Below are 57,462 nucleotides of genomic sequence, written 5' to 3'. Positions count from 1 at the left end.
CCGGGGTGGCGTCGAGAAGAAGAAACACCCTCACCCATGATGACGCTAGCGATTCATGTCAGCGATGACGTGCCTCACCAATGGGCACAGGGTCGCCATGCCGTCGCGGATCGCGCTGCGCGTGCCGGCCAGGTTAACCACCACGGTGGAACCGGATACGCCGGCCACGCCACGCGACAACCCGGCTTCCAGTGAGCTGGCAGCCAGCCCGGAAGAGCGCAGTGCTTCGGCGATGCCCGGCACCTTTCGGTCGATCTCCGCGTGGGCCGCTTCGGGAGCTTTATCGCGAGAACCCAGCCCCGTGGCACCCACGGTGATCACCAGGTCAGCCCCACCCACCACGGCGGTCTGGATGGCCTTGCGGATCGCGGACTTGCGGGATTCAACGTGCACGATTGCATCAACCAGGAAGTTTTCCTCCGTGAGGAGCTCAGTCACCAGTTCCCCGGACTGATCCTTGCCCTTTTCTTCATCCGAGATGATGACCACCATCGCGTGCAGGAGAGCGTGCTCGCGCCGCTCCCCATTGCTGCGTGAGTTCATATCTAGCTGATGAAAGACCTGGTCATCGGGCTCTTGCACCTGGGAAATCAGGCGATCAATATCTGCGGGATCTACGGAGTCCATGACGTTCAACTGAACTTCCTCGGGCGCAGTGTGCGGCTGGCGCGGGCTCATAAACTCGGGCTCCGATCAGAAGAAATGGCAAAAGAGAATAAATGTGTGTTCACCGTATCCCGTGAACCACGGGCGCGAAAGATAAACGGCCTTTCCGTACCCCTTTGGGTGTACCAATGGGCCGCAGCCGCGCCCTTTCCCCTTTTGCCTCGCCCGAGTGGTTACTCTGCCGAGAGCGTGACGTTCACGGTGCGCTCATCCCGACCATTGGAGTTGGTGACCGTCAGCTTCACCTGATCCCCCACCTGGTGGGAGCGAATGGCCGCGATGAGACCCACTCCAGATTCCACGGGGCGATCATCAACCCGCGTCACCACGTCGCCTTCCTTCAGGCCGGCTTCATCGGCTGGGCTGCCGTCATTGACGCCCGCGATCTCGGCGCCATAAACGCTGGATCCCGTGTTGATCTTGGCACCGATGATGGGGTGCTCGGTCTTGCCCTTCTCAATGAGATCCTGCGCGATCTGCTTCGCCTGGTTCACCGGGATAGCGAACCCCAAACCGATGGAGCCTGACTGCTCGGTCCCCGTGCCGCCCATCGTGGCGATGACCGAAGGGATGCCCACCAGCTTGCCCTCCTGGTCAACCAGGGCACCGCCCGAGTTGCCGGGGTTGATGGCGGCATCGGTTTGAATGGCATCGATGAGGGATGCCTCGCCGCCGCTTTCGCCACCCGCCTGGACTGGCCGGTTCTTCGCGGAGACGATGCCGGTGGTCACCGTGGAGGTCAGCCCCAGCGGAGAGCCGATGGCAATAACTGATTCGCCGACGTTGAGAGCGTTGGAATCGCCCAATTCAATGGGCTGGAGGTCATTGGCACCTTCGGCCTTGATCACGGCGATATCGGTCTGCGCATCCGCAGCAACCAACTTGGCCTGCAGAATCCGGCCATCATTGAGGCGCACCTGGATCCCGCCGTTTTCCGCGCCAGCCACCACGTGATTATTGGTGACGATCATGCCATCAGAGGAGAAGATGGAACCCGATCCTTCACCACCACCGCGAGCGGTCTTCACTTGGATGGAAACCACGGAGGGAAGCACGCGGGAGGCGATGTCCTCAGTGGAGCCCGGGGTTACCGGATCGGCCACGCTTTCGTTATTGCTCGAATTGCTCGTGTCGAAGGACGTGGAGTGGTTCCCGGATCCCACAGCACCGGTTTGATCCATCACCACGGCGGTGGTGGCGCTGGCTGCGACTGCACCCGCAAGGAGCATCGCCGCCAGAGCTGAGGTGGACCAGCGCTTGGGTGCCTTCACGGCTGCCTGAGGCCCGCCGAAGCTACTTCCGGCGCCGTAGCCCCCGGCGAGTCCAGCCTGCGTGTTGGGTTGACCGAGTGTGTTGGGCTGGCCCAGGTGACCTGGCTGTCCGAGGCTGCCGGTCTGCTGTGGGGCACCCTGCGGGGAGAACTGGCCTGGGTGCTGACCCTGCTGTGGTGCGGATCCCGCAGCCGCCTGAGAGTACCGGGAACCGGCAGAACCTGGCTGGGGGCCATTGGGGTGAGCAGAGGGGTTCACTCCATCCCAGCTGGCATTCGAATGCGGAGCGGGGAATGCCTGCGTGTGTTGATCCGGACGGCCGGGTTGTGCCCCTTGTCCCTCCGCGCCATTAACACCGTTGTTCATTCGAATGTCCTTTCCCTAAATCCCTGAATTTCAAAAAGTTTAAAGCTTGAGTAAACCCCATTGTTCACGGTGAACCCCCGGATTTCTGTCATGTTCGCTGGATAGACTCTGCGAGAATCAGAGAAATCGCAGCGCTCGCCATCCAGCAACAACCCAGCTAGCTGCCAGATTTACCCGGCAGCACAACTCGGAACAATGCTCCCCCATCATCCGAAGCATCCGCAATGATGGCTCCATTATGCCGAACGATGACCTGCTTGACGATGGCCAGCCCCAGCCCGCTGCCAGGCATGGAGCGGGATTGAATTGAGCGATAGAACCTCTCGAAGACCTTGATGCGATCCTCCTCGGGGATCCCCGGGCCGGAATCGGCAATGCGAATTTCTACGGCCGTGGGGTTATCCACGCGCTCGGCGTCGAAAATGGGTTCCATCCACACCCGCACCGTACCGCCCGGCGGCGACCACTTGGCGGCGTTATCCAAAAGGTTGCGGATGGCGCGGTTGAGGCTGAATTCCTCGCCCACCACGGTCCACGGGATGAGGTGCATGTCGAAGTGAACATCGGGGCGGCGGCGCGAGATCCTCTCCAGGGAATCCATGAACACTGCCTCGAGGCTCACCATCTCCTCCTTGGCGGGAGCTGCGTCTTCGCGAGCCAGATCTACCAGGTCGCCGATGAGGTTAGACATCTCATCGATCTGCGCCACCACGTCACGCTCCACATCCTCCCGGTCCTTCTGGGAGAGCGAAGCGGTTTCGGAACGGGATGCCATCATCAGAAACTCGATGTTGGTGCGCAGGGAAGTCAGCGGGGTTTTCAGCTCATGGCCGGCGTCTGCGACCAGGTCCCGCTGTTTTTCGGTGGAGTCTCGCAAAGCGCGTCATCTCGTTATAAGAACGGGTGAGAGAGCCGAGCTCATCGTTGCTTTCCACGGGGATTTGTCGCAGCTCACCAGTCAGAGCCACGCGATTCACAGCCCGACGCAGGCGGTCAATGGGCTGCACGCCAGCAGAACCGACCGCCAGACCAGCGATGATGGCCGCCAACGCGCCCGTCACGCCCACCAGGATCAACACGATTCGCAGCGAGTGCAGCGCCTCCAAGGTAAAGGCGATGTCCTGGCTCACCACCACCACGCGGCCATCCGAGGCGCGCACGGCGTAGTAACGCATGTTGCCTTCGGTCTTGAAGGAAAATGACTGCTCGCCCCGAACCACAGCCAGCTGGGCCGGGTACAGGACATCCGTGTAGGCGGACTCTTCGACACTTGGGCCGGTCTGATCCCGCGGGATAATCAAGGCGCCGGAGCCCATTGACGCGGCACCGCTCAATGGCGAGTACGGCTCTTCCACATCCGCGTTGTCTGGGTCCTGACCGCCGCCGAAGTTCTTGAGGCGTTGCGCCTGCGCCTGGAGATTGCGATCCACATCCATGTACAGAATCTGGCTCACCGAGGTGTAGGCAGCCAGGGTGATCACCGCGATGGAAATGATCACCACGGAGGCAGTCAGCACCGCCAAACGGCTGCGCAAAGGCCAGCTCTGGAAGGAAATCAACCTCTTGGAACGCTGGATCTCCTGAGCTGGTTCTTGGCGCGGCTGCGGAATGCTCAAGACTATGGAGCGCTTTCCCGGAGAACATAGCCCACACCGCGGACGGTGTGGATCAAACGAACGTCATTATGTTCTTCCGTTTTACGACGCAAATAACCGATATAAACCTCCAGCGCATTTCCAGAGGTAGGGAAATCCTGGCCCCACACTTCCTCCAGAATATTGATGCGGGAAAGCACCTTGCGGGGGTTGGCAAGCAGCAGTTCCAGAAGTGCGAATTCCGTACGGGTCAAACTGATGGGCTGACCGGCGCGGGTTACTTCACGCGTTTCCGGATTGAGGGATAGATCCTCAAATCGCATTGGCTCAACTTCCGCACCCTCCGAAATAGCTGGGCGCGCAGCACGGCGGATCAGCGAGCGGGTACGCGCCAGCAACTCCTCCAACGCGAAGGGCTTCTGCAGATAATCATCGGCACCCGCATCCAAACCTGCCACGCGCTCGGATACGGAATCGCGCGCGGTGAGAATGAGGATCGGCAGATCATCTCCCTTGCTGCGCAGCTCACGGCAAACTTCTAAGCCATCCTTGCGAGGCACCATCACATCCAGGATCGCAATGTCCGGAATATCCTGGTGCAGCTTTTGGATGGCCTGCTCACCGTCTTCAGCGAGCACTACCGTGTATCCGTTAAACATCAGGGAGCGTCGCAAGGACTCACGAACGGCCTGATCGTCATCGGCAATAAGAATCTTCATGGCTCTATTGTGCACCTATCGCGGAAAGATAATGCATTAAGTCCCACTTGTTTTGCAATACTTATACTAAATGCATTGAATTCTTGGGAATCTCTTATTTTTAAACGCCATTATTTAGATACATAAACCTATATAAAATGACATAGAAACAATATAAAAATAACGCCACCTCGAAGTGAGGCGGCGTTAAAATTGTGAAGATTGAGAGAAGGGTTACTTCTCCAGGTCGATCAGACCAAGCTGAGCGGCCTTGACCAAACGGCGAGGAATCTGAGCTTCCACACCGTTGATCTTCACGGTCTGGAGGGCGACATTGTCAGCCTTCCACTGTGAACGACGAGCGTGCGTGTTTGCGCGGGACAGACGGCGCTTTGGAACTGCCATTGTTTTCTACCCTCCCTTTACTGAGTGTTCTTCTTGCGGCGGGACACAGCGCCGTAACGACGTTGGAACTTCTCCACACGACCTGCGGTGTCCATGACGCGCTGAGCGCCAGTCCAGAATGGGTGAGACTCGCTGGTCACGTCAACGACGATCAACGGGTACTCGTTGCCATCCTCCCACTCAACCGTGCGCGAAGAGCTAGCGGTAGAGCGAGTGAGGAAGCTGTGGCCGGTGCTTGCATCCTTGAATACCACTGGGTGGTAGTCAGGGTGGATTTCCTTCTTCATACTTCTTATTCCCTAAGGTGGTTACATCAGTCCGGTTCCGAAGCGGTGAGCGGTAGTTAAAGTCCTGTGAAGAACCGAAACTTTCCCGCCCGGCACGGATCGTGACTGAGTTGGGTTGGAAACGTACAACTCGGAGCATCTTACAGACCTTTGCGGAGAATTTAAAATCACGCCCGCTCCCCCGGTTCGCAAGCTTTGCTCGGCAGTTCGGAGAGCGTGATTGGCGGGGCTCCCACGAGCACATCGAATTGTCCGTGATTGCCCCTGCGTGAGTTGAGATTTGGCGAGACCTGAGGAAATTAGGTATTCCGCATTGCGCACGGTAGGGTTATCGCTTGCTGTTGTCTATGTAAACGTCATCGCCACGCAGCTCGCTCTTCGGTATGCCCACTCGGCCTGTCTAACCGGCTGGACATTCCCTTAAGGGCCCATGAGTTGCGAGGCGGAAGGAGAAACCCATGTCGGCATTTTGCCAGGTCACGGGACGCAAGCCGAGCTTCGGCAAGACTGTGTCCCACTCGCACCGCCGCACGAGCCGTCGCTGGAACCCAAATATCCAGCGTCGTTCGTTCTACTTGCCCTCTGAAGGCCGTTCTATCACCTTGAACGTGTCTACCAAGGGCATCAAGACCATTGACCGTGACGGCATCGAGTCTGTCGTTGCCAAGATCCGCGCCCGTGGGGAGAAGATCTAAGAATGGCACGTAATGATATCCGCCCAATCATCAAGCTGAAGTCTACGGCTGGCACTGGTTACACCTATGTCACCCGCAAGAACAAGCGCAACAACCCGGATCGCATGACCATGAAGAAGTACGATCCGGTAGTCCGCAAGCACGTCGAATTCCGCGAGGAGCGATAATCTATGGCTAAGAAGTCCAAGATCGCTAAGAACGAGCAGCGCAAGGAAATCGTCGCCCGCTACGCGGAGCGTCGCGCTGAGCTCAAGTCCATCATCAAGAACCCGAACACCTCTGACGAGGATCGCATGGAAGCACAGTGGGAGCTGAACCGTCAGCCTCGCGATGCGGCATCCGTACGCGTTCGCAACCGCGATGCAGCCGATGGCCGCCCACGCGGTTACCTGCGCAAGTTCGGCCTGTCCCGTGTCCGCGTCCGCGAGATGGCTCACCGCGGTGAGCTTCCCGGCGTTCGTAAGTCGAGCTGGTAAGGAAGCGTTTGCATCATGAAAGCACGTAGCACCAACCACAAGAAGGCACGGCTCGAGCAGTCCCGTCGCCCAAAGAAGAACCCTCTCAAGGCCGAAGGCATTGAGACGGTTGACTACAAGAACTACGCTCTGCTGCGTAAGTTCATCTCCGACCGCGGAAAGATCCGTTCTCGCCGCGTCACCGGTCTGACTCCTAAGCAGCAGCGCGAGGTTGCATCTGCAATCAAGAACGCTCGTGAAATGGCTTTGCTGCCATACAACGCTCGCTAAACCTTTAGCGATTAGCTTTCAGCAGCAGCTCTAGACGTTTCACAGACACTTTCAAGGCCCGCTCCCCTCTCCTGGGGATGCGGGCCTTGACTGCTTTCTACTTAAACATTCGTGCGGGCGCGGGCACTTCCAAGCCCCCACGCTCCAAACCCCCACCCCCAGCCCCTAGCTAGATCCCGAACGCGTCCGCGTACTTCACCTGACCCGCGGGCATCGGCTCCTGAGACAGCTCCAACACCATGAACGCACCCTCGTCCACCTCAAACGGAAGAGTCACCCGCGGATCTACGTGGAACCCAAAGCGTGGGTAATAGTTCGGATGCCCCAGCACGGTCATGAACTTCTCGCCTTGGCGCTGAGCTGCGGCAATGACGGCGTCGATACACAAAGAACCCACGCCCTCCCCCTGCAGATCCGGCGGCACGGAACAGGGAGCCAAACACAGCGCCGGGGTCTGACCGATGTGGCATCGGGTTGCCAAGGCGTGGCCCACGATCCGACCATCCAGCTCAGCTACCCACGAGAGCCCCTTGATCCAGCCCTCATCCTGGCGCAGAGCGTCCACCAAGGTGGCTTCATCCTCGCGCTCAAAGGCCGCGGCGGTGAGCGCATGGACGGCCTCGTGATCCGCAGGAATCTCTGGCCGGATCACCAACTCCGGCTTCTCGCTCGCATCCAACTACTGTGCCTCTGAGATGCGCTGTGCTTGAGCCGTGGCCAACTTGGAGAACTCCTCAGCAGACAGCGACGTAGTGGAGGCGATGGTGAAATGCGCACCCCGCACAGAGCCGGTGAGAACGTAGAGAGTCTCCCCGTCGACAGTTTCCTCTTCGCCCTTTACCTTGCTGAACACGAGTTTTGTTTGCGTGGCAGAGAGCACGTCCGCGCCATCGGCCTTGATGTCCGCTGGGCTGATCTCATACTTCTTCTCGGTGGGGAAATACTCGTTGTTGCTGATCTTTGTGGCAGTTGCGCACTCGGACGCATCCTTGGGGTACTGGCTGGGATCTGCCGGCTCGGTGCTGAGCATGACCTGGATGCCTTCGTCTTCATTCGACGTGCTGGTGTAGTGAGCCACCGCGGTAGTTTCCGATGGCCGAGACAGCCAATCCAAGAATGTAGCTCCATCCACGATCGCACCGGCGCACTGAGCAGGCTCCACCACTGGCACGTCCTCGGGACCAGTTTCTCCCATGAGGTCATCCAACGATCCCTGCGATTCCTGACTAGGCGGCTCATAACTGTAACCCTCCGGCGCATCCTCCCCATTCACGATCAGCGCAGCAGGCACAACACCGGCAGGCAGAGGCTCCTGATTGACCTCTTGCTGGGCTGGTTCGTTTTCTTTTTCCGACGCCACCTCGTTCCCCTCAGGGGCCTCATTTCCACAGGCTGCGAGAAGGGTGAGGGCGGATGCGCACGCTGCTGCGCCGAGAGCGCGACGAATGCGGGAGTTGTGAGTTTTCATCATGGATGCACACTTTATCTGCATTGAACGAAGAATTGAGTGGAGGGTGATTAATTTTCTCAATCTCCGACTTTCTTCTTGTGGTTATACTCAGTGGGGCACGACGCGTAAACCGAGGAATGCTCGGGGTATCTCAAATGCATGCGAATAAAAGGAGCAGCTGTGAGCAATAATTACCCAAACTTCCCCAATTCCGGAGATAACTTCAATGGTGGCCAGCCCGGGTCTAACCCACAAGATGGATACGGTCAGCAGGACGCCTACGGCCAACAGGATGCCTATGGCCAGCAGGATGCTTATGGCCAGCAGGACGCCTACGGCCAACAGGATGCCTATGGCCAGCAGGATGCTTATGGCCAGCAGGACGCCTACGGTCAGCACAATGCCTATGGTCAGCAGAACGTGCAGGGTCAGCAGGACGCGCAAACCCCGGGCTACCAGCCTTTCCCAGGTCAGAATGACCTAGACGGCCGTCAGTTTGCCGCTGGCCGACCCGGCCCAGGCAAGCGTCTCCTCGGGTTGCTGGTGGACAGCATTCTGTTCGGGATAGTTCTGTCGATCATTGCGTGGCTCCTCTTCGGTCAAGAACTATCCCGATTCTTCAATGCCACCATGAACGCTTCCAGCAATGGAGTTGCTCCAGAGGAGCCGACCGGAGCATTGCTCGCCACCGGACTAATCGGGCTCGTGCTGTGGATGGCCTACCGCGCCATCATGGAAGTTACCCAGGGTGGATCTGTGGGAAAGAAGGTTATTGGTGCTCGCGTCACCATGGCTGATGGCTCCCCAATTACTTATGGCGCTTCCCTCGTCCGTAACTCCTGGTATGTGATCAGCAGTGTTGTGGGAATGATTCCGGGAATCGGTTCTTTCCTCAACCTGATTGTCATGATTGCAGTGGGTGTCACCATTGGCCGCTCCTCAGAAAAGCAGAGCTTCTCTGATAAGTGGGCGAAGGCAATTGTCGTAGACAAGTAATTCGCAGACCTTCGGGTCTCATTGAGGGCCAAGCGCATTCCCGCGCTTGGCCCTTTTGCTTTTCGCTAATCCCCTGGGTAACCGATGCATGTGAAGGCAGGGCACTCCCCTGTGGCTATCCTGTAGGAATGCTAGACGTCCTCTCCGGCTTTGCCATCGTCATCATCGTGATGGGTCTCGGATTTTTCGTAGGACGACAGCGACTACTGGGGCCAAACGCCGTGTACACCCTGAACATGTACGTGTTCTGGATTGCGTTGCCCATGCTGCTCATCGATTTTCTCTCTTCGGCAGAGCTCAATCAGCTGTTCGGGACCAATTTCTTGGTGGTCGCACTGAGCACCCTGGGAGCTGGCTCCTTGGGTTACTTCAGCTATCGCCTGTTGACCCGTCAATCCGCGTCTGACGGCCTGATCGCCATGCTCGCCAGCTCTTATTGCAATGCGACCCACCTGGGCATCCCTCTCATGGTTCACTTGGTGGGCGATCCCACGGCCACTCTGCCCGTGGTCATGTTCCAGGTGGGTTTCTACGGTCCGCTATCCGTCCTGCTTTTGGATATGAGCTCGGGCGAGAGAGCCTCCCGGGGAATAGTGCGGGAATTAATGCTGTCCATTCTTCGCAACCCGTTGATTATTGGCGCGGTGTCCGGCATCGTCTTCGCACTCGCGCAAGAGAAAAAAGGATGGGTATTGCCCGAACTCATCGCGGAACCAGTGCATATGATCGCATCTTCCACGGTGGCTGTGGCCCTCGTTGCTTTCGGCATGTCTATGGCCGACGTCAAAGTGCTGCAGAAAGATAAATCCCCCATTGGGGCAGTTTTCTTCGCCTCGCTGATCAAGACAATTGTGCATCCCGCTCTGGCGTGGATTTTGGGTGCACTGGTGTTTGGTGCGAGTGGTGATCTGCTCCTCGCGATGATTCTCATCGCCGCACTGCCGACCGGGCAAAATGTATTCACCTATGCGCAGAGGTTCGATGTGAACACGGTTCTGGCTCGAGATACCGTGGTTATTTCCACTGCCTTGGCACTGCCGACAATGGCTGTCATTTCGCTACTCCTCGGCTAAAACCCCACTTTGTTTCTCGCCCAACTGTATGCTCAATTCGGTTTAGTTCAGACTCCCCGAAGAAAATTAGCGACAGGACAAACGGCACCCGCATGAGCAATTCACACGGATTCGGCAACACCCCGGATCATGGAGATAACACCGGATCTTCCGAGCAATTCGGAACCCCTGAGTACGGTCAGCCGGAATCCGATTCCAGCCAGTACGGCCAGTCTGATTATGGCCAGTCAAGCTACGGACAGTCCGACTACGGCCAGTCAAGCTACGGACAGCAGCAGTACGGACAGACCGACTACAGCCAGTCCAGCTATGGCCAGCAGCAGCAATACGCACAGGACAACCAGCAGTTCGCTGGGCAAAGCCAGTTCGCCCAGCCACAGGCTCAGCAAAATGGCGCTATCCAGCCATACGCCGCGCAGCCCGCGGGCAACGGAATGTATGGCTCCGGCGCACAACAGCTGCAGTACACGCCCTTCGTTCCGGGCAAGTCCAAGGTCGCCGCAGCTCTGCTGGCGTTCTTCCTGGGAACCCTGGGAGTTCACAACTTCTACCTGGGTTACAACACCCGCGGAATCATCCAGCTGGTGCTCACCATTCTGGGTTGGTTCACCGCGATCTTCATCGTTGGTCTTTTTATCGCGGGTGCAGTCGGCCTTTGGGCCTTCGTGGAATTCATCATGATTCTCGTGGGCGCGGGCGGTTATAACCGCACTGCGCAGGGAGCTCCAGTTAACTAAGTTCTCCCCATCGTGGGCTGACACAGCCCACGTTCTTCACCACAAAAAAAGCGGTTGTCCGGGCATCCAAACCCGCACAACCGCTTTTTGTCTGCCCTTAACCAGGCAGACTATTCACTCGCTTATGCCCAGAGGAGCAGGGCATCGCCCTGGCCGCCGCCGCCGCAGAGAGAGACAGCGGTTTTGCCGCCGTTGCGTCGAGCCAATTCGTAGGCCGCATGAACCACCAAGCGCGCACCCGAGGCGCCGATTGGGTGACCCAAGGAGATGCCGCCACCGTGCAGGTTGGTCTTCTCTAGGGGGTAACCCAGATCCTTGGCGGACTGAGCGACCACCGCTGCGAAGGCCTCGTTGATCTCCACGAAGTCCAAATCCTCCACGGACCAGCCGGACTTCTCCAGAGCCGCGGTAATGGCCTGGGAAGGCTGGGAGATCAAGGAGGTATCCGGACCAGCGGTCTGACCGTACTCGCCGAGAGTTGCCAGGATCTCCAGACCGTTATCCTCCGCGTACTGGCGTGAGGTCAAGACCACAGCAGCCGCGCCATCGGTGATCTGCGAAGAGGAGGCCGCGGTAACCGTGCCATCCTTGACGAAAGCTGGGCGCAGCTTGCTCAAGCCTTCGACTGTGGTGCCGGGGCGGATGCCTTCATCGGTATCCACCGTGATGGTTTCCTTGCGGGTCTTCACCTCCACGGGAGCGATCTCCTCAGCAAAAATGCCCTCCTTGGTGGCAGCCTCTGCGCGCTGGTGGGACTGAGCGGAGATTTCGTCCTGCTCTTCGCGGGTCAGTCCTGCCTCGGCAGCGTGGCCATCGGTCTCGAAGCCCATGGAGGTGCCATTGATGGGATCGGTGAGGCCATCGCGCTCCAAGGTGTCGGTGAGGTTGAGGGAGCCGAAGCCCTTACCTGCACGTACGCCCGATGCCACGTGTGGAGCGTTGGACATGGACTCTTGACCGCCGGCTACAACAACCTCGGCATCGCCCAAGCGGATGAGGCGGGAGGCGTTGATGATCGCGTCCAAGCCAGAAAGACAGACCTTGTTGATGGTCAGCGCGGGCACGCTGATAGGCACGCCGGCCTGAACAGCGGCCTGCTTGGCTGGGTTCTGACCGGAGCCAGCCTGCACAACCTGGCCCATGAGAACGTAATCAACGGTGTCGGTGGCAACCTTTGCGCGCTCCAACGCGTTCTTGATGACATGCGCGCCGAGATCAACAGCACTAAGGGAGGAGAGGGATCCCAGCAAGCGACCCTGTGGGGTGCGCGCTGCACCAACGATTACGACATCCTGTGGTTTAGCTTCGGTCATGATTCATTGCCCCTTCGTGGTCAATTACTCGGCCGTGCGTAGAACGGCACTTAAGAGATAACTACGCGTCTCTCCCATCAGTTATACAAGCTCTCCGGTTTTTGGGCACCAATAACCATCCCCAGGAGCGAGCATTTCGCTGAGAGCTAACATTTCGCCGGGGGAAGATCCGCCAGACGAGTCTGCAGCGCTGCGCTGAGGCTATTGAGTTGGCTCTGCGCTGATTCATGACTGCCGTCCGTGGACTTGGCGCCGATCGCCACAGCCGCATACTTCCCGCCGCCTGTGGGTACCAGCCCAAACTGGCGCACATCGTAGCTCCCGGATTCATCCGGTCCCCATCCACCTTTGAAGATGGCTCCGGGGATTTGCCCCAGACCGTATGCCTGGCCTGGTTCGATTTTTTCCATCGCCGCCAGCACGTTCTCCCCGCCCTTTAAACAGCGCAAGTTCGACGCCAGATCTGCCTGCTCCTGAAATGTCCATTGGCTCTGCCCATAGGGGCTGAAGCCTGGGCGGCTAGCAACGCGGGAGACAGCAATTGGGGAATCCCCTTCCGCTAAGACAGCCTCCGTGGCGGCGGCTGCTTGCTCTGGAGTGCCCAGCGAGTTCCACAGTTGTTCTGCTGCTGCGTTGTCCGAGGCACTGATCGCAGCGGAGATCCACTGGGGTTGTGCCGTCCCGGCGCGCTCCGCCGCGATTGCGATAGGAACTTTGATGGTGGACCAGGCAGGGATGGTGATGTCCCCGGCCTCGCCTATTCCCGCGATACCAATGGCGGTTCCCGGCAAGAGCATTTCTTTCAGGGCCTTGGCGTCCAGCGGCCCGCTGGCGGAGCCACCGCCTTGCCCGGTGGCCGGATCATTCGCAGATCCCTGCGGCCCACGGGTGGGTTGAGGTTTGGCATCATCCGATGCGGAAGCTTCCGCGGGCTGCGAGTCGGATGATTGCTCGGACACATCCCCGATGGTGCAGCCAGACACCATGAGCGCCACGGCGGTAACTACTGCAGCCACCGAGGTGGGCTTGGCAACCACACGAGTGACAGCTGGGTGTTTAAGAGATATAAACGACAGCATTATTGCCACCCGTGCACGTGATGAATTGCTTATTGTCCTTGCAGGTCATGGTGTACGTCATGGTGGTCACCGGGCTGTAAACCTGCAACGTGGCATTAGTCTGCTGAGTGTTGAGGTAGTTCTCCACGAACACATCGCGAGTAGCCAAGGCGAACGGAGCCGTGGTGATGGTGGTGCCGCGATACACGTTGTTGAAATCTCCAGCAGGGCTGTTGCTCTCTGCTGCAGAATTGGCTGGGATAGCACCGTTGGGAAGAGCCGGGAATTGCGGGCGCGCGGCCTCTGATTCCGAAGAACTCGGAGCAGTCGAACTGGTTGAGCTATCGGGATTCTGCCCGGTAGTCTGCCCTGGATCCTGCGTGGAAGTGGCTGAAGGAGAAGCTGAATCTTCCTCATTATTGCCGAACCAACCGCTGAACCAGCCAATTGTTCCCACGGCCAAGATAATGGCGAGGATGGCAGCCACCAGAGCAAAGATCAATCCCTTATCGGACTTCTTGGCTGGCTCTTCTTTCCAACCTTGAGCGTTCCCCGGTTGCCCGTTGCCGAACTGCTGCTGTGGATATTGAGATTGCGCATACTGCTGTTGGCCATACTGAGGATGGCCGTTGCCTGCCTGGGTGAACCAGGCCTGGCCATATCCACCTTGAACGCCGCGAGGTTGGGAGTACTCCGGCTGCCCATACTCAGGCTGGCCATACGCGGGCTGACCATACGGAGACTGCTCGAATCCCGGCCGACCACCCTGCGGCTCGTTGTACTGTGGCCCGTTGTTCTGCGGCCCGTTCTGGGGCCGGTTGTACTGGGGCGGACTTGGCTGAGGTGCGCTTGGCTGAGTCGAGTTTGGCTTATGCGGCCCATTCCCAGCTGACTCACCCGAAGACTGCGCGAACTGTGAACGCTCAAGCCCCGGCTGCGTGTCATCCTGTGAAGGGCGGCGCGGAGGTTCCTGCGAACCCTGCTGCCAGCTATTGGGAAATTGCTCCCCTCGCGGTTGCTGCCGTGAGGGTTGAGCTTTCCAATTGCCTTGTGGGTCTTGCGGGTTATTCACCAAGTCAGATCTTTCTCGCGAGAGGATCCACCGAGCGCCGGATCCATATCTCCATCACCTTAGTCCGCAGCTCCAGATTTAGTGCGCGAAGTGGCGCTCTCCGGTGAGATACATGGTCACGCCTGCCTTATTTGCAGCCTCGATAACCTCTGCATCGCGCACGGATCCACCCGGCTGAACCACAGCGCGCACGCCCGCATTGGCAAGCACTTCAAAACCATCAGCAAACGGGAAGAATGCATCGGAGGCGGCCACAGCACCAGCGGATCGGCGTTCCTCGCCAGCCAAGCTATTGGCGCGTTCCACGGCCAGCTTCGCGGCGTCCACGCGGTTGACCTGTCCCATGCCCACACCCACGGTGGCACCCTCGCGGGCCAGCAGAATGGCATTGGACTTCACCGCTCGCACCGAGCGCCAGGCGAACTCCAGCTCGGCCAGAGTCGCCTCATCCGCTGCTTCCCCAGCTGCAAGTGTCCAGTTGGAGGGTTGGTCACCCTTGGCGTCGATAACATCACGCTGCTGAACTAACAGGCCACCGGAAATCTCCCGGCCTTCCACGCACGCAGCGGAATCCGAGGAGGGGGCTTCGGCCTGCAGGATGCGGATGTTCTTCTTCTTGCTGAGGATGTCCACCGCGCCATCTTCGTAACCAGGGGCCACGATGACCTCGGTGAAGATCTCCGCGACCTGCTTGGCCATCTCCACGGATACTTCGCGGTTCACGGCAATCACGCCGCCGAAGGCGGACATGGGGTCACACGCATGGGCCAGCTGGTGGGCCTCGGCGATGGAGTTATCGGATACCGCGATGCCACAAGGGTTCGCGTGCTTGATGATGGCCACGCACGGACGCTGGTGATCCCAGGCTGCGCGCCAGGCGGCGTCGGAATCCGTGTAGTTGTTGTAGCTCATCTCCTTGCCGTGGAACTGTTGCGCCCCGGCCAGGCCCTTTTCGGAACCAGCCGTGGAGTACAGCGCGGCTGCCTGATGCGGGTTTTCGCCATAACGCAGAACGTTGAGGCGCTGGTGGCTCTCGCCGATCCAGGAAGGGAAGGTCTCGCCCTCTTCCAGCACGGACTCGCCCATCCAGTTAGCCACGGCCACGTCATAGGCCGCGGTGTGGCGGAAAGCCTCGGTTGCCAGTTTGGTGCGCTCGGCGCGGGTGAATCCACCGCCCTTGGCTGCCTCGATCACGTCGGTGTAGGAGGAAGGATCCACCACCACGGCCACGGATGGGTGGTTCTTCGCCGCGGCGCGCACCATGGATGGCCCGCCGATATCGATCTGCTCCACGCACTCATCAAAGGAGGCTCCGGAAGCCACGGTCTGGGTGAATGGGTAAAGGTTCACCACCACCAGCTCAAATGCCTCCACCTCGAGCTGCTTCAGCTGCTCCAGGTGATCCGGCTTGCGAGTATCCGCCAAAATCCCGGCGTGCACGCGAGGGTGCAGGGTTTTCACGCGACCTTCCAGCACCTCTGGGAAACCGGTGAGGGTTTCCACCTCGGTCACGGGAACTCCAGCCGCAGCAATCTTGGAGGCGGTGGAGCCTGTGGAGACGATGCTCACCCCTGCCTCGTGCAGGCCCTGGGCCAGCTGCTCCAACCCGGTTTTGTCATACACACTGATCAGTGCGCGCCGGATATTCTTGCGACCGTTGTTCTCGTTCATGCTGGCGTGATCCTCGCTTTTCGTCCGTCAACCGTGATGCCGTGTTGCGCAATGCGCGTGAGCACATCGACCAGCAGTTTTCTTTCCACTGTTTTGATGCGCTCGTGAAGTGATTCCGGGGTGTCGTTGAGCTCCACCGCAACGGCCTCTTGGGCCAAGATGGGGCCGGTATCCACGCCACTATCCACTATATGAACAGTAGACCCCGTCACTCGCACACCGTAATTTACTGCGTCCTCCACCGCATGTGCGCCGGGGAACGAGGGCAGCAAAGCGGGGTGGGTATTGATAATCCGCCCGTTGAAGAGCTCCACCACCTCTGCACCGAGGATGCGCATGAACCCCGCGCTGACCACAATGTCCGGCGAGAAAGCCGCGATGGTCTCCCCCAGCTCCTTGTTCCATTGCACTCGGTCCGTCTGGCCCGGCTGGTATTCCACACAGAAATGCTCAATCCCCGCAGCTTCTGCCCGTTCCAGCGCCGCGCATTGCCGGTCCGCCCCCACAGCCACGATCTCCACACTGCCCGGCGCGTTATCAATCACCGATTGCAGCAACGTCCCCGCCCCGGATGCCAGCATTACTACCCTCATGCGTGCTCCTCCCCTTCTTCGTTGTTCTTCTTCTTTTCTTCCGACGCCACCTCTGACTCGTCAGCCGAAGCCTCTTCTTCTACCTCAGGCTCTTCCGGTTGTGCTGGGTGGGTTGGGTTGTCTGGGGTTGTTTCAGATTCTGGCTTATCCGCAGTTTCACTCGCCGTGGCTGCTTCATCGCCCTGGGTTTCGTTCTCTGCCACGGGCTCCGCAACTGATTCCTCGGCCGATTCCGCATCTACTTCTGGTTCAGCATCGGACTTTGCATCTGCTTCGACATCAGACTCGGCTTCAGCATCAGTCTCGGTCTGCGCCTCCACCTGAGACTCTGCACTGGAGGCGGCTGCCGGCTCATACTCAACGATGTCTTCAGTAACCGTCGATCCAGCCCGAGATGCATAAACCATGAACACCAGCGCAGGGAGCATCAACCACGCGGCAGCTTCAGCAGCGAACAACCACTCCAATGCCCCTGCGCTGCCGTAGACTCCCAGCTCTCCGCCACCCAGCCATGCCAAGCAATAACCCAGCAAGGCCGCTGCCGCTCCAGCCCCCACTGCCATTGCGACTGGCGATTCAATAAACCCGCGCGACTTCACAAACCGGTGCACAATCACCACAGCCAGCACCGCGGTGATGGCCAAATAGAATGGCCCACCCGGCAATGGGTGATGCGGGATGGCCGCGAAAATGGGCAGCGGCGGCAGATTGATGTTGGTGGTGGCGAACAAGGAGGTGGCACCATCACCCACATGGAATTCTCCGCCCAGGAGGACTGCCATCCCACCAATAGCAATATTGGGGAGATAGAGCAGCGCCAGCAAGGTCAGCCCAATTGCCCCGCTAAGGCTGTTGGTAATGGAATAGGTATCCGCAAGCCCGGACAGGTTGGTCAGTGCATAAACCACGGCTGCCAAAAGCCCAGCCAGGGTCATCCATTTCAGGAATGCTCCTGCCAGCCGGAAAGCCTCCACTGGCCAGGTAGACAGATCTCTGCGGAGAAGCAATGCCCGCCAAATGCGCGGGCGCAGCCCAATGACCACCGCAGCACCGTTGACCAGCAACGTCGAAATAAGAGCCGCGGCCAAGTTGGGAGCCGCGAGGTCGAACACCCGCGAGGCGTCCCAAATCATCAACCAGGCAATCACCGTGAGCAACAGAGGAATCAGGAGACTCAGGAGGATAAAGACTCTGAGGCCACGGACGCTCACACTCGTGCCCAGGATCTTTGTCGCTCGGCGAGACATCGCGAACACGAACAGCATTGCGGGAGCCAGGGGCAGGAATCCCAGGTGCGCACCGGTCATGTTGAGCGAACCCAGGTTCAAGACCATCCACAGCGAGCCGATAGCAGCGGGTCCGCGGCTAAATCCAGCGCCGATACCAATGATCACTGCGCAGGCCACAATGATGCCCACCGTGACTCCGTAGTTGATCAGCAATGGAATGCCGAAGCGCTTCACATGTGGCTTCCACAATGCCCAGCGTGTAGCCCACGCGCCTTGAGGGGCGGCCTTTTCCGTGGCAACCCGTGCGGTTGCGGAAGCCATCTTGCTTTGTTTGCCGTGGGACTCATCCACGAACCGCTGCTGCGCCGAAGCTGCTTGAGTAGTGCCCGCCTTCGCCGCCCGCGCGCGTCGAGCTTCCGAAACTGAACGCGTGCCTTTATTCCGCCGGGATGAAGATCGACGGGCCTTTGGTCGCTGAGCATCGGATGGATTATTCACACGAACCATTGTGCACTGCACCCGGGACAAGACATAGATGTGACTCGCAGCCATGTCTGCTTAGCGTTACTTTCCCTTGATCTCCGGCGGTTAGAATGCTCGGTTTTCGCTGTCGGAAAACCGGCAGATCGAAACCCTCAAGTGCCACTTGAACCCCAGTTTGGACACTTTTTTATGTGAGAGAACCCCAGTGACGCACGTCTCAGGAACGCTTATTTTCGGGTATCGACCAGCTAAAACACGGATCCAATGCAGAGTGGCCCGGCGAACCACACAGATGCACTTCATAACGTTCCGTTATTTTTTCTCGTTTAGCTTGCCCAAAACGTTACAAAACATTAGTGTTACATCTCGTTGATAACGAAGTGGTTACAATTTTCAGGCGAATCCCTCGCCGAGGTAACGACGACCGAATTGAAAAGGTTTCTAAACATGCAGAAGATTGCTGAAGTTCGCAAGGTGGGTGCTCACCGCAAGCTCGACAACTCCGCCAAGCGTCGCATGGCTATGGTTGCTGTTGCTGCCTCTGCCGTCACCACCGCCGGTGCGGCTGGCGCTACCGCCGGCACTCAGCAGGCTGAAGCCGAGGACATCAACCTCGCTTCTAACACCACTCTCCTGGCACAGGGTCCTGCAGGAACCGCGGGTTCCGCAGAGGCTCCAGTTGCAGAAACCCCACAGATCCTTGAGGTGCCACAGAGCACCCCACTCCCCGAGCTGTCCTCTCAGTTGGACTCCGCACTGCGCTTCGCACAGGCACGCGTTGAGGCCGACCTCGCAGCTCGCGCTCCACTCGCAGCCCTCCCAGCTATAGGCTCCTACACCTCCCCATTCGCGATGCGCTGGGGTTCCATGCACAACGGCATCGACCTCGCTAACGGCATCGGCACCCCGATCCTGGCTGTCATGGATGGCACCGTCATCGATTCCGGCCCAGCTTCCGGTTTCGGCAACTGGATCCGCATCCGCCACGCAGACGGCGCTGTCTCCGTGTACGGCCACATGTCCACCCTGGACGTTGCAGTTGGTCAGCACGTCACCGCTGGCCAGAAGATCGCCGGCATGGGCAGCGAAGGCTTCTCCACCGGTTCCCACCTGCACTTCGAGATCCACCCAGATGGCAACACCCCAGTGGATCCAATCCCTTGGCTGCAGCAGCGCGGAATTAACATTTCCTAGTACAGGAATTCAGTGCGCAGTCTTTTGCGCACCATGAAGAAAGGCCCCCAGCAATCGCCGGGGGCCTTTCTTCATGTGCTGACTAGAGCTTTTCCATGGGTAGTCCACCCACCAACATCAATCGGACGGTTCCCGATCCGCCAAAATCGATCATCGCAGTGGCATGAGTTCCCACGCGGTCCACAGACTTCACCGTGCCCAAGCCGTACTTATCATGATTCACGCGGTCACCCACTGCCAGATCCAATGGCTTTCCACCACGCCCGGTGGAACCGGAGCTCTGCGCACTCGCCGCTGGCTTCTTCGCTGGACGGCCACCATTGCGGAACATCGGGGTGGAATCGTACCCACCGCCGGATCCGTAACCGGAGCCATAGCTTCCCGAGCCCCCGTAGGTACCGGAACTGCCAAAGCCTCCGGAGCTGCCGTAACTCCCCGATCCACCGAAACTGCCAGAGCCAGCAAAGGTGGGCTCTTCACGGATCCACTCCCACAGTTCTTCCGGAACCTCGGAGAGGAAGCGGGACGGTGGATTGTTCACCGCCTGTCCCCATCCTGAGCGCGTCACAGCGCGGCAGATGAACAACCTCTGCTTGGCTCGAGTGATTCCTACATAAGCTAGGCGTCGTTCCTCGGAAAGTTCCACGGGATCACTCAACGCACGCATGTGCGGGAACTGCCCGTCTTCCCAACCGGCGAGGAACACCACGGGGAATTCCAATCCCTTGGCCGTGTGCAGGGTCATCAGCGTGATCATGTCCTGGCTCTCGGCGGGGACCTGATCCGCATCGGCCACCAGGCTCACGCGCTCCAGAAAAGCCTGGAGGCTACCCAGTGGGGCCTCGCCTTCACTGAGGAGCGCATCGATCTCCTGCTGCTCTGACTCGGCATCCCCACCGGGCATGTCCTGATAGGCCTTGAGATTGGCCGATTCCTGGCTGAACTCGTGGCCCACGGCCACCATTTCGTTCAGGTTATCCAGCCGTGTGCCATCCTGGGGATCGTTGGATTTCTCCAGGATCTCGCGATAACCGGACATATCCAGCACGGCATTGACGATCTTGCCCACATCCGGCAGTTCCAGACTATTGCCATCTGAGGTGGTCATCACCGCGGTTGACATTTCCTTGCGCAGATTAGCCAGCAACTCGAGGAAACCAGCGATGGCGTTCTTGCCACGGGCGGAGAGCTGCGCCACCTTGCCCTCGGCTGCATCCTCCAGAGCCTTTGCCCAGGGGATCTCCAGATTCTCCGCGTGCACCGAAACCTGCGCCAGCGCCCGGTCCCCGATTCCTCGGCGTGGGGTGTTGATGATGCGACGCAAAGCCACCGTGTCATCCGGATTGTCCAAGACCTTGAGGTAGGCAACCACATCGCGGATTTCCTTGCGCTCATAGAAACGCGTGCCACCCACCACCTTGTACGGCAATCCACTGCGCACCAGCACATCTTCCAGCGCGCGCGAAGCGTTGTTGGTGCGGTACATGATGGCGATATCCCGGTGGCGAAAACCATCGTTGTCCACCAGATCATCGATCTGTTCGGCAATGAAGCGCGCCTCATCGTGCTCGTTATCCGCCACATACCCGCCGATGAGCTCGCCATCGCCCAAATCAGTCCACAGCTTCTTCGGGTGGCGGCCTTGATTCCTGTCAATCACGGCATTCGCCGCGGTGAGGATGGTCTGGGTGGAGCGATAATTCTGCTCCAGCAAGATGGTTCGCGCTTCGGGATAGTCCCGCTCAAACTCCTCGATATTGCGAATCGTGGCGCCACGGAAGGCATAGATGGACTGGTCGGCATCGCCCACCACGCAGAGTTCTGCCATGTTCGGCCCCTTGCCCACCAGCGCGCTGACCAGCTCGTACTGGGCATGGTTGGTGTCCTGGTACTCATCAACCATGACGTGACGGAAGCGGCGTCGATAATGCTCAGTCACCTCGGGGCTACGGCGCAGAATCGCCACGACTTCCCCGATGATGTCATCGAAATCCACCGCGTTCGCCCCGCGCAGGCGCTGCTGATAATCCCGGTACAGTGCGGCGATCTTCTCCCGGTGGACGTTGTGGCTGGTTTTCGCGTCCTGCATGGCCTCATCGGGGCCCACCAGCTCATTCTTCCAATTGCTGATCACGCTCAGCGTGCCGCGCGGGCTGAATTCCTTGATGTCCAGGTCATGATCCTTGATCACCAACGTGATCAACCGCTTTGAATCATCCGAGTCATAGATGGTGAAATTCGAGTTCAGACCCTCGGCCAGGTGCGCGTTAGCACGCAGAATCCGCACGCACGTGGAGTGGAACGTGGAGACCCACATCCGCTCGGCCTGCGGCCCCACCAGATCCATCACCCGCTCGCGCATTTCTGCAGCGGCCTTATTAGTAAAGGTGATGGCGAGGATTTCCCACGGCGCCACACCCTGCTGCAGCAGGTAAGCAATGCGCCTGGTCAGCACGCTGGTTTTACCCGAGCCCGCGCCCGCCACGATCAGCAGCGGCGACCCCCGGTGCTTCACCGCTTCCTCCTGCTGCGGGTTGAGCCCAGCAAGCAGCTCGGATCCCCCCGTATTCAGTGGGGTCGCTGGCCTTTTTTCTCGACGCCCAACTGGCAACACCACCGCGGAATCCCGCGTGCTTACGCTGCTGATGAGCTGCTCGTAGCCCTCCGGAGGTAGATCCTCTTCTGGAGGTGGTGGCACGTCATCAGCTGGTTCCTCCGGCAAGGGGAGATCCGCGAAATCCGAAAAAAGGTCTGGCTGATCCTCGGGGTTTCGCATAATCTCCTCTGTCTTTCTCTCACAAGTGGCCGGTGGATAATCGGACCAAGCCCCAAGGCTACATTCTGCACAAGACAACACTGCAACTGATTGCGCTCGATTGGTCCAGAATCAGTCCGTGCGTTCGAGAAAACCAGAGCGGAATTCGCCGTATGATCATCTACATGACTGAAGGCAACTTTGACATCCGTATGCCCTCTGGGACGGATGATCCCCTCTCCGATGCGGAAATCCAGACCTACCGGGAGGAAATCAACCGGCTGGATGACGTGATCCGGGAGTCAATTCACCGGCGCACAGAAGTCTCTCGAGCGATCGGGAAAACCCGCTTGACCTCGGGTGGAACCAAGCTGGTGCACACGCGCGAGGTGGCGATTATTAATCAGTTCCGCGAGGAGTTCGGCACTGAGGGCGTGCAGATTGCCAAGGCGCTGCTGCAGCTTGGGCGCGGGCGCTTGGGTTAGTTATCTGCGTTATTAGATGCGTAATGGCCGGTTGCGGGGATTCCCCACAGCCGGCCATTTCGTCGTAAAGCTAGGTAAAACTGGATACTGCTGGACGTGACTTATGCGAGGCGGAAGCCTGCACCCACTCCACCGTTGGCATCAAGGCTCTTGGCGATCTCATTCCACTGGGTGCCCACCACTGGCGCGTGGAAGGGGCCTTGCAATGGGGTGGTGCAGCTAGGAATACCTGCGAGACCACCGCTGACAAGCGCAACCAGCCGGCCGTCTTGGTAGACGGGTCCGCCGGAGTCACCATGGGAAGCGCAGATGTGGGCCACGATGTCCTGCTCGAACGGAGCGATGTAGGTGCCACAGCTGGTGCCGGTAGAAATGCCGGTCTTACAGATCTGGCTGAGCTGGGCCGGCAAAGCACCGCCCAGGGAATTGATGCGTGCTGCGCCGTAGTTCCTGGTGATCTGCACGTTGGGGTTGAGCTTGATCACGCCATAATCTAGGTTACCGGAGCGAACGAACGTGCCGATGCGGCCAGAATCAAACGCATCTCCAGACACCACTGCATCGCCGGGGTTGCCACAGTGCCCCGCGGTGATGGCCACCTTGTTGCCGAACTTATCGAATCCCGCCACGCCAACGGTGCACACGCTATCATCTGCCAGCAAGATCGGGGTGGATGGGCCGACCAGCACGGTGGGGCGAATCTGCTCTTGCTCTGGAGGAGGCGTTGGTGAGGTGAAGTAGTGGCCGGGCACGCGGTGTGGACCGGGAGCGCCGGTGATGGTGAGGAATCCATCCAGTGCCTCTTCCGGTGAGGACATCGCTACCTGCGCTTCAGCCTCAGGGACGGCAACTGCGGTGCCCGCAGCGAGTGTCAGTGCGCATCCCACGGCAGCGAAGAATCGCTTCCCGGTTGAACCCGCAGTGCTTCGGAAAAGTGATCGCATAGAAATTCCTCAAGATAGTCGCCGTGACTGGCGCCGGGCTCGGTTCACACCGCACTCCCATGGGGTCGCCAGAATTTCTACAGTTTAGCGGTTTCACATCTGTCACACTAGATTTTTCTGGTCACATTTTGGCTACAAGAAAACCCGCAGCCGTGTGCGCTGCGGGTTTAATAGTTTTGAAGCTTGAAACTTTTTAGCAGACGCTCACGGAGCCGTCCGCGTTCACGGTCACGGTGGCTGCCAGAGCAGCAGCCAGGTTTACGCGCTGCCACGATCCGCGTGCGCTCTGATCATCCAGAGGAGAACCCGCAGGAATTGCGGTCTGACGAATCACAGAGGCGCGCTGATCGTAGTTGAGGTTGGGGTGGCGGGATAGCAGCAGGTCCGGCGCAGCCTGTGGAACGATCATCGGTGCGTTGGTGTTGTAGACCGGCTTGAACCCGTAGGTCATGCGCTGGGTGTACTCGGATACAGCCTCGCTGGTGGAGCGGTAAGGCTGATCTTCAGCCACGGCCTGTGCGAGCGGCTTGCCGGTGCGCCATTCCAGTTCGGCCTTGATTTCCTGCCCCATCTGGCGAATCGCATCGCGCATGTGCAGATCGTTCCAGCGATCGGCGGCAGCAGCGGTGCCCATCATGCGCCCACCCATGACATCCAGCGGGTAGTGCACGCCCATGACTGTGCGGTTGTAACCAGCTTCGGATCCGCGAGCTGCCAGCTGTGGCGCGAGCTCAGGTACTGCGAGTCCCAGTAGGGTGGTCACCCACGTGGCCTGGTTCGTGTGGCCGGATGGGAACGCCTTGGAGTCTCCGTAGAACTCGTTGACTCCGTCTTCGTAGCGGTTGATCCGGTCAGGAGCGACCACGAATGGACGGTCATAGCCGTAGACTTCCTTCTCCACGAAGGTGGCAGATGCTGGCCCGCCGGCACGCGCGGCGTAGCCGTTGCCCAGGAGGAAGTTGGTCTTAGGCAGGCGATTTTCTGCCAGAGCCTGGCGGAAATGCCCGCCCAGTTCTGCACCCATGGAATCCGAGAGAACCTCCAGCAGTCCGCCCTTGTCCGCAGCTGCATCCCTCTGCGCCCGAGCGATCAAATCCGGATTGTTCGCAGCTTCGTTATTGGTGCGAACGGTGGTTTCCAAGTTCTGTGCCATGGTGTCCGGGTGGTTGGCCTGCAGATCCCGGAAGCCATCAACCACATCGAGGTACACGCCGTACTGGTAAGAGCTGATGTCAGAGATGTATCCGCCTAGGTAGTCCGGCCCGAATGGCTGCGGGTTGGGAGCACCGGGGTGCAGCACGGGAGCTGGGTAGCCGGGAATGGTTTCCGCACCGGCGATAGCTGGCAAGGTCACGCGCCCGAGGCCATCGAGCACATCGGCCTGAGCCGGGGTGACGGTTCCGAAAGTTACTGCGGCGGCTGCCAGCACAGAGGTGGTAGCGATCAGCTTATTTGAGGTGCGGCGGCGCAAAGAGTTCACGAGCTAACTTTCTGGGTAAAGGGAGGGCAATCCCACAGGAGCCCTCCAGCATTATTCAATCTTTAGTTAATCTCGTTTATCTTCCCACGCTCCGCACCTGCTCGCAGCGCGAAACCGAAAGCCGTGGCGTAAATCTCAGTGGGGCATTTTTTAAGCGGAGTTCTGCTCCCGCAGATTGCGCGCGTAGCGGTCCGCGGCCTTGATCGCTTCGACCACATCCGTGGGAGTAACTTCCCCGGGCATCTGCTTCATGGTCTCGTCTTCAGAGCAGGCCAGCTCCGCGATTCGCCGCAGGTCATCCTCGCTGGCATCCTGCAGATGAATGTCCTCCAGAGTGGTGGGCAGCCCCACGGTTTGCATGAATCCGATGTAGCGATCCGCCACGTCCTTTTCTGCACCCTCCAGCATCAGCTGCACGCCAATGCCAAAAGCCACCTTTTCTCCGTGTGACATGTGGTGGATATCGCCATCCAAGGCGGTGAAACCATTGTGGATCGCGTGAACCGCAGCAAGGCCACCGTTTTCGAAACCCAATCCAGACAGCAGGGTGTTGGCTTCGCAGATGTTTTCCAACGCGCGGCTCACGATGTGCTCCTCGTTATCCCGCAGCGCTTGCTCACCGTAGGCAAAGAGGACCTCCTCGCACTTCTCAGCCAAGGCCAAACCAGCCAGGGTTGGACGAGCAGTATCGTCCATGCGTCGAGAATTAGCCCGCTGCACCGCGCGCGCCTCCACGCAGGTCGCCAACGCATCGCCGATGCCGGAACGCGTGGTGCGCACTGGCGCGTTAGCAATCACGCGGGTATCAACCGCCACCAGATCAGGATTCTTCTCGTAGAAGAGGTAGGAATCGAACGCGCCTTCATCGGTGTAGATCACGGAAACGCGCGCCGTGGGAGCATCCGCGGACACAGCGGTGGGGAAAATTGCCACGGGCAGCTTGGCATGATCGGCAACGGCGCGGGCGGTATCGATGGTCTTGCCACCGCCTAGACCGATGATGACATCGTTGCCCTCGGCCTCGGCCTTCTCCGAAATGCGGTTAATTTCCTTCATCGACGCCTCCCCGCCGAAGATCTCATTGCCAGCCTCTAGGCCGTCTTCCTTGAGGGATTCCTGCAATTTCTTGCCCGCGATATCCCACACCACTTCATCGGCGATGATCAACGGGGTTTTGCCCAGTGGCTGAATGTATTCAGCAGCACGTTCCAGTAGGTCAATGCCCTGCACGTAACGGGAGGGGCTAGTGAACATTTGATCGACCATGAGTAACTTCACGTCCTTTTCGAATAGTTCGTGGGATTCTGCCTTCCGCCTTACACTTTCGACCGTACGCTTGCCTGCGGGCGCTTGTCTATATCCAAAAACTGCCCATGGCTGGGATTCTTGAGGCTTGTTAGTGTGGGAGTATGAGTAACCCTGATGCCACCCATTCAGCTCAGCAATCCATCCGTTCTTTTCGCAACGATCCGGCGGATTTCCTGCCCGAAGCGCTGGGTGGTTTCATCGCTTCCCACCCAGATGCGACGTGGTATGAGCAGGGTTTCATCGCCCGAACCACTCCCCTGCGCACTGATGCTGGCAAGCCTGCCGTCGCGGTGGTTTCCGGCGGTGGCTCGGGGCACGAGCCCATGCATGCCGCTTTCGTGGGCGAGGGCATGCTGGCAGCAGCGGTACCTGGCCTGGTCTTCTCCTCCCCCAATGCCATCCAGATCACCGAAGCCACCCGCTGGGCTGATCAAGGAGCGGGTGTTTTGCATGTGGTGAAGAACTACACCGGCGATGTGATGAATTTTAAGGTGGCGCGTCAATCCTTGGCTGACGTGGAAACCGCCGTGGTGCTGGTGGATGATGACGTGGCCACCGATCAGGGCGAAGATTCCGATGGTCCTGGCCGCCGTGGCACTGGCGCGACCATCATCGTGGAGAAGGTTGCTGGGGCTGCGGCTCAGCGTGGCGATGATCTGGCGCAGGTCACCGACATCGCGCAATGGGTGGCGGATAATTCCCGCAGCATGGCGGTGGCTTTGGCTCCGGGTCACTTGCCCACCACTGGCCGCGATACCTTCGATCTCCCCGCGGGAAAGATGGAAGTTGGTGTGGGAATTCACGGTGAGCGCGGGGTGGATCGGGTGGATGTGGAGCCCGCCGATGCGGTGGTCACCCGCCTCCTCGATGGGATCGACGCCACCGCCGGCGAATACATCTGCCTTGTCAACGGGCTGGGAGGCACCACTCCGCTGGAGCTCTCGCTGATCTTCGGCTCCGCGTTGCGCCAGCTTGAGCAGCGCGGAATAACGGTGCGCCGCGCAATGGTGGGCACGTTTGTGACTTCCATGAACATGGCGGGAGTTTCCCTCACACTCACGCGCTCTACGGATGAGGTGATCGAGCTCCTCGATGCACCCACGGAGGCTCCCGGTTGGCCGCGCGTACTTGGCGGACAAGATGGCGCAGGAATTCAGTTCCAGCCAGCGGTCATGGAGTTTGCTGACGATCTCGGCGCATCCACTGAGGAAAATGCGTGGCTGAGCGCTTTCGTGGAGCGGGTACAACGCTCCTTTGACGACCTCACGGAGCTGGATCGCCTGGCTGGAGATGGCGATTTCGGACACAACATGGACGCAGCCTTCGGCGGCGTGAACCTCCCCCTGCACGGTACGGATTCCGAAGTGCTGCAAACACTGGCGCACCGACTGTTCATTCGTGCCGGAGGCACATCCGGCGCTGTACTGGGCACACTCTTCCGCGAATTGAGCACCGCAATGGATGGCGCAGATTCCTCCACCTCGGGTCTCAGCACTGGACTACGCAACGCCTGTGATGCCATCACCGAATTGGGAGGTGCACAGGAAGGCGATAACACCCTGATGGATGCCCTCCTCCCCGCCGCCCGGGCAGCAAATGATGCGGATGCCCAGGATCTCACTTTCGGGGAACTGCTGAAGGTCTGCCATGAGGCAGCTGCCAAAGGTGCCAGGGATACCCGCGAAATGATCGCCAAAAAGGGACGGGCCAGCTACCTCGGAACCGCCTCTCAAGGAGTGGTTGACCCGGGAGCCATCCTGGTCTCATGGATCTTTGGCGGCAACGGAAAAGTCGCGGATTTTAACAGCTAGGCCGTAGCTCTCCTCGTGTCTTAGCGAGTAATTCGTTCCGATTTTGGATGCCGGCGCTCGGCGAATGTGCATGTCCAGGCCGGTTTTGTCGCGTTCTACCGGTTTGGAAATGTTGACTGCACAAACTACATTTTCAAAATGTATGCGGTACAAAAATTTTGGCGATAATCTTTAGAAATTCACAGCTTCCAGTCGAATCGTGCACTCATGCATGGTTCTGCTGCGTATGGCGTGAGAATACGGCTCTACAGTCTCAACCAGCTGGCCGGAATGACACAATCAAGGAGAGAAAATGGGACACACTCGACGACTGCGCTTTGCGGGCATCATGGGCCTTGGCCTGCTTGCCACCGGTGGCATGGGCGTATCCATGGCACAAAACGGACTGTCTGCCAACCTCGCGCTTTCCGACACCATCTTCACCCAGCAGGTCGGCGGCCTAGAGGGCGATGGCTTCAGCCTGTTTGTTGACCACGAGAAGAACGTCACTGACGATGTCGCTGTCTCCCGCCTCCGCATCGACGATGCCAAGGTATCTGACATGTGCATGTCCGCCCCGATCTCCATTCCTGGATTGGGCGACAAAAAGTTCCAGATGCTCGTGGCCGGTGACAACACCAAGGCCACCAACCTGGTGATCGGCGCGAAGGACCTGGCCGGCTCCCTGACCCTGATGAAGCCACAGATTGGTGTGGATGCCCATCAGCTGTCTAAGGACACCACTCCGGGCGCAGGCGCAATTGTCGCCGAGGGCCTCCAGGCTTCCGATCAGACGATTCACGCTACTTCCATCGCCGCCGACAAGCTCACGGCCGCAGGCGGCAAGATCAGCATTGTGGAGAGCGAAGATAGTGAGTGCTAAACCTTCTGGCCTAACAGAAGAGGATCAACCTTTGGAGGAAACTTCACGGGCGGCGAAGAAAGATCGCAATCGCGGATTTACCGCGTGGCGCAGGCGTAGGCCATTTGCTGCCGGCCTGTTCATGATCCTGTCCGGCATCGTCATGCTGGTTCCGGCGTATCTCTCTTTTGAAGTTTCCAACATCCAGGTGCAGATCTCCACACTCTCCGGAGTATCCACGCTGCTGCTGGGTATCCTCTTGATCACCTGTGGTATTTCCACGTGGGTTCGCGAAGAAGGCCGCATCCTCACCGGTGTTGCTGCCATGATCTTGGGCATCGTGGCACTGCCAGCTGCTAACTTCGGTGGCTTCATCTTGGGCACGCTCCTGGCTCTCATTGGTGGCGCCATGGCGCTTTCTTGGGCACCTGATGAGCGTTTGCGTCGCAAAGAACTCAAGCGCCTCCACGAGGCCGAGGATGACGAAATTGCTGCCGACGACGACGTCACCGAAGAGTACGAGGACCAAGAGCCTGTTCACGACGATGAGGGCTACGAGGGTTACTCGGATGTCGATGAGACTCCTGCGGTGGAAGAGCATTCTGCTGCTGACACAAAAGAGATCGATGCGGTCACCCCAGAGAACTCCCGCGTAGGTTCCGGTGTGGCGTCTCCGGTTGGCTCTCCCGCTGTCGAGGCTCAGCCCGAGCACAAGAGCCGCTGGAGGCCATCCGGCAGCAGCAAGTGGAAGCACGGCGGCACGACCACTGTGATCGCCTTCCTCACTGCCTTGGCTGTGGGTACCGGTACTCACCTCAATAACGCGGAGGCGCAGCTCCCGAACATTCAGTTGCCTGGTCTCCCTGTGCCTCCTGCGCAGCCGGGTCAGCAGCCTCAGCAGCAAGCAGATCCGAATACGACGCCAGGGCAGCCTGTTCTGCCCACGCTTCCCACGATCCCTGGGCTTCCTCCACTCCCCACGGACATCCCCGGACTTCCACAGCTACCACCAGCTAGCTCCGATCCGCTGGCAGGACTGCCCAAGGAGTTCTCGGGATTGGCACTGCCGAAGATCGGTGGATTGGATACGGATCCTCCCGCCCCGATTCCAGGCATGGGGCTACCCAGTGGCACGCCCTACACGGTGAAGGCGGACAAGACGACCCTGTTGGGTAACGTGAAACTGTCCTACATCACCTTGGACACGGCACTGGGGCCAAAGCCTGCGATCCGCATTGATGCAGACCGGGTTATCCTCGATAACCTGCAGGTGAACTTGCCGGGCATGAACAACCGCATTTCGGACATCTGGCAGCGGTCCGGCCCAGGAGACCTCAGCACGTTGAATGGAAACTTCCACATCATCGTGGCTTCCCTGGACGTGGTTCCCCAGCTCGCTGGAGTTCCCCTGCCATTAAATCTGCCCATCAGCGCTTCTGCCATCCCAGAGGACATCGGGGTGGAGCTGAAGAAGGTTGGCGCAGGCCTGCCGGACCAGATCTCCGAGCAAACCGTGATGCTCAACGGAACGATGGAGACCTATTACATCTCCGCCGATGACCTCGTTGAACCAGCAAGCACCACGATTAGCCCGTAGTTCGCGAAAGAAACTCGGCCACTACCGGCCGAGAATGAAAAAGTGCTCCAGCGCAATGCTGGAGCACTTTTTGTATTGCTGGGGATTACTTAGACCAGAGGGAATAGTGAGCAGACCAGGGAATCTGATCTGCGGAAACTCGCACGCTTTCACCCTGCTTGAGGCGTGCATTTTCTCCGCGGGCGTGCGGGGTGATCAAGTCGATCACGGCCTCCGCGAGAGCTTGAGGATTGATGTCTGAACCCTGCACGCTGAGGGTTTTCACTCGCCTATCCCCCACTGGGCTTCCGGGATGCTCTGCAGCCCATTGCTCCAAGAGCGAATAGTCAGTGGAAACTTCAGTGAACTTCACTTGGGTGTCCTGAGATACGCGAGCTCGGAGGAACTCGGTGATGCGCTGCTCTTCTTCCGGGAGGATCAGCATGGTGAGTAAGTCTTGGTGAGTCATGACTCTGAGAGTAATGAGAACTGGAGTTCGGTGCTACAAAATACTTAAAGACATTCTCGGTCACTCTCGAAGTCGTCATCACCATCAAGGAGGAACATGAGTCGCTCGCTAAGCAAACGCCGCTCCAATGCTCTGGCCGATAGAATCGCCGGCTTCGGCGATCCCTCGATGGGCGACGAACGCGAGCGCGATATCATTCTCCGTGCTTACACACTGTCCGCGGTTCTCTCCACGTTCGTGTTATTCGCGCTTGGCATCCTCTTTGCCGCGATCGGCGCCGGCTACTGGAGTGCCCTCCTCATGCTCAGCCCCCTGGTGGGCACGCTTGCAATATCCGGCTACTGCAAGCGCGCGGGCATCGATCTCGCGCTGAGCGTTGCGAACATTCGGCCGATGCGGCTAACGGTTTCTTACGTCATTTCCATTTGCTTGGCCCTTGCGTGGCTTTTCGCCATGGCCTTCCACCAGGTCAATGGCCACCCGCTGTTCCCCGTCGGCCTAGGTTCCACAATGGGTAACTCCGATTCCCCGGGTGCATCGATGTTCGGTGGAATCATCGGCATGGCTGTTGTGATCGCCATCAGCACCATCTTGCGCTACCGCAAGAAGGCGCAAGCCCGCGAAGAAGTGGCCCGCGCCCACGCCATTGACGACGAGGACTGAACGCTGCTGACAATCTGCCCCGCAGAATAATTTGCTGAGTGAACTACTCAACAGTGACCTACAGAATGAGGAACGCAAAAAGTCCCGATCAGCGCAATGCTGATCGGGACTTGAAGTTGGTAGCGGGGGCAGGATTCGAACCTACGACCTCTGGGTTATGAGCCCAGCGAGCTACCGAGCTGCTCCACCCCGCGTCGAGTGCATAACACACAACCTTGCGGTTGTCTTTGTTAGCGACTCGTTTACTCTAACGCACAGCGGGGCAATTGTGAAATCGCCAGTTCATGGGGCATCTGACTGGAGATCTCCCCTGCTCGCTATGCGTCGCTAAACCGCAGGGGTTACTGCTTCTTCTGCAGATCCGCCACTGCCTTGTCCAGCTCATCGAGTGCCTTGCCGAACTCCTCAAAGGTTCCTTCGGTACGAGCCTTTTTCACCTTGTCCATGGCCTGGCGCACCCGCTCCTCTGCAGAAGTGGCATTCCCGCCGGTGGTTCCGGAAGTAGATCCGTTGGAATCTCCATTGGATGAAGAGCTTCCGCTGCCCTGTGAAGATCCGGAGCCTCCACCGTTGACTACGGAACCGTCGACCTCTTCCAAGTCAATGGCATTTTCCGGATCAATTCCCACCTGATCAAGAGCTTCTGCGATGGTCGGTGCATAACCCACCTGACCGTTGTAGGAAACCAGTACACGTAGGAGCTTGGGGAAAGCGGATTCCTGTCCTTGACGGCGGGAGTAGACGGGCTCCACGTAGAGGATCTGCCCATCGCCCACCGGAAGGGTCAGCAAGTTACCGTTGGTCAGCAAGTTTGAGCCCTCCAACAGCGAGCGTTCGCGGGCAATCTCATCCGAGGACATCATCGTGTCCTGTGCCTGCTTCGGGCCAGGGGTCTGCGTGCCAGTTGGTAGTACACGCACGGAAATATGACCGTAGTTTTCAGACGTGGCGTCGGAATCAACGGTCATATGAGCTGCCAAGTACTCGCGGCGCAGACCCACGAACGGGGTGATCAGCTGGAATGCTGACTCTTCCTTGCGGGGATCCTTCGCCACCACGTAGTACGGCGGCTGAGCCAACTGCTGGGAGCCTTCCTTGGCGGAAGGGTCGGAAGGAACGGACCAGAAGGCATCGTTCTGGAAGAACACTCCCGGATCCGATACGTGGTACTTGGCAACCAGCTCGCGCTGCACCTTGAACAGATCCTCCGGGTAGCGCAGGTGCTCCATCAACTGCTTGGAAATCTCTTCCTTCGGCTTCACTACATCGGGGAAAGCACCCTGCCAGGCCTTGAGCACGGGATCGGACTCATCGAAGGCATAGAGATCCACGGAACCGTCGTAGGCATCCACCACGGCCTTCACCGAGTTGCGGATGTAGGAGACATCATTGTTCACCAACTGGGTCTGGCTCACGCCATCCGGATTCAGGGAATCAGCGGTGGAATCAGTCAGGGACATGCGCTCGGAGTACGGCAGGTTGGTCAACGTGGTGTAACCATCCACGACCCACTTGATGCGGCCATCCACCACCACTGGGTAGGTCTTGGAATCGGTGGTCAACCACGGCGCCACCTTGTGCACGCGCTCGCGGGGATCGCGTTCGAAGATGATCTTGGAATCATCACCGATGCGGTCCGAGAGCAGCATGTTCATGGACTCGAAGTGAGCGGAGAACATCACCCGGTTGAAGTAATTGGAGATGTCCGAGCCGCCCGAGCCGGTGTAGGAGTAGTTCTGCGTATCGGTGTCATACTCCACGGGCTCCTGCCCGGTGGTGCCAACGATGGCGTAATCAGCGTTGGAATCCGCGGAGGAGGCGATGAGCGGGCCGAAGTACACGCGAGGCTGCTCCAGATCCACCTCCAGCTCTCCACCTTGGCGGCCGCTGGCCAAGGACTGCAGGTCAGCGCGGGTGTACACGGGGAAGCCACCGCGAGCAGATCCAGCCTCGCGCGCCACCTCATCCACCTTGTTGGCCGGTGCCGCGATGAAACCGTTGCCGTGCGTGTACACGGTGTGGCGGTTCAGCCAGTCATTCTGGTTACCCGTCAGGGAGTTCGGGTTGATCTCGCGGGCGGCCACCACGAAGTCCCGGGTTTCCCCGTCCACCTGGTAGCGGTCGATACTCAACTCTTCCGGGAATCCGTAGAAGTTGCGCAACTGCTGCTGCTGGGTGAAGGTGGGGCTCAGCACCTCTGGATCCAGCAGACGGATGTTGGAGAGGGTGGACTCTTCGCTGGCGATAGAGCGACGCTCTTCCTCCGGCTTTTGATTGTCCTCCGCGCCCCAGTTTTCCTCATAGGCCACGTGATCTCCGCCGATGCCATACGCATGGCGGGTGGCATCAATGTTGCGCGCGATGAACTGGCTTTCCTTTTCCGCGCGGTTCGGGTTCACGGAGAACTGCTCCAGGATGAGTGGCCAGGCCACGCCTACCACCAGGTTGGAACCGATCATCAGCGCCACGGCCAAAGCGGGCACACGCAGATCCTTCAACACGATGGTGGCGAAGAACATGGCGGCCACGAACAGGGAGATCACCAGCAGGATGATCTGCGCGGGCAGCATCGCGTTCACATCCGTGAACGAAGCACCGGTGAAGGTCTGCTGCTTGTTGTTCATCAGGCCATAGCGGTCAAACCAGTAATCCACGGCCTTGAGCAGCATCCACACACCCGCGATGAGCAGCAGTTGGCGACGCGCAGCCACGGATACAGAGGCCTTCTCCCCCACCCGAGGATTGCCGGTGGTGATGGAACCCAACATGTAGTGGGCAAAGCCGTTGATCACGAACGCGAGGATGAGCAGCATGCTCGCGGTGGACAGCACCAGCTGGAGGAAGGGCAGGTTGAAGGCGTAGAACCCCAGATCCTTATTGAACTGCGGATCCTGCACCCCGAAGTCTGTTCCGTTGAAAAACAGCAGCGCGGTACGCCAATTGCTCTGGGCAATCAGGCCGGTGATCAGCGCCACGAAGGTGGGTAGCCCCAGGAGCAACGGGCGCAGGTTCTTGCTGATCGCTGGGCGGTACTGCGCCAGCGGAGAGGTGGAGTTCAGCGAGGCCAGATCGTCCGGCCGCGCCCGGTATGCCGAGTACACAGCCAGCCACGTCAGTAACCCGGCCAGCGCTCCGAAGAGCACGAACAGCACGATGCGCGCTACCAGGACGTTAACGAACACCCCTTGATATTCCACGCTGCGGAACCATGACCAATCCACATAATTGGACACGATGACGGGGACTATGAAGAAGGCGATTCCTATCAGTCCGGCCAGGAAGCCGAAGAATTTGGCTCGGCGGTTGGGCTGGGGCTTGGAAAAGGGCGACTTCTTACCGGCTGGAGGTGGCGGCGTGATGCTCAAGGTGGGGATCTCTCCTGATCAGCATGGAGCACGTCGTAGGATGTACGACGAATGTAAAGGTCGTCTCACCTAGACTACGTGCCTTTCCTGACAGTGCCTAAATAGGCGTCGCACCCAATCTTTGCAGGGAGTTCCCCAGTGCCGAACACTCCAGATCTTCATGACATCCGCGTGCTCAACGTGGCGATGTTGGAAGCCATCGACTTCGTCCAAGCCGAGGGATGGGATCAACCCCCGACCCTATTTGGCCTGGTTCCCCATTTTTTGGTCGCCGATGCGATGGGGTCTTCCTTGGATGACGACGCCCACAATCCCCTAGCCCTGGTGGTTCAGGAAGGCATTCCGGAGAATATTCTTCCGGGATCCGAGGAGCTGGGCGAGTTCATTGCGAGTATCCGCTGGCCGGAGCAGGTCGTGGGAGCGATCCTCGCGCAGGAGATCACGTTCGTGAACTCGGCGGAAGGCGCGTCCGCCGAACCACGGGCTGCTCGTTTGATCTCCGGGGTGCTCAACGACAACGGCAGCGGCGCCGAGCGCGCCTTTATCCAGCTGCGCCCCACGGAGGAAGAGCTGGCTGCGGATCCTTTCGCGCAGGACAACGTCGATTTGCTGGGCGGCGATGAGATCGCCCCCGGTGTGATCACTGCGTTGCGCACGACTTTCGAGGAAGACTACGAAGACTAACTGCTAGAAGACTAGTCACTAGTCACAAAGGCTGGGCTCAGCGCCGGAATTGATGGCGTTGAGATCCCCCACCGCATCTTCCAGTGAATCCACCTTCACCAGCTTGATCTCCGGCCGCTCGGCGGTCTTGGCCTCCGAGCAGTTATCCGCGGGAACCAGGAACACTTCTGCCCCTTCGTCCGCGGCGGCGCGGATCTTGTGCGCGATGCCACCGATTGGTCCCACTTCGCCGTTGGCATCGATGGTGCCGGTGCCCGCCACGAATCGCCCTCCGGAGAGCTCGCCTGGGCTGAGCTTATCCACCACTGCCAGCGAGAACATCAGGCCAGCCGAAGGCCCGCCCACATCCGTCAGGTTGTATTCCACAGTGAGGTCGCCCGCGGGTTGCGCCACGGTGGTCACGCCCAAAAATGGCACGGAATCATCCTGCGATTTTTCCCGCAGGGATTCAGGGATGGTGCCCAGTTCCACCTGCTTCTCAATTTCCCGCTCTTGGCGGAACAACGTGATGGGGATCTTGTCCCCCGGTTGATGCTTGCGCACTTCTTCTGCCAGCTGATCCGGCTTGGTGATCTCCACCCCGTCCACCTTGCGCACGATGTCATTGATGTGGATTTCTCCACTGGCTGGGGAATCATCGCTGATCTGCATGACCATCACCTCGGTGGGGCGCTTGAGGTAATTCATCGCAGAGATGGTGGCGTTTGATTCCGAGGAAGCAAAAGCAACCGCGTTCTTCTCCTGCACAGCTTCTTGCGACTGCCCCGGTGGGAAGATTTGTTCAATGGGGACCAGCACATCATCGGAGAACATCCACCGGCCCAGAGCCTGGGCCAAGGTCATGTTGGTGCGCACGGAAACGGTGGTCATGTTGAGATTGCCGGAAGTTTCATCCGGCTTCTCACCCTTGATTTCCACCACTTGCTTGCCGTTGAACTCACCCAAAGTGTTGAAGGTGGGGCCCTTGCCTTGGGCGGCATAAGGCACGGTGAGATCAACATCGGTACCGGGGACCGTGGGCAAACCGATCAAAGAGACCAGCAAAACCACAGGTACGGCGCCGATCACTACTGTGCGGCTGCGTCGATTCCAAAAACTCACCCGGCAAAGCTTACCCGTGTTCGCTGTCGGCACACACAAACGCGCCGGTAGGCAGCCCACGGTGAGCAATTGCGAAGGTACGGTGAAGACCATGAGTAACTTCGGGTTCGGATTCAATCACTCGGACGATGACTCCGACGATGAACGTCGGCGCAAGAACCGAGATAACAACGATAAGGGCGAAGGAAACGGCTCCGGCAACTTCGGTGCTGGCCCCTTCGGCTTCTTTTTCGGCGGAAATACCGGCATGCCCGGTGGCGCTGGCGGCATGCAGGGTGGCGGGCTCGGAGACATCCTGAACCAGTTCGGCTCCATGCTCAGTGGCTTCGGTACGGATATGAACTCAGAATCCAGCAGCTCCGTGAACTACTCCATGGCTGAGCGCATTGCGCGGCAGAACATCGGTAAGGCCTCGAATCCCTCCAGCAGTGATTCCCAGGCCGTTGCGGAATCCGTGCGTTTGGCTGAACTGTGGCTCGATGAAGCCACTTCCCTGCCCGCCGGTGCTACCGGTTCCGTGGCCTTTGGACCCGAACAATGGCTCGAGGAGACGTTGCCCACCTGGAAGCGGATCATCAACCCGCTGGCAGAAAAGCTCGGCGAAGCATCCCTGTCTGCCCTGCCGGAGGAAATGCGCGGCCAGCTGGGCCCCATGGAAGCCATCATGAAGCAGGTCAACAGCATGAACGTGGGCATGCAGCTGGGCAATACCCTGGGCGAGCTGGCCAAGGGAGTCACGCTGTCCACCCAATGGGGCATGCCGCTGACCACCGGCCGCACCGCAGCTATTGCCACCTCTCACCTCGAGGAACTCTCCAAGAAGCTGGGTGCCAAGGAGCGCGAGACGCTGCTCTACCTGGCTGCGCGCGAGGCCGCCCACCACCGCCTCTTCCAGCACGTGCCCTGGTTGCGCGAGCGTCTGATCCTGGACGTTGAGGAGTTCGCCGCGGGTCTCACCATCGATACCTCCAAGATGGATGAGGCCACCCGCGAGTTCAATCCCGAGATGATGAATGACCCGGCTGCCATGCAGGAAATGATGAACCGCATGCAGAGCCAGGACATCTTCCCCGAGGTCGTTTCCACCAACGTCCATGCTCGCCAGCGCTTGGAGACCAGCCTCTCCCTCGTGGAAGGTTGGGTTGATTACGTGGTCGGTTCCGCGCTGGGCTCCCGCGTGCCAGAAGCAGCCATGATCGGGGCAGCCTGGGAAAGCTTCCGCACCAATGGCACCCCTGCGATGCAGAACTTCACCAAGACTTTGGGCATTAGCCTCTCCGCGCCGAAGGCCGCGGAGGCTGCTGACTTGTGGCGTCGACTAGAAGAGGCAGTGGGCACCGAGAAGCGCGATGCCATTTGGGATCACGCCGATTTCCTCCCCGTCGCCGAGGATCTGGACAACCCGGCCGCGTTTATTGGTCATGTGACCTTCGACGCCGACGACATGAAGGATTTCAACCCCATCTCTGAGATCGAGCGACTAGAACGCGAGCTGCAGCAGGATGCGGATAAGCCAGAGGATAAGGACGGCGAGGATGGTTCCAGCCAGGATGACGACCAGGATGGCGCAGGCGACGGCGAAAACCGCTAGGTGCTCTCGGGTGCGAAGTTGTTGATACACTCAATGTGATTTCCGGGGGGATATCACATTGAGCAAAGGGTGGGGGAAGTTCGTTGTCTGAACCAGCGGGGGCATTCACAGAGGGATCTACTGTGGAATTTTCTGGGGAAAAAGTCCACATCAACCGCGGTACAGCCGTGATTGCGCGGCCCGGGGTGGGCGTGCAGTTCGGCGTGCTGCCCCACAACGCCGTGGTGCTGCCGCTGCCTGCGCAGGTATCCACTGGTCACGTGCTCACCACGTTTGCGGCCGCTCGCCTACCCATCCCACGGGCGGAACTGAGCACAGGATTGAGCTATTGCGGCCTGAGTCTGGAGGCGGCCGAGGACATCGTGGAGGAACTACTGCGCTGCGGCGTGCTGCGAGAATTCCCCGCGCACCCTTCGATTCCCGTATTGAAATCCGGCTCCGCCAGCGACCGGCAGGTGGCCGCATTGCGCAAAGAGGGGTTCGCGGCGCATATCGTGAACACCCCGCGCGAGCTGATCCTCGGCCATTCTGCCGGCTCCGTGGCGCTACTACCGGGGAATATCTTCCTCACCGCAGACGTGCACTACATGCTGATGCAGGCGGGAATCAGTCATTTACCGAGCGTGGCCATTGATGGGGCGATCATCCTGGGGCCGCTGGTCATCCCCGGTGTCACGCCCTGTCTGCAGTGCATGGACCACAGCTACGTGACTCAGGATGAACAGTGGCACAGCATCAGGATGCAGGCAGCGGGCAGACCGACTTCTGCCGATCCGCTGCACGTGGAAGCCGCCGCCTTGACGGTGGCAAGCGTTGTGGCCAGGCACCTCATGCCGTTTCAGGCCGCGGGGAAACCGAAGGATCGGATCCCAGAGCTGTTGCGCAAGCGTTTGGAGATCCGCCTGGGCGATGCGCAGATTTTCACCACGGAGGTGGAGTTCGCACCGGGATGCCTGACGTGTCAGATGACCCGCACCGCGCCCGAGCCGCGCCTTTCACTTGAGCCGCGCACTGATTCTCTGCCAACGGTGGAGCCTAAGCCACGTTCTGCGTGATGGCCAGGATGTCCTCCCCGAACTGCTCCACCTTCACCGGCCCCATGCCCGGGACCTGCAGCAACTCATCTTGAGAGGTGGGCAGCGCCGAGGCAATCGCCTTGAGGGTGGCATCCGTCATCACCACATAGGCCGGCACGTTTTTCTCCTTGGCCGCATCGGAGCGCCACGAACGCAACTGGGTGACAACCAGGTGATCCAGCTCTTGGGCATGCTGCCCACAACGACCGATGATCTTGAATTCCGGGGTGGACAGGCGTGCGCCGCACACCGTGCACGAATTCTTGGGCGCCCCAAGTTGAGAACTCCGCGCATTACCGCGCTGGGCCGCGGCATCATCGGCGGCTGGGAGAAGCCCGTCGAGGAAACGGGTGCGTCGCTTGTTCGCCTTGCCTCCGGCGTGCCGGGCCTGGGCCCAGGAAAGGTAGAGATGCTCGCGAGCACGGGTGATGCCCACGTAGAACAGGCGCCGCTCTTCCTCGATGGCGCCTTCGCTATCGGTTCCGCGCAGCGCATAGTGGATCGGGATCATGCCATCCACCAATCCCACGAGGAACACCGCGTCCCACTCCAAGCCCTTGGCCGCATGCAGGCTGGCCAGTGTCACACCTTCCACGCGTGGCGGGTTCTTGGCATCCACGCGCTCGCGGAGCAGCGCCATCAATCCCAGGAAGCTGATGCCCGGGGTGGCGTTAGTGAGCTCCTCGGAGAGATCCACCAACGCCTGCAGGGATTGCCACCTGCCCCGTTCCTTGGCACCGGTTGGTTCAGTAGCGGTCAATCCCACTGGCACAAGTGCGGCCTTGACCGCCTCCACCACGTCTTCCGGATCCGGAGTGAAGGTCTGCGAGGCGCGCGCCAGTGCGGTGAGGGCTTCACGGATTTCCGGGCGTTGGAAGAATCCCTCTCCACCTTTGACCTGATATCCGATTCCCGCTTCCTCCAGCGCGTACTCATAGGCCGCGGAGGCCGCATTGATGCGGTAGAGGATGGCGATTTCCGCGGCGGAAACACCCTTGTCCAACAGTGCCTTGACCTGCTGAACCACGGCCTTGGCCTCGGCGGATTCATCCGGGTACTCGTTGAACTCCGGCACGGGTCCGGCTTCTCGCTGGCCGATCAGCGTGAGACGAGTTCCTGCCACTCGGCCCTTCGCTTGGCCGATCACCTTGTTGGCCAGATCCACCACCTGCGGAGTGGAGCGATAATCCCGCTGCAGGCGGACGGTTACTGCTTCAGGGAAGCGTCGGGAAAAATCAAGAAGGAAATCCGGGGAAGCACCGTTGAAGCTGTAAATGGTCTGATTCGCATCGCCCACCACGGTGAGGTCATCGCGCTCCCCCACCCACGCGTTGAGCATGCGCTGCTGCAGCGGGGTGACGTCCTGGTACTCGTCCACCACGAAACTGCGATAGCGGGAGCGGAATTCATCGGCGATGCCGGGCTCGGACTCGATAGCTGCGGTCATGTGCATGAGCAGGTCGTCGAAGTCGAAGAGCATCTGCTCGCCGGAGCGCTTGAGCTGCTCGTAATTCTGGAAGATCTGCACAAACTGCTCGGCCGGCACGGGGCAATCGCGCCGGTCCGGAACGATGCGCCCGGGGTAATCCTCCGGAGCCACCAGAGAGGATTTCGCCCACTCGATCTCTCCCAGCAGATCCGCAAGCTGGGTCTTATCTGCCTGCAGCTTTGCCCCGCGAGCGGCGCGGGCGACAAGCGGGAACTTGCCGTCCAACAAGCGCCACGGGAGATCCCCCGCGTACATCGGCCAGAAATAGTTCAGCTGACGCATGGCCGCGGCGTGGAAGGTCTTTGCCTGCACGCGTGCTGCGCCCATCATCGTGAGCCGCTCACGCAATTCTGCGGCCGCACGGGTGGTGAACGTTACGGCCAGTACATGATCCGGGTTCACGTATCCCCCGCCCACCAAGTGCGCGATGCGGTGGGTAATGGTGCGGGTCTTGCCCGTGCCTGCACCGGCGATGATGCACACCGGACCGCGGGGTGCGGTGGCTGCGGTGAGTTGGTCTGGATCCAGTTCAGAAAGATTAAATGGGACGCGTCCCCCGGACACTAGAGCGCACTCTCCTCAGGGTCTACATTGCTGCGCACGTACAAAATGCGGTCGCCTGGTTCCACGGTTTCCGCTTCGGAAGAATCGATGCGGTAGAGCTCACCGGAACGAACCACACCCAGCACCACGTCTTCCAGCACTCGTGGGTTGCCGCCCACTTCTTCTTCCACCACCACTCGCTCGGAGATGGAGAATCCCTCATCCGGGCTGAGCAGGTCTTCCATCATTTCGGTCACGCTGGGGGTCACGGTAGCCAGGCCCATGAGGCGGCCAGCTGTCTCGCTGGACACCACCACGGAATCGGCACCGGATTGGCGCAGCAGGTGGGAGTTATCCGACTCACGCACGGAGGCCACGATGGTGGCAGAAGGTGCGATCTCGCGCACCGAGAGCGTGATGAGCACGGCGGTATCGTCCTGGTTCGGCGCCACCACCACTGCCCGGGCTCGGTTGACTCCGGCAAGTTTCAGCACGTCGGAGCGGGTAGCAGAACCCTGCACCGTGACCAGGCCCTGAGCGGTGGCTTGTTCCAGCACGCCCTTGTCGGTATCCACCACCACGATCTGCCCTGGTGCCAAGCCGTCAGCCAGGAGGGCGGTCACTGCAGACCTGCCCTTGGTGCCATACCCGATGACGATTGTGTGATTGCGCATGCGCTTCCTCCAGCGACGAATCTGTAGAGCCCTGCGGGACTCCTCCGTGAGAACGGACAAAGTGGTGCCGACCAAGAGAATCAGGAAGATCACGCGCATTGGTGTGATCACCATGATGTTCATCAGGCGGGCTTGTTGAGATACAGGAGAGATATCACCGTAGCCGGTGGTGGAAAGGGACACTGCGGCGTAGTACACGGAATCTTGGAACGTCACGATGCCGTGGTAACCGTCCCTATCCCAGTACGCCACCAAAGACGTGGTGAACAGCAGGATGAGCGCATAAAGCATGCGGCGGGCAATCAGCCACCAGGGACTCTGCACCGCTGCTTCTGGGATGTGGACGATGTTCAGCAGCGCATGGTGCGGGAGTTCATCGACCTCTTGATCTGCACGGAAGCGATCGCGAAATCTAGCGCCCATGAGTTCCTACTTTCCGCTCTGACTATTGTGCGACCCCGCTGCCGATAAAAGCTGGTCTGCTGTAGGAAGTGTACGCGGTTCCACGGTCTCGTTCGCCCGTACATAGTGGAAGGCAGCTCGCACTCCTTCGGGGCGCACATCCACTCCCAATTTCCGAGACAGTACTTTAGCCCATGCGAGGCGATACACGCCAAGCTGCATCTCTGCCGCTCGCATGTCCTCGCCAGTGGGTTTGCGCCCGGTTTTCCAGTCCACCACCAGCCATCCCTGAGTGGGATCAGTGCCCTCGTGGAACACTGCGTCGATTCGACCTTCGTACACGTGCCCTCCCAGCGTGACGGAATACGCGCCCTCCACGCTGTGCGGCTGCCGGTCTGCCCATTGGCTTTCCAGGAATTTTTCCTTCAGCTTCTCCAGCTCGGGATCGTTGAGCGTGGCATCGGAGGCTCCCGGCAACTGGTCCTCATCCAACAGGCTGAACTGCTGATAGCGCTGCTCGATCCAGTTGTGGAAGGCCGTGCCGCGCTTGGCGTAGGGCTTGGGCTCCAGCGGCACCGGCCGACGCCTACGCTTGGCGTATTCCTGCTCATCTCTGCGCAGCGCCACTGCTTCGGTGGCGGTGAGCCGAGTACCCAGCGGCACCCGCACTTCCGGGGCACCTTGGCGCTGGAACTCCTCGATCAACGCATCGGTCTCAATATCCCAGGCTGTCTTATTGTCCGACGCCACACCCGCCGCATCAGTCGCCCGAGCACTGCCGGTTGCGGTGGTCGTTGGGTCCGGGTCGGTGGCGGATAGCTCGCTCTTGGCCTGAGCTACCAATCGCTCACTGTCTTGGAAGCGGGAAGCAGTGCTGACCCGAGGCCAAAGGTTGTCCTCTGGCGCGGTGGCTTGGAGGAATTCTCCTGCATCGATCATGGCTGCCCAGGCTGCATCGCGTTCCTGGCGCTGAGCGTTCTCCTCCGGGGTGGGGGCTAGCAGCTCGTTTTCCCTGCTCAGTTCGCCCTTTTCTAGTCGCTGGTAGAAATCCTTTGAGTAGACTCTGCCCACCGGCGCGTTGTGAATTACTTCTTCCGGGCGGGCAGCCTGGAGGAGAAGCTTGAACACCACGGCGGGGTCCTCTGCCGTCCTCCGCGACGCGGAATATGCAGATCCACTGACAAGCAAGACACGCTCGGTGCGGGTGATAGCCACGTAGAAGACTCGATCGGACTCCTTTGATCCGTACTGGTTGAGTTCTTTCTTGAAGGCATCGACTGACTTCTTGTGATCAGCGCTGGTTCCCTCCTCCGGTGGTTCGAAGATGGGCAGGCTTTGTCCGGTGGTGGGATCCGGTTCTGAATCCCCGCGCAGCTCGGTGGGGATCCGTGAAGCATTGTGCGTCCAGGAGCTTTCAGACGAAGGCCGCGAGGCATCGGCAAAGTAGTTTCGGGTTGCACCAGGCACTGCCACGATGTCCCACTCCAAACCCTTTGATTTGTGCACGGTGAGAATCTGCACCGTGTTGAGTTTTTTCTGCACCTCTCCCGGCTCTAGGCCACCTTCTTCGGCATATGCAGCCCGCAAGTAATCCACCAAAGAGCGCGCACTGGCGTTTGGCAGATTGGAGAATTCGCGCACGATGTCCGCGAACTTATCCAGGTGGCTGGTGCCGATGGAGGTTTCCGGGTCACTGAACCAGCGGGTCATCACCTCAGTGCGAATACCCATCATCTTTTCGATGTCCGCCACCAGATCAGGAAGCGGCTTGGGCAGGCTGTGCCGACGCAACTGCCCCAGCTCTTGGGATAGCTCAGCGATGCGCTGCGCACCCTCGACACTCATGCCCGCCTCTTGTGCGTCATGGAAATCAGCCAGTGCATCAGCGAGTCCTACGGAAGTATCCGCGGGATCCGGGATGGTTGCTGCCAGAGCCTCGCGCAACGGCTGCGGAAGCTCTGCGGACACCGGATTACTGTCTTCGGCGAGCGCTCCCGCACCACGAGCTCCCCCTGCCAGCACCTGATTACGAAGCTGTTTGGCCCGGCGGGAAAGAATGGCGATATCCGCGGCACCCAGATTCATCCGGGGTCCGGTGAGCAAGCGCATGATGGCACCATCATCTTCCGGGTCCACCAGCACCCGGAGGGTGGAATAAACATCCGCTACTTCGGGCAGATCCAACAATCCTGGGCCGGCGGTCATTTCCGCGGGAACTCCGCGTTCCCGCAGCGCGTCGTAAATGGGCAGAGCCATCTTGTTGCGCGTGACCAGCACAGCTGCAGAGAACGGTCGTTTCTTATCACTGGCTTGGAATGCCTCCCAGCGTTTCTGCAGCTCATCGGCAAGCCAGGTGATCTCTTCGTCTTCTCGCTCGTAGAAGGCCAGCGAGATCTCCCCACGCGGGGCGTTTGGCCGGGGCTGTAGAGGAGAGACGGTGCGACCCGTATCCATTGACCAGGTGGCCACTTCATTGGCCAGTTCCAAAACTCCGGATGGGTTTCGCCAGGACGTGGTGAGCTCCAGCTTGTGCGCGGGAGCTTCCCCGTCCTGATTTCGCAATGGGAAGTCCGTGCGGAACTTCTCCAAGTTGGAGGCCGTGGCCCCGCGGAACATGTAAATGGATTGCATGGGATCACCCACGGCAGTCACGGATAGCTCCGGATCCGCCCCTTGACCGAACAGATTGCGCAGCATCACCCGCTGCGCATGGCCGGTGTCTTGGTATTCGTCCAGGAGCACCACCCGGAAGCGTCGACGCTGTTCTTCACCCACCCGAGGATGAGCCTCCACCAATTCCGCAGCTTTGGACATCTGCTGGCCAAAGGACATCACCTGCAGCTCTTCCATCCGCGCGCGAAACGCCTCCACCAGGGCAAGCAGGTCTAGACGCTCGGATTGCGCGTCGAAGAATTTCTGGTTTTCTCCGCTCCACTTGCCCCGGTTTTTCGGCAGTTCCTCGAGCCCCTGCTTGGCGAGCATGGTGGTGCTGCGCACGGCATCGAACGTGACCAGATGGTTATCCATCTCGTCAGAGAGTTGCTGCACGGCGCTCACCACGGCGTTGACCCGGCTCGAGGTATCCAGTTCTCCCTGCCAGTTCACCACCAGATCCCACGCGATCATCCAACGCTCCGCCTGGGTGATGAGTCGACTGCTGGGTTCCAACGGAAGGAGCAGCCCATATTCCCGCACGATTGTTCCTGCGTAGGAGTCATACGTAGACACCGCGGGTGAGATGTTTTTCAGTACTTCCCGGCGCGGGTCATCGGCATCCAGCTGGTCCATGAACGCGCTGCGCGCCAGAGTGTGCAAGCGCGTGCGGATACGAATGCCCAGCTCACTCGCGGCTTTCTTGGTGAACGTCAGGCCCAGGACCTGCTCCGGCAACACGTAGCCGTTGGCCACCAGCCACACCACGCGCGCGGCCATGGTTTCCGTCTTTCCGGCGCCCGCACCGGCTGTCACCAGCGTGGTCCCATGCGGATCCGCGCCAATGACGGCCGCCTGTTGCGCGGTGGGTGGATACGCCTGCCCCAGCAATTGGGATAGTTCCGTTGGGCTGAAGATGTGTCGTTGTGGGTCTAGCGTATTCATGAGACCAGCATCCTTCCGTTGGGCTGAGCTGGGCAGGAAGCGGCAAAGTCGCAGAATTCACAGTGCTTACCCGGGGTGGCGAGGAAACTCGGGCCAGCCGCCACTTCGGCCAGCTCCAGAAGATGCTGCGAATAACCTGCCATTTCTTCTTCTGACAGCGGATCCTGCTGCCGGGTTTCCGCAACATCTTTCTTCGTGCCGGGAAATACCAGTGCAGCACCGTTATTCCGCAGCCCCTCGGTGCGCATCACCATAAATTGGTACGCGGAAAGCTGCGGACTTCCGTTCGCATCTTTCGGAGTGGGAGGATTTTTCCCGGTCTTGAAGTCATAAACCACGGTGGTTCCATCGGGATCCGTGATCATGAGGTCAATGCGTCCGTTGAGCACCACGTGGGCGCCGTCGCTGAGCTCGCCCAGCGGGATTTCCAACATTTTTTCCGACGCCACCTCTGCACCCGATGCGCCTGGCAACCTCTCGGTAATGAAGCCATGCAGTTTGCTGATGCCCTCACGCCACCACTGGATGGTGTTGTTCCGGTGAAATTCCGGGCCATCCGCGATCAAGGGAAGGATCGACTCCCCGGCAAGGAGAGCATCCTCTTCGCTCAATCCACCGACGATAGCCTCGGCAATCGCGTGGATGGCATTTCCTACCCTTTGGGATTCGGAATCGGTTTCCACACCGCGGTGCCGGTCCAGAAACGCATTCAACGAGCATTTTTCCAAGTCGGCCAGCCGTGAAGGGCTGAGCCTGACATGCCCTTCCCTATCCAACAAACGCTCGGAACTGGAAGGGGTGCGCATCCCCCACCACTGGGATGGATCCGCGCCAAATACCTGGGCTTTCGCCAACTTGGCAAGGTTGCGCGCCGCTGCCTGTCGTTCCTGATGGGGTCGCTGGGGATCGCCCAGAGCATCGCGCAATTCTGCGATGAGAGGCTCGATAGCCATTACCCGGGGAATCGCCGGGATCTCCTCACCCGCAGAATGCTCGGCTTCGTCGCTGAGGGTCGCATCCATATCCAGTTCTAGTTCCAGCTCAGCTTCTAGTTCTCGAACTGCAGAGGATTCTTCCTCCGCGTCCGGAACGACGATCTCTTCGAGGAAGCGGGAAGGCGTGGTTCCTTCTTCTCCCGTGCTATCCACTGCCGTGATCACGCAGTATTCGCTGGCTCGGCTGAGTGCCACGAGGAAGAGTCGTCGCTCTTCCTGCACCGCGGGGCCGATGCGGGAGACGATGGTGTCCGGGGTGATCCCGCGGTCCAGGTAATCCACCAGCTCCAGCTGCCCGAACAAGCCACCGACCGTGGGGCCTGCCGGCCACAGGTCTTCTTGGACACCTGCCACCACCACGACCTTCCATTGGCGGCCAGCAGCTGCGTGAGCAGGAAGGATTTCCACGGCCTCAGCCTCACCGCCGCGGCGATCGCGAGTGGCGGTCGGCAATTCCTGAGCGCGTACTTCATCGACAAACGTGCGGAGGCTGGCTTGAGGATTGCGTTCCGCGAAGTCGCCAGCCAGGTCGAACAGGCTCATCACCGCATCGAGGTTCTGATCGGCCTGCGAGCCCACGGTTCCGCCACGAAGCGCGTGAGTCTGCAAGCGCGTGGATAAGCCGGTGGCCTGCCACACTCGCCACAGCACGGTTTCTACGGCATGTGGGTTCTCCGCAAACGCTTGCTTTCCAGCATTGATGACGGATTGCACGTCGTCGAGCACGCGATGCTCGATAGGGCCCATGAAACGGGTCCAGTCTTCCCGCTGTTGCGCGGTGGCGGTATCGCTGACCAGCGCGGCCACGCAATCGGCGGTCTGGAAAGGGAGACCATCGGTGCGCACGGGCAGGCCCTCACCATTCACGCGCAGATGCGCGATGGCTCGGCTCAGAGCCCTGTGCACCTTGCGCAACGTCACGGGATCCGCGCCACCCACTGCGGATTCCAAGAGCCACGTGGTTTCCGCTGGGGTGAGTTCTCGATAGGCGGCCTCCACTGCCAACAAGAGCATGGAGACCAGCGATTGTTCCGCTAGCACCACGGAGGTTGGGTCGACCATCACGGGGACTCCGTGGGAGAGCAAGACGCGCCTCATCCCGGAGATTTGCCCCACCCCGCGCACGATCACCGCAATGTCTTCCCAGGCCACTCCTTCTTCGAGGTGAGCTCTGCGCACCACGTCTGCGACGTGCAGTTTCTCGGCGGTCGCGGAACCAGCATTGATCACGCGCAGGCCATCGCGAGATGCGGGAGTAGATGCAGACACGCTCTCAGACGCGGTTGTATCCGTAGCGCTCGAGTCCGCGAATGCCCGCACGGGAATCCGCGAGGCATGGTGTGGCAAGTGGCTGCTCAGCCTCCGAATTGCGCGGGCTTGGCCTTCAGCGAGGCGTCGGGAAGCACTCAAGACGATGCGGTAATCCTCGCGCTGCGCATGGCGGTTCAAGAAGGCCTCGTCTGCGCCGCGGAAGTGGAAGACACACTGGTCCGGGTCGCCGGCGATCAACGCTCGCGTACCCGGTGCGATGAGTCGCTCGATGAACTGCGCTGCTGCAGGATCGAGGTTGTGCGCATCATCCACCAGAACCAGCTGCAGTTTCTCCCGCAGTTCGGTGACTACCCGCTGGCCGGCGGTGCTGGCATCCATCGCGTTGACCACTGTGTGCACGAGCTCGGAGGCGTTGAGGTTATCGCTTTCGCTCAAGCGCTGCAGCTGCTCATAGCGGCGGAGGAATTCTCCAGCGGCGGTCCACATGGGACGGGAGAATTGGGCACCCAGCTCCGCCAGTTGTTCCGCGCTTACTCCGCGTTCCGTGGCTCGCAGGATGAGATCACGCAATTGGCGGGCGAACCCCACGAATGTCAGCGCGGGAACCATGTCTGCGGGCCAGTTGTGCGCGCCATCTTCCACCTCGCCCTTGAGCAGGATGCGCAGCTGGGCATCGTGTTCCGCACCCGTGATGAGCCGCGGTGGATTTTCCCCCTCTTCCTGGCGGATGGAGCGGTACACGGCGAATGCCCATGAGTGCACGCTGCGGACGGGAGTGCCCGTGGCGGCATACTCGTCAATATCGCTCACCCGTTCGAATATCTCATTCTTGATGCGCGTTGCGGACTCCTTTGAGGGAGTAATAAACAGCACTTCTTCTGCGCTTCCTCCGGAAACCAGGAAGTCCACCGCGGCATCAATCAGCGCGCTGGTCTTCCCCGTGCCAGCTCCTCCCAGCACCACATAAGGATGTTGATATTCCAGCTCTTCTGCACCCTTGATCACCAGTTCAGCCAGGCCATCCCACTGGCGCCGACCACGGGTTTTCCGATTCTCCCGGTCCAGGATCACCTGCGGCTGGGCCGTTGCCCCGATGCGCTGATCTGGCGCATCCAAGCGAATTTCCGGCTGCTCACCCACCGGGGTCACCCGCCGTGGGTTGGGGCTATCTCCCGCACCATTGTTGTTCATGCATCTAGTGTCTCATTCCCCCAAGACAAAAGTGCGCAACCAACTTCCAAACCCAGGGTGGTCTCAGGCCTGCCGGGCGCGCTGGCTCGCGGCAACCACATCAGCCACGCGCGCCAGACCTCGCCACGCCTCGGGCCGGGAGTTCGGAAGCAACACGTGCAACACCACTCGGTACAGCGCGGCCCGCACCACGAGCTCTCGGAAATCCGGAAGGTGACTCCACCGTTCAATCAGAGCATCTGGCCCGTTGGCCCAGGCCATGGCGTCGACAATCAACAGGGCAACCGGCCACCCGGCGGGCCGCCACGCAGGCACCAGGTCGGTGAGGATCGGGTCTGCGGTGCCATCGAAAATCACGCAACCGAGCACATCGGCGTGCACCAGCTGGGAAGGCTCGGAAATCTCCCCGCGCAGTTCCGTGAGCTCAGCGGCCTTGGCCAGCGCCTGGGCCACATCGGCGCGTGGCACGGAATCCGCATCCAGCACGGTGGTCAGCCACACGGTGGGGTCTTCGGCGAAAGCAGCTTCCTCAGCGGCGGCGAAAATCTCGTTCTCATCCCACTGCCCGCTCAGTGGCGGAGAGTCCAACACTGCGGGCCGAGCCTCACCCCGCAAGGCCTCCCCGATGCGCAGCGCAGCGGTGGCCATTTCATCAAAACGTGGCGCCCTATGGCCGCTCAAGAAAGTGCGGGCGCGCCAACCGGACACGCTGAACCGGCCGTCAGAGGAAACGATCGGCCGGGACACGCTCACCCCAGCTGGACGGATCTTCGCGGTAGTCCGGGCAATCCACGCTGCTCGCGCGGGCTCATCGGAGCGGCTGATCACCGCCCGGTCACACCGCCAACCCTCGCTCCACACGGCGTCCAACTGCACGGGTTTGGCTGCTGGCACCTGGAAGCTAGTCAGGATGTGAGACGGGGGCTGGGTGCTCATGATTCTTCCCGGGTTCCATTCTCGGTTTCCGAACCCTGATTGGTCCGGCCGTTGGGATAAGGCCAAGGGTTAGGCAGGCACGTGGCATCTTCCCGGCCATAGTTCTCGTTCGGGTTGATCTCATGCAGCTCGCGGTTAATCACGCTGAGCGTCTGCTGCATCATCACTGGAGCCAGAGCACCGTTTTCATGGCACGCCTGGTGCGCGGCATAGCCAATGCCATGGCCCACCTCATGGTTGATGACGTACTGGCGGTAACCACCCAGATCACCGTTGAAAGGCTGCGCTCCGCGCACCCAACGGGAGTCGTTGAGCACCACGCGGTTGCCGATGGGCATGAAGCAGCTGGTTTCCAGGCGGTAGGTGAATCCACACACGTCATGGGTGGTTTCCGTGCTGCTCAGCTGAATGCGCAGGTCGGGTTCGGTGCCCGCAGGCAGATCGGATTCCTTCACATGCTCAAAGGAGATCGCCTTATCCGCGGTCCACGACTTCGGGTTCGTCAGCGTGGCATCGACCATCGCGGCAAATGCATCCGCGCCGCCCATTCCTGCTGGGTCGATGGTGTCTTCAATCTCCACCACGTACGTGTACTTGCTCTTGGCACCCTCGCCGGCCTTCGCGCCCGGAGAGCCCACGGTGGTGTAGTTGCCGGAACCACGTTCGGCGAACGCCCCGCCCGGAGGCAGCTCGCCGGTGCCAAGATTCTCCCCGCCCTGACCATCGGGGATCGGGCCATCTCCCCGATCCTCGCCGCCGCTGGAGTCAGAGGACTCCGCGGTATTATTCGCAGCATTATTTGAGGGATCCGCAGAATCGGACTTGGACGTGAACACGCTTAGCAAAACCAGCGTCGTGACCAGCAAGAAGATTGCTGCCACCGCGATTTTCCACCGTTGGAGCGCCGGGTTGTCATTGCCAGCGCGGTAGCGTCCGCTTTGGACACTTCCGTCCCGCCAACTCTCACGCCCATCCCGCCGATTCCCGCTCCGGCTCCCACTCCGATGACTACCGGAGCGGTGACTCCCGCCGTTTCCGCGCATGCCAGAGGCCTGCCGGGGAGGCGGAATATCCAGCCTCTCCCGGCGCGCGGGGCGCGAGGGGTCCCTCAAAGGATCATTCATAGGTACCTATTTTTCAGCGGCGGGGATCAGAGGAATCCGACAGTGCCCTTGGAGGAATTTCCGACCTCAACATAGGCCACGTGCTCGCGCAGAACCAGGTGGCGATCGCCCTTCGCGCTTTCCAGCTCCAGCACCTCGGTAGCATTCGTGCTTCCCAGGAATGCGCGGACGTCCTTCATCACATCTTCTTGATCTTGGCTGCTGATGATCTGCAGCTCGCGGGAGTTTTGGGTGAATCCGATCTTGATCTGCATTGCTTTGTAGCGTCCTAACTATTCTTCGCGACGTGCAGTAGTGTGACCATCATAACCGCACGGATTGACAGAGCACGGGAGAGGGCGTGAACACCACAGTGGCGCAGCTGGCACAGCCGGAACATTCCGGCAAGAATTTTACTGATTTAGGTGTCGCCGCTGAAATCGTGGATGCGCTCGCCCAACGCGGAATTACGCACGCTTTTGCCGTGCAGGAATACACCCTGCCCATCGCCCTCAAGGGTTCGGATTTCATTGGTCAGGCCCGCACGGGCATGGGTAAGACCTATGGCTTCGGGATCCCCTTGTTGGATCGGGTTTTTGACGACGCCGCCATCACCCCTCCGGACGGGTCAGTCCGAGCCCTGGTGGTAGTGCCGACCCGCGAGTTGTGCCTGCAGGTCACGGAGGATCTGCGGATCGCTGCGCAGTACCTGGAGATTGACGGGCGCAAGCTGGAGCTGCTGGCCATTTATGGCGGCGTTCCCTTTGAGGCCCAAACCGATGCGCTGAAGCGCGGAGCGGATCTGGTGATCGGCACCCCGGGTCGTTTGCTGGATCTGAACCGCCAGGGCCTGCTGGACCTATCCGGTGTGGAGATCGCGGTGCTCGATGAGGCCGATGAGATGCTGGATCAGGGGTTCCTGGAGGACGTGAAGAAGATTCTTTCGCAGACCTCCCCGCGGCGGCAGACCATGCTCTTTTCCGCCACCCTGCCGGGTCCTATCACCGCGCTGACCCGCGAGTTCATGAACAGCCCGGTCATGGTGCAGGCAGATAACGCCTCCGCGGATGCCACGCATGCCACCACCAAGCAGCTGGTGTTCCAATCGCACAAGATGGATCGCATGTCTGCGCTGGCGCGGATCCTGCAGACCCCGGGGCGGGGCCGCACCATCGTCTTTGCCCGCACCAAGCGGATGACCGCCACGGTGGCCGAGGATTTGGCATCACTGGGGTTCCGCGTGGGCGCGGTGCACGGCGATATGAAGCAGCCGGATCGCGAGACAGCATTGGACGCCTTCCGCACCGGAACAGTGGACGTCATCGTGGCTACCGACGTGGCCGCGCGCGGCATTGACATTGATGACGTCACCCATGTGATCAACTACCAGGTTCCCGATGATGAGCGCACCTATGTGCACCGCATTGGCCGCACGGGCCGGGCCGGGCACAGCGGCACCGCCGTGACCCTGCTGGGCTGGGACGAAGTGCTGCGTTGGAAAGTCATCGATGAAGCGCTGGGGCTGGGTCTACCCGATCCCCCGCAATGGTTTAGCTCCTCCCCCGAGTTCTTGGAAACTTTCCAGCTTCCCGCTGATGTGGAAGATCGCGTGGGCACGCCCCGCCGCGTTCAGTCCAACCGGATTCAGGTGAATCGCGCGGCCCCGAGCAGGTCTTCACAGAATCGGACGGGGAAAGCCCGCACTTCATGAAGCGTTTTCCCCCTCCCGAGCAGCGCTCGCGCACAGATATCCTCGTCACCGCTGGTTTGAGCGTAGCGGCACTGGCTCTCACCGCCGGCGTATGGCTGACTTCCCAGCAAAGCGTGGTGGATCACCAGGTGGCAGCGGATCCCCTGAGCCAGAGCAAGCCCGCTGCGGATTTCTCCAACCTAGAGGCCACGGATCTCCCCGGTTCCTTCGCGCAGTCGTGGACAGCACCCACCGATTCCACCCAACTCATTGCCGTGGAAGGCGGAACGGTGCAGGTCCAGGACACCCGGATCAGCATGCTCAATGCCGAAACGGGTGAAGAAGTGTGGCATTACGATCAGCAGCGGGAAATCTGCGCTGTCTCCCAGCCGAATAAATGGAAGTCCGTGGCGGTCACCTTCCGCGGGCCCAAAGGCTGCGGAGAGGTCATTTCTTTTGACATCACCAACGGGCAATACGCCTACACGCGCGATGCCCTCGCCTCAGAGCAGGTAGTGGGGTTCACCGGGGATAATCGCGCCGGAACCATTTCCCCGGAGCGGGTGGAAATCTGGCGCAGCGACCTGGTCCGCACAGTTGAGGTGGGCGCCCAAGAGGCACCGCACAAGCCGGATCAGCAGGAGCATCTGGAGTGCTCATTTACTTCTGCACTGGTCCACAACGAACTCCTGGCCACCGCCCAAACCTGTCCAGATCCCAGTAAGAAGTTGGTCCGCCTGCTCAAGGCAACCCCGGAGAATTCCACAATCCCGGAGAGCCGGCATGAGTTCAACGTGCCCGCAGGCGCGGAAATCGTGGCCGTGGGCACTGAACAGGCCGCCGTGTATATCCCGCCCACGGCAGGTAAACCCTCGCGGATGCAGATTCTCAACGCCTCCGGGGAGTTCCACACATACGACGTCCCAGAGATAAAGGGATTCCCGGAAACGGCGACGGTTGGCGTCGAAAAACAAATACACCAACCCCGCACGTACGTCAGCGATGAACTGCAAACGTGGTTCGATGGCCAGCGGCTCACCATTTTTAACTCGAAGGATCTGGCTAAACACGTGCGCGTGGAGGGCGCGATGGGCGTGGGGGCGATGTACGGCAATGCGCTGTTGGTGCCGGTCAAGGAGGGAATCGCGGTGGTGAATCCCAGGAACGGGCAGACCGAGCGCGTGATCACGGTGGATCGTGGCGGCTACGCGGGGCCGGTCACGGTTGGGGTGAGCAATGGCCACATCGTGGAACAGCGTGGCACGGAATTGGTGGGGCTGGCGGCAGCTTAAGGGGTTAGGACTGCTCGTAGCGGGTGGCAGCCCAGTGCACGGCAGCCGGGTTGAACAGCAAGAACAACCCCAGCGCAGCCATGAGCGCGGTGGGGAGTGCGAGCTCCAAGCGGCTGGAGGTGAACATGTAATAGCTCACGGGCAGCAGGCACAGCTGCAGCATCACCACGGGACCGCGCCCCCACTTGCGGCCGTTGTACAAGAACCAACCAGCCACCAGCACTGCCCCGAAAATCACCACGAACCATGCCGCGGTTCCGTACCCGGAAATCACGGCACCTGGATCGTGGAAGCCATTGGCCTCACGGAAAATCAGCAAGCCGGCGAACGCCAATCCAGCCAACCCCTGCAGCATGCCCAGCACCCCGGCGTAACGCACCACCGCGGGTGGGGTGGCGATCGATTCGGCAGGGGTGCCGGCAGATCGCGACCCAGGTAAAGCCGAGGATTGCGTGCGAGATTTGGGCTGTTGGCGATTCATAGTGTCCTAGTTTAACCCGCTGCTACTCTGGGCTTGGTGGACGTCCTACTGATCTCTAATCCGAACTCAACCAGCATCACGCAACGCAAGTTGGCGTCGATCATTCCGGTTCTGCGCTCGGTCCCGGAGATCCGTCTCCTTTCCCAATTCACGCAGTACGCCGGGCATGCCGAAGAGATGGCGCGGCAGGCCCGCACGCAGGGTTGGGACGCGGTGGTGGCCATCGGCGGCGATGGCACCGTCAGCGAAGTCATCAACGGCCTGCTGGAAGAGCCCACGGATGACCCTGACAGCGCTGCTCACAACGTCCTCACCGTCAATCTCCCCGCGCTGGGAATCATCCCCACCGGCAGCGCGAATGTGTTTGCCCGCGCGGTGGGTTTCTCCGCGGATACCAGCGTGGCCGTCCGGCAGCTGGCCGAGGCATTGACCAAGAACGAGCGGCGACTGGTCACCTTGGGGGCATGGGCGGATCTCAGCAGCAATTCCCCTGATCAGCACCGGTGGATCGCCGTGAACGCTGGCCTGGGTATTGATGCGGAAGTGATCCATGAAATGGAAAAGCGCCGCGCCTTGGGCCTTTCCGCCTCTCCACTGCGTTACGTGTTCCTGGCCGCGCAAACGTGGTTGAAGGGTGCATCTCCTGGCTCCGCGTCGCAGCCCATTCACGTCAAGGCAGAAGGTAAGGACGGCCCGCTGGAAACTTCGGAAGCTCCCTTGGCCTTCGTTTCCCACACCGATCCGTGGACATACCTTGGCCCCTTCCCCATCCGCATTGCGAAGCCCGGCACGGAACAGGATGGATTCTCGGTATTTGCACTGCGTAGGCGCAATGGCGTGCGCCCCCTGTTGGCCCTCAGCGGCCTGCTTTTCCCCTGGTTGCGCAAGGGTTTCGGCAAGGAGACTCAGACCATGGCGTGCGCCCGCACCGTGAAGCTACACGTGGATGAGCCCAGGGATTTTCAGGTGGACGGCGAGTACGTGGGCGAATTTACGGACATTGGTTTGACGTTTATTCCCGACGCCATGGAGATCCTTTCCCCAGCTCCGGAGCCTCGGTCTGCTCGTTAATCCCGTACGTGTTCGCGGGGGTTACGGGCGCGTTACAAGGCGGATGGTGTTGGAAGCAAATCAACTTTATGTGACCTTGGTCACTTTTTCGCTTTAGACCTAGCGAAGCTGATAATTCCATGCAAAGATTCCTTAAGTAACCACGAAGGGTACACAAGGTTAAGCAAGGTTAATTCCAAGTGAACACCGCCCCTTCATTTTGGCGAGAAGCCGCCGCCGGTTTGCGACTCTTTTGAAGACGCGAATCAGGCACGCCACTTCGCCACACACATTGACTAACCCCCTTCTGTGAAGGTCTTCGAGGCCTGTCCGCAATGACTCACTGCGTTCAGCCTTTTTCAGCGCACGCCTACCGTGGCCTGAGCCTTTCCAGGAACCGAGTTTTAAGTGCACAAACTGCACGAATGCACCATCAAACGCATGGAAATTCTCCACTGACGAAAGGAACACCATAATGGATTGGCGCCACAATGCCATTTGCCGCGACGAAGACCCCGAGCTGTTCTTCCCAGTAGGCAACTCCGGACCAGCCCTCGCCCAGATCGCCAAGGCAAAGCTTGTCTGCAACCGCTGCCCAGTGACCTCCGAGTGCCTCGCCTGGGCAATCAGCTCCGGCCAGGATGCCGGCGTATGGGGCGGAATGTCCGAGGATGAGCGTCGCGCACTGAAGCGTCGCACCAACCGCGGCCGCACCCGTCAGCGCACCCGCGCTACCGTCTAAAGCCGGAAAACCGCAGCATTTTGTTGACAACCGCCCTCGTTCGATACGATAGGGCGGTTGATTAATTTGTCCCCGCTAAGTGTCGTAAAGGAGCACAACATGAGCAAGCGCGGCCGCAAGCGTAAGGATCGTCGCAAGAAGAAGGCTAACCACGGAAGTCGTCCAAACTCCTAAAGCCTTTTCTGGATATGCAAAGAGCGGGTCAGCACCACTTCATTGAAGGTGCTGGCCCGCTCTTCGCGTACCTTGTCAGTGCCA

Annotated in this window: 52 protein-coding genes and 1 tRNA gene (1 of these 53 only partly in view); 21 read left to right on the top strand and 32 right to left on the bottom strand. The window is 59.9% G+C overall.

Going from position 1 to position 57,462, the window contains the following annotated elements:
- The 8 genes from IRY30_RS03235 to IRY30_RS03200 form a co-directional block, all read right to left on the bottom strand.
- Positions 1-38 carry the 5' end (the start) of a hypothetical protein gene (locus IRY30_RS03235; protein WP_194555940.1) on the bottom strand. It extends 166 nt beyond the left edge of the window, so 38 of the gene's 204 nt are visible here — the first part of the coding sequence; the start codon lies at positions 36-38; the stop codon falls past the left edge of the window.
- A gap of 7 nt (positions 39-45) precedes the next feature.
- The gene (locus IRY30_RS03230) at positions 46-627 is read right to left on the bottom strand and encodes a MogA/MoaB family molybdenum cofactor biosynthesis protein (RefSeq protein ID WP_194556540.1); all 582 of its coding nucleotides are present in this window, start codon (positions 625-627) and stop codon (positions 46-48) included.
- Positions 628-839: 212 nt separating this feature from the next.
- Positions 840-2,303, bottom strand: a complete 1,464-nt coding sequence (locus IRY30_RS03225) for a S1C family serine protease (RefSeq protein WP_194555939.1) — start codon at positions 2,301-2,303, stop codon at positions 840-842.
- A gap of 157 nt (positions 2,304-2,460) precedes the next feature.
- Complete coding sequence (locus IRY30_RS03220; RefSeq protein ID WP_194555938.1) at positions 2,461-3,180, bottom strand: sensor histidine kinase; 720 nt, start codon at positions 3,178-3,180, stop codon at positions 2,461-2,463.
- The gene (locus IRY30_RS03215) at positions 3,128-3,919 is read right to left on the bottom strand and encodes a HAMP domain-containing protein (RefSeq protein WP_194555937.1); all 792 of its coding nucleotides are present in this window, start codon (positions 3,917-3,919) and stop codon (positions 3,128-3,130) included. Before IRY30_RS03215 ends, IRY30_RS03220 begins: the two co-directional genes overlap by 53 nt.
- A 2-nt stretch (positions 3,920-3,921) precedes the next feature.
- The gene (locus IRY30_RS03210) at positions 3,922-4,617 is read right to left on the bottom strand and encodes a response regulator transcription factor (protein WP_194555936.1); all 696 of its coding nucleotides are present in this window, start codon (positions 4,615-4,617) and stop codon (positions 3,922-3,924) included.
- 213 nt (positions 4,618-4,830) lie between these two features.
- Positions 4,831-5,001, bottom strand: coding sequence for a 50S ribosomal protein L32 (rpmF, locus tag IRY30_RS03205; RefSeq protein WP_194555935.1), 171 nt, complete (start codon positions 4,999-5,001; stop codon positions 4,831-4,833).
- 17 nt (positions 5,002-5,018) lie between these two features.
- A complete protein-coding gene (locus tag IRY30_RS03200) occupies positions 5,019-5,288 on the bottom strand; it encodes a type B 50S ribosomal protein L31 (RefSeq protein WP_194555934.1) in 270 nt (89 codons plus the stop codon).
- 458 nt (positions 5,289-5,746) lie between these two features.
- On the opposite strand from IRY30_RS03200, the gene rpmB reads away from it, so the two are divergent.
- From rpmB to rpsR, 4 genes are read left to right on the top strand one after another with little or no spacing between them, the layout of a single operon-like run.
- Positions 5,747-5,983 (top strand): 50S ribosomal protein L28, encoded by a 237-nt coding sequence (rpmB, locus tag IRY30_RS03195; protein ID WP_194555933.1) that lies wholly within the window; start codon positions 5,747-5,749, stop codon positions 5,981-5,983.
- Positions 5,984-5,985: 2 nt separating this feature from the next.
- Positions 5,986-6,150, top strand: a complete 165-nt coding sequence (rpmG, locus tag IRY30_RS03190) for a 50S ribosomal protein L33 (protein WP_194555932.1) — start codon at positions 5,986-5,988, stop codon at positions 6,148-6,150.
- 3 nt (positions 6,151-6,153) lie between these two features.
- A complete protein-coding gene (rpsN, locus tag IRY30_RS03185; protein ID WP_194555931.1) occupies positions 6,154-6,459 on the top strand; it encodes a 30S ribosomal protein S14 in 306 nt (101 codons plus the stop codon).
- Between the two features lie 15 nt (positions 6,460-6,474).
- The gene (rpsR, locus tag IRY30_RS03180; protein ID WP_194555930.1) at positions 6,475-6,729 is read left to right on the top strand and encodes a 30S ribosomal protein S18; all 255 of its coding nucleotides are present in this window, start codon (positions 6,475-6,477) and stop codon (positions 6,727-6,729) included.
- 169 nt (positions 6,730-6,898) lie between these two features.
- On the opposite strand, the gene IRY30_RS03175 is transcribed toward rpsR, so the two are convergent.
- Both IRY30_RS03175 and IRY30_RS03170 read right to left on the bottom strand, forming a co-directional pair.
- The gene (locus IRY30_RS03175) at positions 6,899-7,408 is read right to left on the bottom strand and encodes a GNAT family N-acetyltransferase (protein WP_228502524.1); all 510 of its coding nucleotides are present in this window, start codon (positions 7,406-7,408) and stop codon (positions 6,899-6,901) included.
- On the bottom strand, positions 7,409-8,200 hold the full coding sequence (locus IRY30_RS03170) for a hypothetical protein (RefSeq protein ID WP_194555929.1): 792 nt from the start codon (positions 8,198-8,200) through the stop codon (positions 7,409-7,411).
- 159 nt (positions 8,201-8,359) lie between these two features.
- On the opposite strand from IRY30_RS03170, the gene IRY30_RS03165 reads away from it, so the two are divergent.
- The 3 genes from IRY30_RS03165 (at position 8,360) to IRY30_RS03155 (ending at position 10,985) form a co-directional block, all read left to right on the top strand.
- Positions 8,360-9,175 (top strand): RDD family protein, encoded by an 816-nt coding sequence (locus tag IRY30_RS03165; RefSeq protein ID WP_194555928.1) that lies wholly within the window; start codon positions 8,360-8,362, stop codon positions 9,173-9,175.
- A 128-nt stretch (positions 9,176-9,303) separates the two neighbouring features.
- The gene (locus IRY30_RS03160; RefSeq protein WP_194555927.1) at positions 9,304-10,248 is read left to right on the top strand and encodes an AEC family transporter; all 945 of its coding nucleotides are present in this window, start codon (positions 9,304-9,306) and stop codon (positions 10,246-10,248) included.
- Positions 10,249-10,340: 92 nt separating this feature from the next.
- Complete coding sequence (locus IRY30_RS03155) at positions 10,341-10,985, top strand: TM2 domain-containing protein (RefSeq protein ID WP_194555926.1); 645 nt, start codon at positions 10,341-10,343, stop codon at positions 10,983-10,985.
- A 122-nt stretch (positions 10,986-11,107) separates the two neighbouring features.
- Here the strand turns inward: IRY30_RS03155 and IRY30_RS03150 are convergent, their stop codons facing one another.
- The 6 genes from IRY30_RS03150 to IRY30_RS03125 all read right to left on the bottom strand — a co-directional run bounded on the left by IRY30_RS03150 (position 11,108) and on the right by IRY30_RS03125 (position 18,419).
- Complete coding sequence (locus IRY30_RS03150) at positions 11,108-12,298, bottom strand: acetyl-CoA C-acetyltransferase (protein ID WP_194555925.1); 1,191 nt, start codon at positions 12,296-12,298, stop codon at positions 11,108-11,110.
- Positions 12,299-12,444: 146 nt separating this feature from the next.
- Entirely contained in the window at positions 12,445-13,377 is a 933-nt protein-coding gene (locus IRY30_RS03145; protein ID WP_194555924.1) for a hypothetical protein, read from the bottom strand.
- Positions 13,355-14,428 (bottom strand): hypothetical protein, encoded by a 1,074-nt coding sequence (locus IRY30_RS03140; protein ID WP_194555923.1) that lies wholly within the window; start codon positions 14,426-14,428, stop codon positions 13,355-13,357. Before IRY30_RS03140 ends, IRY30_RS03145 begins: the two co-directional genes overlap by 23 nt.
- Before the next feature lie 78 nt (positions 14,429-14,506).
- Complete coding sequence (gene purH, locus IRY30_RS03135; RefSeq protein ID WP_194555922.1) at positions 14,507-16,099, bottom strand: bifunctional phosphoribosylaminoimidazolecarboxamide formyltransferase/IMP cyclohydrolase; 1,593 nt, start codon at positions 16,097-16,099, stop codon at positions 14,507-14,509.
- A complete protein-coding gene (purN, locus tag IRY30_RS03130) occupies positions 16,096-16,692 on the bottom strand; it encodes a phosphoribosylglycinamide formyltransferase (RefSeq protein WP_194555921.1) in 597 nt (198 codons plus the stop codon). The genes purH and purN overlap by 4 nt, the downstream gene beginning before the upstream one ends.
- Positions 16,689-18,419 carry a cell division protein PerM gene (locus IRY30_RS03125; protein ID WP_194555920.1) on the bottom strand — a complete coding sequence of 577 codons (1,731 nt, stop codon included), beginning with the start codon at positions 18,417-18,419 and terminating at the stop codon, positions 16,689-16,691. Before IRY30_RS03125 ends, purN begins: the two co-directional genes overlap by 4 nt.
- A gap of 432 nt (positions 18,420-18,851) precedes the next feature.
- Between IRY30_RS03125 and IRY30_RS03120 the strand changes: the two genes are divergently transcribed.
- A complete protein-coding gene (locus tag IRY30_RS03120; protein ID WP_194555919.1) occupies positions 18,852-19,598 on the top strand; it encodes a M23 family metallopeptidase in 747 nt (248 codons plus the stop codon).
- Positions 19,599-19,680: 82 nt separating this feature from the next.
- Here the strand turns inward: IRY30_RS03120 and IRY30_RS03115 are convergent, their stop codons facing one another.
- Positions 19,681-22,374, bottom strand: a complete 2,694-nt coding sequence (locus IRY30_RS03115; RefSeq protein WP_194555918.1) for a UvrD-helicase domain-containing protein — start codon at positions 22,372-22,374, stop codon at positions 19,681-19,683.
- 164 nt (positions 22,375-22,538) lie between these two features.
- Here IRY30_RS03115 and IRY30_RS03110 point away from each other — a divergent pair, with 164 nt between their 5' ends.
- On the top strand, positions 22,539-22,838 hold the full coding sequence (locus IRY30_RS03110; RefSeq protein WP_194555917.1) for a chorismate mutase: 300 nt from the start codon (positions 22,539-22,541) through the stop codon (positions 22,836-22,838).
- A 101-nt stretch (positions 22,839-22,939) separates the two neighbouring features.
- Here the strand turns inward: IRY30_RS03110 and IRY30_RS03105 are convergent, their stop codons facing one another.
- The 3 genes from IRY30_RS03105 to IRY30_RS03095 all read right to left on the bottom strand — a co-directional run bounded on the left by IRY30_RS03105 (position 22,940) and on the right by IRY30_RS03095 (position 26,528).
- Positions 22,940-23,782: a S1 family peptidase gene (locus IRY30_RS03105; protein ID WP_194555916.1), complete on the bottom strand. Its 843-nt coding sequence runs from the start codon at positions 23,780-23,782 to the stop codon at positions 22,940-22,942.
- A gap of 193 nt (positions 23,783-23,975) precedes the next feature.
- Positions 23,976-25,253: a phosphatase PAP2 family protein gene (locus tag IRY30_RS03100; protein WP_374708566.1), complete on the bottom strand. Its 1,278-nt coding sequence runs from the start codon at positions 25,251-25,253 to the stop codon at positions 23,976-23,978.
- 159 nt (positions 25,254-25,412) lie between these two features.
- On the bottom strand, positions 25,413-26,528 hold the full coding sequence (locus IRY30_RS03095) for a glycerol dehydrogenase (RefSeq protein WP_194555915.1): 1,116 nt from the start codon (positions 26,526-26,528) through the stop codon (positions 25,413-25,415).
- Between the two features lie 143 nt (positions 26,529-26,671).
- On the opposite strand from IRY30_RS03095, the gene IRY30_RS03090 reads away from it, so the two are divergent.
- From IRY30_RS03090 to IRY30_RS10295, 3 genes are all read left to right on the top strand, one after another.
- Positions 26,672-28,381, top strand: coding sequence for a dihydroxyacetone kinase family protein (locus IRY30_RS03090; RefSeq protein ID WP_194555914.1), 1,710 nt, complete (start codon positions 26,672-26,674; stop codon positions 28,379-28,381).
- A gap of 292 nt (positions 28,382-28,673) precedes the next feature.
- Complete coding sequence (locus tag IRY30_RS03085; protein ID WP_194555913.1) at positions 28,674-29,243, top strand: DUF6230 family protein; 570 nt, start codon at positions 28,674-28,676, stop codon at positions 29,241-29,243.
- Positions 29,244-29,274: 31 nt separating this feature from the next.
- Positions 29,275-30,819, top strand: a complete 1,545-nt coding sequence (locus IRY30_RS10295) for a DUF6114 domain-containing protein (RefSeq protein ID WP_228502520.1) — start codon at positions 29,275-29,277, stop codon at positions 30,817-30,819.
- 85 nt (positions 30,820-30,904) lie between these two features.
- Here IRY30_RS10295 and IRY30_RS03075 read toward each other — a convergent pair whose 3' ends face one another.
- Positions 30,905-31,267 carry a hypothetical protein gene (locus IRY30_RS03075; protein WP_194555912.1) on the bottom strand — a complete coding sequence of 121 codons (363 nt, stop codon included), beginning with the start codon at positions 31,265-31,267 and terminating at the stop codon, positions 30,905-30,907.
- A gap of 96 nt (positions 31,268-31,363) precedes the next feature.
- Here IRY30_RS03075 and IRY30_RS03070 point away from each other — a divergent pair, with 96 nt between their 5' ends.
- Positions 31,364-31,930 carry a hypothetical protein gene (locus IRY30_RS03070; protein ID WP_194555911.1) on the top strand — a complete coding sequence of 189 codons (567 nt, stop codon included), beginning with the start codon at positions 31,364-31,366 and terminating at the stop codon, positions 31,928-31,930.
- A gap of 117 nt (positions 31,931-32,047) precedes the next feature.
- On the opposite strand, the gene IRY30_RS03065 is transcribed toward IRY30_RS03070, so the two are convergent.
- Positions 32,048-32,124, bottom strand: a tRNA-Met gene (locus tag IRY30_RS03065).
- Positions 32,125-32,271: 147 nt separating this feature from the next.
- The gene (locus IRY30_RS03060; RefSeq protein WP_374708567.1) at positions 32,272-35,289 is read right to left on the bottom strand and encodes a UPF0182 family protein; all 3,018 of its coding nucleotides are present in this window, start codon (positions 35,287-35,289) and stop codon (positions 32,272-32,274) included.
- A gap of 192 nt (positions 35,290-35,481) precedes the next feature.
- Here IRY30_RS03060 and IRY30_RS03055 point away from each other — a divergent pair, with 192 nt between their 5' ends.
- Entirely contained in the window at positions 35,482-35,979 is a 498-nt protein-coding gene (locus tag IRY30_RS03055; protein WP_194556537.1) for a PPA1309 family protein, read from the top strand.
- Between the two features lie 18 nt (positions 35,980-35,997).
- Here IRY30_RS03055 and IRY30_RS03050 read toward each other — a convergent pair whose 3' ends face one another.
- On the bottom strand, positions 35,998-37,080 hold the full coding sequence (locus IRY30_RS03050) for a YlbL family protein (RefSeq protein ID WP_194555909.1): 1,083 nt from the start codon (positions 37,078-37,080) through the stop codon (positions 35,998-36,000).
- A 91-nt stretch (positions 37,081-37,171) separates the two neighbouring features.
- Between IRY30_RS03050 and IRY30_RS03045 the strand changes: the two genes are divergently transcribed.
- Together IRY30_RS03045 and IRY30_RS03040 are read left to right on the top strand one after the other, a co-directional pair.
- On the top strand, positions 37,172-38,671 hold the full coding sequence (locus IRY30_RS03045; RefSeq protein WP_194555908.1) for a zinc-dependent metalloprotease: 1,500 nt from the start codon (positions 37,172-37,174) through the stop codon (positions 38,669-38,671).
- Between the two features lie 83 nt (positions 38,672-38,754).
- Positions 38,755-39,726, top strand: coding sequence for a hypothetical protein (locus IRY30_RS03040; RefSeq protein ID WP_228502518.1), 972 nt, complete (start codon positions 38,755-38,757; stop codon positions 39,724-39,726).
- Here the strand turns inward: IRY30_RS03040 and IRY30_RS03035 are convergent.
- From IRY30_RS03035 to IRY30_RS03005, 7 genes are all read right to left on the bottom strand, one after another.
- Positions 39,707-41,800 carry an ATP-dependent DNA helicase UvrD2 gene (locus tag IRY30_RS03035; RefSeq protein WP_194555906.1) on the bottom strand — a complete coding sequence of 698 codons (2,094 nt, stop codon included), beginning with the start codon at positions 41,798-41,800 and terminating at the stop codon, positions 39,707-39,709. The genes IRY30_RS03040 and IRY30_RS03035 overlap by 20 nt on opposite strands.
- Entirely contained in the window at positions 41,800-42,876 is a 1,077-nt protein-coding gene (locus tag IRY30_RS03030; protein ID WP_194555905.1) for a potassium channel family protein, read from the bottom strand. The genes IRY30_RS03035 and IRY30_RS03030 overlap by 1 nt, the downstream gene beginning before the upstream one ends.
- Positions 42,877-42,882: 6 nt before the next feature.
- A complete protein-coding gene (locus tag IRY30_RS03025; RefSeq protein ID WP_194555904.1) occupies positions 42,883-46,452 on the bottom strand; it encodes a UvrD-helicase domain-containing protein in 3,570 nt (1,189 codons plus the stop codon).
- Entirely contained in the window at positions 46,449-49,910 is a 3,462-nt protein-coding gene (locus IRY30_RS03020) for an ATP-dependent DNA helicase (protein WP_194555903.1), read from the bottom strand. The genes IRY30_RS03025 and IRY30_RS03020 overlap by 4 nt, the downstream gene beginning before the upstream one ends.
- A gap of 63 nt (positions 49,911-49,973) precedes the next feature.
- Positions 49,974-50,846: a TIGR02569 family protein gene (locus tag IRY30_RS03015; RefSeq protein WP_194555902.1), complete on the bottom strand. Its 873-nt coding sequence runs from the start codon at positions 50,844-50,846 to the stop codon at positions 49,974-49,976.
- Positions 50,843-51,727, bottom strand: coding sequence for a DUF3152 domain-containing protein (locus IRY30_RS03010; protein ID WP_309825394.1), 885 nt, complete (start codon positions 51,725-51,727; stop codon positions 50,843-50,845). The genes IRY30_RS03015 and IRY30_RS03010 overlap by 4 nt, the downstream gene beginning before the upstream one ends.
- Before the next feature lie 269 nt (positions 51,728-51,996).
- Entirely contained in the window at positions 51,997-52,224 is a 228-nt protein-coding gene (locus IRY30_RS03005) for a DUF3107 domain-containing protein (protein ID WP_194555901.1), read from the bottom strand.
- An 86-nt stretch (positions 52,225-52,310) separates the two neighbouring features.
- Between IRY30_RS03005 and IRY30_RS03000 the strand changes: the two genes are divergently transcribed.
- Together IRY30_RS03000 and IRY30_RS02995 are read left to right on the top strand one after the other, a co-directional pair.
- Positions 52,311-53,660: a DEAD/DEAH box helicase gene (locus tag IRY30_RS03000; RefSeq protein ID WP_309825397.1), complete on the top strand. Its 1,350-nt coding sequence runs from the start codon at positions 52,311-52,313 to the stop codon at positions 53,658-53,660.
- The gene (locus IRY30_RS02995; RefSeq protein ID WP_194555900.1) at positions 53,657-54,931 is read left to right on the top strand and encodes an Rv3212 family protein; all 1,275 of its coding nucleotides are present in this window, start codon (positions 53,657-53,659) and stop codon (positions 54,929-54,931) included. The genes IRY30_RS03000 and IRY30_RS02995 overlap by 4 nt, the downstream gene beginning before the upstream one ends.
- Before the next feature lie 4 nt (positions 54,932-54,935).
- On the opposite strand, the gene IRY30_RS02990 is transcribed toward IRY30_RS02995, so the two are convergent.
- Positions 54,936-55,412: a hypothetical protein gene (locus tag IRY30_RS02990; RefSeq protein ID WP_228502516.1), complete on the bottom strand. Its 477-nt coding sequence runs from the start codon at positions 55,410-55,412 to the stop codon at positions 54,936-54,938.
- 36 nt (positions 55,413-55,448) lie between these two features.
- Between IRY30_RS02990 and IRY30_RS02985 the strand changes: the two genes are divergently transcribed.
- The 3 genes from IRY30_RS02985 (at position 55,449) to IRY30_RS10475 (ending at position 57,378) form a co-directional block, all read left to right on the top strand.
- Positions 55,449-56,483 carry a diacylglycerol/lipid kinase family protein gene (locus IRY30_RS02985; protein WP_194555899.1) on the top strand — a complete coding sequence of 345 codons (1,035 nt, stop codon included), beginning with the start codon at positions 55,449-55,451 and terminating at the stop codon, positions 56,481-56,483.
- A 454-nt stretch (positions 56,484-56,937) separates the two neighbouring features.
- Complete coding sequence (locus IRY30_RS02980; protein ID WP_194555898.1) at positions 56,938-57,204, top strand: WhiB family transcriptional regulator; 267 nt, start codon at positions 56,938-56,940, stop codon at positions 57,202-57,204.
- A gap of 99 nt (positions 57,205-57,303) precedes the next feature.
- A complete protein-coding gene (locus IRY30_RS10475; protein WP_374708568.1) occupies positions 57,304-57,378 on the top strand; it encodes a 50S ribosomal protein bL37 in 75 nt (24 codons plus the stop codon).
- The last annotated feature ends 84 nt before the right edge of the window (positions 57,379-57,462 follow it).

This window comes from Corynebacterium suicordis DSM 45110 (assembly GCF_015351405.1).
Lineage (GTDB): Bacteria > Actinomycetota > Actinomycetes > Mycobacteriales > Mycobacteriaceae > Corynebacterium > Corynebacterium suicordis.
The sequence above is the reverse complement of the archived record's forward strand: the minus strand, read 5'-3'. Positions and strand labels throughout refer to the sequence as shown.

What these genes read in the sequence shown, in the direction of transcription:
- IRY30_RS03005 (WP_194555901.1), bottom strand. Translation starts at nt 52,224, where the DNA reads ATGCAGATCAAGATCGGATTCACCCAAAACTCCCGCGAGCTGCAGATC.
- IRY30_RS03160 (WP_194555927.1), top strand. Translation starts at nt 9,304, where the DNA reads ATGCTAGACGTCCTCTCCGGCTTTGCCATCGTCATCATCGTGATGGGT.
- IRY30_RS03030 (WP_194555905.1), bottom strand. Translation starts at nt 42,876, where the DNA reads ATGGGCGCTAGATTTCGCGATCGCTTCCGTGCAGATCAAGAGGTCGAT.
- IRY30_RS03095 (WP_194555915.1), bottom strand. Translation starts at nt 26,528, where the DNA reads ATGGTCGATCAAATGTTCACTAGCCCCTCCCGTTACGTGCAGGGCATT.
- rpsR (WP_194555930.1), top strand. Translation starts at nt 6,475, where the DNA reads ATGAAAGCACGTAGCACCAACCACAAGAAGGCACGGCTCGAGCAGTCC.
- IRY30_RS03105 (WP_194555916.1), bottom strand. Translation starts at nt 23,782, where the DNA reads ATGCGATCACTTTTCCGAAGCACTGCGGGTTCAACCGGGAAGCGATTC.
- IRY30_RS03170 (WP_194555929.1), bottom strand. Translation starts at nt 8,200, where the DNA reads ATGATGAAAACTCACAACTCCCGCATTCGTCGCGCTCTCGGCGCAGCA.
- IRY30_RS03120 (WP_194555919.1), top strand. Translation starts at nt 18,852, where the DNA reads ATGCAGAAGATTGCTGAAGTTCGCAAGGTGGGTGCTCACCGCAAGCTC.
- purN (WP_194555921.1), bottom strand. Translation starts at nt 16,692, where the DNA reads ATGAGGGTAGTAATGCTGGCATCCGGGGCGGGGACGTTGCTGCAATCG.
- IRY30_RS03070 (WP_194555911.1), top strand. Translation starts at nt 31,364, where the DNA reads ATGAGTCGCTCGCTAAGCAAACGCCGCTCCAATGCTCTGGCCGATAGA.
- IRY30_RS03115 (WP_194555918.1), bottom strand. Translation starts at nt 22,374, where the DNA reads ATGCGAAACCCCGAGGATCAGCCAGACCTTTTTTCGGATTTCGCGGAT.
- rpsN (WP_194555931.1), top strand. Translation starts at nt 6,154, where the DNA reads ATGGCTAAGAAGTCCAAGATCGCTAAGAACGAGCAGCGCAAGGAAATC.
- IRY30_RS02995 (WP_194555900.1), top strand. Translation starts at nt 53,657, where the DNA reads ATGAAGCGTTTTCCCCCTCCCGAGCAGCGCTCGCGCACAGATATCCTC.
- IRY30_RS03015 (WP_194555902.1), bottom strand. Translation starts at nt 50,846, where the DNA reads ATGAGCACCCAGCCCCCGTCTCACATCCTGACTAGCTTCCAGGTGCCA.
- IRY30_RS03200 (WP_194555934.1), bottom strand. Translation starts at nt 5,288, where the DNA reads ATGAAGAAGGAAATCCACCCTGACTACCACCCAGTGGTATTCAAGGAT.
- rpmF (WP_194555935.1), bottom strand. Translation starts at nt 5,001, where the DNA reads ATGGCAGTTCCAAAGCGCCGTCTGTCCCGCGCAAACACGCACGCTCGT.
- IRY30_RS03110 (WP_194555917.1), top strand. Translation starts at nt 22,539, where the DNA reads ATGACTGAAGGCAACTTTGACATCCGTATGCCCTCTGGGACGGATGAT.
- IRY30_RS03155 (WP_194555926.1), top strand. Translation starts at nt 10,341, where the DNA reads ATGAGCAATTCACACGGATTCGGCAACACCCCGGATCATGGAGATAAC.
- IRY30_RS03075 (WP_194555912.1), bottom strand. Translation starts at nt 31,267, where the DNA reads ATGACTCACCAAGACTTACTCACCATGCTGATCCTCCCGGAAGAAGAG.
- IRY30_RS02980 (WP_194555898.1), top strand. Translation starts at nt 56,938, where the DNA reads ATGGATTGGCGCCACAATGCCATTTGCCGCGACGAAGACCCCGAGCTG.
- rpmG (WP_194555932.1), top strand. Translation starts at nt 5,986, where the DNA reads ATGGCACGTAATGATATCCGCCCAATCATCAAGCTGAAGTCTACGGCT.
- IRY30_RS03020 (WP_194555903.1), bottom strand. Translation starts at nt 49,910, where the DNA reads ATGAACAACAATGGTGCGGGAGATAGCCCCAACCCACGGCGGGTGACC.
- IRY30_RS03025 (WP_194555904.1), bottom strand. Translation starts at nt 46,452, where the DNA reads ATGAATACGCTAGACCCACAACGACACATCTTCAGCCCAACGGAACTA.
- IRY30_RS02990 (WP_228502516.1), bottom strand. Translation starts at nt 55,412, where the DNA reads ATGAATCGCCAACAGCCCAAATCTCGCACGCAATCCTCGGCTTTACCT.
- IRY30_RS03230 (WP_194556540.1), bottom strand. Translation starts at nt 627, where the DNA reads ATGGACTCCGTAGATCCCGCAGATATTGATCGCCTGATTTCCCAGGTG.
- IRY30_RS03210 (WP_194555936.1), bottom strand. Translation starts at nt 4,617, where the DNA reads ATGAAGATTCTTATTGCCGATGACGATCAGGCCGTTCGTGAGTCCTTG.
- IRY30_RS03145 (WP_194555924.1), bottom strand. Translation starts at nt 13,377, where the DNA reads ATGCTGTCGTTTATATCTCTTAAACACCCAGCTGTCACTCGTGTGGTT.
- IRY30_RS03090 (WP_194555914.1), top strand. Translation starts at nt 26,672, where the DNA reads ATGAGTAACCCTGATGCCACCCATTCAGCTCAGCAATCCATCCGTTCT.
- IRY30_RS03225 (WP_194555939.1), bottom strand. Translation starts at nt 2,303, where the DNA reads ATGAACAACGGTGTTAATGGCGCGGAGGGACAAGGGGCACAACCCGGC.
- rpmB (WP_194555933.1), top strand. Translation starts at nt 5,747, where the DNA reads ATGTCGGCATTTTGCCAGGTCACGGGACGCAAGCCGAGCTTCGGCAAG.
- IRY30_RS03150 (WP_194555925.1), bottom strand. Translation starts at nt 12,298, where the DNA reads ATGACCGAAGCTAAACCACAGGATGTCGTAATCGTTGGTGCAGCGCGC.
- IRY30_RS03055 (WP_194556537.1), top strand. Translation starts at nt 35,482, where the DNA reads ATGTTGGAAGCCATCGACTTCGTCCAAGCCGAGGGATGGGATCAACCC.
- purH (WP_194555922.1), bottom strand. Translation starts at nt 16,099, where the DNA reads ATGAACGAGAACAACGGTCGCAAGAATATCCGGCGCGCACTGATCAGT.
- IRY30_RS03045 (WP_194555908.1), top strand. Translation starts at nt 37,172, where the DNA reads ATGAGTAACTTCGGGTTCGGATTCAATCACTCGGACGATGACTCCGAC.
- IRY30_RS03085 (WP_194555913.1), top strand. Translation starts at nt 28,674, where the DNA reads ATGGGACACACTCGACGACTGCGCTTTGCGGGCATCATGGGCCTTGGC.